The organism is Gimesia chilikensis (assembly GCF_007744075.1).
In the GTDB taxonomy this organism is placed as follows: Bacteria; Planctomycetota; Planctomycetia; order Planctomycetales; family Planctomycetaceae; genus Gimesia; species Gimesia chilikensis_A.
Map to the genome: position 1 here is coordinate 1 of NZ_CP036266.1, position 57671 is coordinate 57671.

General features: G+C 53.7%; 49 protein-coding genes (1 of these 49 running past the window's edge). 18 read left to right on the forward strand and 31 right to left on the reverse strand.

What is annotated here, in order from left to right:
• On the forward strand, positions 1 to 1038 hold the full coding sequence (locus HG66A1_RS31780; RefSeq protein WP_197993740.1) for a DnaA ATPase domain-containing protein: 1038 nt from the start codon (positions 1 to 3) through the stop codon (positions 1036 to 1038).
• A gap of 30 nt (positions 1039 to 1068) precedes the next feature.
• On the opposite strand, the gene HG66A1_RS00010 is transcribed toward HG66A1_RS31780, so the two are convergent.
• Complete coding sequence (locus tag HG66A1_RS00010; protein ID WP_145179598.1) at positions 1069 to 1284, reverse strand: hypothetical protein; 216 nt, start codon at positions 1282 to 1284, stop codon at positions 1069 to 1071.
• 293 nt (positions 1285 to 1577) lie between these two features.
• On the opposite strand from HG66A1_RS00010, the gene dnaN reads away from it, so the two are divergent.
• The 3 genes from dnaN to HG66A1_RS00025 all read left to right on the forward strand — a co-directional run bounded on the left by dnaN (position 1578) and on the right by HG66A1_RS00025 (position 5656).
• Entirely contained in the window at positions 1578 to 2708 is a 1131-nt protein-coding gene (dnaN, locus tag HG66A1_RS00015; RefSeq protein ID WP_145035295.1) for a DNA polymerase III subunit beta, read from the forward strand.
• Positions 2709 to 2711: 3 nt separating this feature from the next.
• On the forward strand, positions 2712 to 3071 hold the full coding sequence (locus HG66A1_RS00020) for a DUF721 domain-containing protein (RefSeq protein WP_145179600.1): 360 nt from the start codon (positions 2712 to 2714) through the stop codon (positions 3069 to 3071).
• Between the two features lie 95 nt (positions 3072 to 3166).
• A complete protein-coding gene (locus tag HG66A1_RS00025) occupies positions 3167 to 5656 on the forward strand; it encodes a DNA gyrase subunit B (protein ID WP_145179602.1) in 2490 nt (829 codons plus the stop codon).
• A 24-nt stretch (positions 5657 to 5680) separates the two neighbouring features.
• Here HG66A1_RS00025 and hpt read toward each other — a convergent pair whose 3' ends face one another.
• The 9 genes from hpt to HG66A1_RS00070 form a co-directional block, all read right to left on the reverse strand.
• Complete coding sequence (hpt, locus tag HG66A1_RS00030; RefSeq protein WP_145179604.1) at positions 5681 to 6202, reverse strand: hypoxanthine phosphoribosyltransferase; 522 nt, start codon at positions 6200 to 6202, stop codon at positions 5681 to 5683.
• Positions 6203 to 6217: 15 nt separating this feature from the next.
• Complete coding sequence (gene truD / locus HG66A1_RS00035; RefSeq protein WP_145179606.1) at positions 6218 to 7288, reverse strand: tRNA pseudouridine(13) synthase TruD; 1071 nt, start codon at positions 7286 to 7288, stop codon at positions 6218 to 6220.
• A 14-nt stretch (positions 7289 to 7302) separates the two neighbouring features.
• Entirely contained in the window at positions 7303 to 8979 is a 1677-nt protein-coding gene (locus HG66A1_RS00040; RefSeq protein ID WP_145179608.1) for a hypothetical protein, read from the reverse strand.
• A gap of 147 nt (positions 8980 to 9126) precedes the next feature.
• On the reverse strand, positions 9127 to 9753 hold the full coding sequence (locus tag HG66A1_RS00045; protein WP_145179610.1) for a lactate utilization protein C: 627 nt from the start codon (positions 9751 to 9753) through the stop codon (positions 9127 to 9129).
• Complete coding sequence (locus tag HG66A1_RS00050; RefSeq protein ID WP_145179612.1) at positions 9740 to 11110, reverse strand: LutB/LldF family L-lactate oxidation iron-sulfur protein; 1371 nt, start codon at positions 11108 to 11110, stop codon at positions 9740 to 9742. The genes HG66A1_RS00045 and HG66A1_RS00050 overlap by 14 nt, the downstream gene beginning before the upstream one ends.
• A gap of 1 nt (position 11111) precedes the next feature.
• The gene (locus HG66A1_RS00055) at positions 11112 to 11858 is read right to left on the reverse strand and encodes a (Fe-S)-binding protein (RefSeq protein WP_145179614.1); all 747 of its coding nucleotides are present in this window, start codon (positions 11856 to 11858) and stop codon (positions 11112 to 11114) included.
• 221 nt (positions 11859 to 12079) lie between these two features.
• Positions 12080 to 12856, reverse strand: coding sequence for an aldo/keto reductase (locus HG66A1_RS00060; protein WP_145179616.1), 777 nt, complete (start codon positions 12854 to 12856; stop codon positions 12080 to 12082).
• 19 nt (positions 12857 to 12875) lie between these two features.
• Positions 12876 to 14123 carry an FAD-dependent oxidoreductase gene (locus tag HG66A1_RS00065; protein WP_145179618.1) on the reverse strand — a complete coding sequence of 416 codons (1248 nt, stop codon included), beginning with the start codon at positions 14121 to 14123 and terminating at the stop codon, positions 12876 to 12878.
• Positions 14124 to 14295: 172 nt separating this feature from the next.
• The gene (locus HG66A1_RS00070) at positions 14296 to 14775 is read right to left on the reverse strand and encodes a RidA family protein (protein ID WP_145035318.1); all 480 of its coding nucleotides are present in this window, start codon (positions 14773 to 14775) and stop codon (positions 14296 to 14298) included.
• Positions 14776 to 15086: 311 nt separating this feature from the next.
• On the opposite strand from HG66A1_RS00070, the gene floA reads away from it, so the two are divergent.
• From floA to HG66A1_RS00090, 4 genes are all read left to right on the forward strand, one after another.
• Positions 15087 to 16022 carry a flotillin-like protein FloA gene (gene floA / locus HG66A1_RS00075; RefSeq protein ID WP_145179620.1) on the forward strand — a complete coding sequence of 312 codons (936 nt, stop codon included), beginning with the start codon at positions 15087 to 15089 and terminating at the stop codon, positions 16020 to 16022.
• A 211-nt stretch (positions 16023 to 16233) separates the two neighbouring features.
• Complete coding sequence (locus HG66A1_RS00080; protein ID WP_145035323.1) at positions 16234 to 16491, forward strand: hypothetical protein; 258 nt, start codon at positions 16234 to 16236, stop codon at positions 16489 to 16491.
• Positions 16492 to 16630: 139 nt separating this feature from the next.
• Complete coding sequence (locus HG66A1_RS00085) at positions 16631 to 17677, forward strand: 3-oxoacyl-ACP synthase III (RefSeq protein WP_145179622.1); 1047 nt, start codon at positions 16631 to 16633, stop codon at positions 17675 to 17677.
• Between the two features lie 342 nt (positions 17678 to 18019).
• Positions 18020 to 19663, forward strand: a complete 1644-nt coding sequence (locus HG66A1_RS00090) for an alginate export family protein (RefSeq protein WP_145179624.1) — start codon at positions 18020 to 18022, stop codon at positions 19661 to 19663.
• A 324-nt stretch (positions 19664 to 19987) separates the two neighbouring features.
• On the opposite strand, the gene HG66A1_RS00095 is transcribed toward HG66A1_RS00090, so the two are convergent.
• Positions 19988 to 20335 (reverse strand): hypothetical protein, encoded by a 348-nt coding sequence (locus HG66A1_RS00095; RefSeq protein ID WP_145179626.1) that lies wholly within the window; start codon positions 20333 to 20335, stop codon positions 19988 to 19990.
• Between the two features lie 192 nt (positions 20336 to 20527).
• Here HG66A1_RS00095 and HG66A1_RS00100 point away from each other — a divergent pair, with 192 nt between their 5' ends.
• Positions 20528 to 21454: a hypothetical protein gene (locus HG66A1_RS00100; protein ID WP_145179628.1), complete on the forward strand. Its 927-nt coding sequence runs from the start codon at positions 20528 to 20530 to the stop codon at positions 21452 to 21454.
• Between the two features lie 235 nt (positions 21455 to 21689).
• Here HG66A1_RS00100 and HG66A1_RS00105 read toward each other — a convergent pair whose 3' ends face one another.
• On the reverse strand, positions 21690 to 22409 hold the full coding sequence (locus HG66A1_RS00105; RefSeq protein ID WP_197996912.1) for a DUF4272 domain-containing protein: 720 nt from the start codon (positions 22407 to 22409) through the stop codon (positions 21690 to 21692).
• Positions 22410 to 22525: 116 nt separating this feature from the next.
• Positions 22526 to 23437: an alpha/beta hydrolase gene (locus HG66A1_RS00110; RefSeq protein ID WP_232106721.1), complete on the reverse strand. Its 912-nt coding sequence runs from the start codon at positions 23435 to 23437 to the stop codon at positions 22526 to 22528.
• Between the two features lie 207 nt (positions 23438 to 23644).
• Between HG66A1_RS00110 and HG66A1_RS00115 the strand changes: the two genes are divergently transcribed.
• Positions 23645 to 25009 carry a DUF1501 domain-containing protein gene (locus HG66A1_RS00115; protein ID WP_145179635.1) on the forward strand — a complete coding sequence of 455 codons (1365 nt, stop codon included), beginning with the start codon at positions 23645 to 23647 and terminating at the stop codon, positions 25007 to 25009.
• A gap of 264 nt (positions 25010 to 25273) precedes the next feature.
• The gene (locus HG66A1_RS00120; RefSeq protein WP_145179638.1) at positions 25274 to 26308 is read left to right on the forward strand and encodes a hypothetical protein; all 1035 of its coding nucleotides are present in this window, start codon (positions 25274 to 25276) and stop codon (positions 26306 to 26308) included.
• Positions 26309 to 26773: 465 nt separating this feature from the next.
• On the opposite strand, the gene HG66A1_RS00125 is transcribed toward HG66A1_RS00120, so the two are convergent.
• From HG66A1_RS00125 to HG66A1_RS00155, 7 genes are all read right to left on the reverse strand, one after another.
• Positions 26774 to 27004, reverse strand: coding sequence for a hypothetical protein (locus HG66A1_RS00125; RefSeq protein WP_145179640.1), 231 nt, complete (start codon positions 27002 to 27004; stop codon positions 26774 to 26776).
• Positions 27001 to 28602, reverse strand: a complete 1602-nt coding sequence (locus HG66A1_RS00130; RefSeq protein WP_145179642.1) for an SLC5 family protein — start codon at positions 28600 to 28602, stop codon at positions 27001 to 27003. Before HG66A1_RS00130 ends, HG66A1_RS00125 begins: the two co-directional genes overlap by 4 nt.
• Positions 28603 to 28757: 155 nt before the next feature.
• Positions 28758 to 29507: an SGNH/GDSL hydrolase family protein gene (locus HG66A1_RS00135; protein ID WP_145179644.1), complete on the reverse strand. Its 750-nt coding sequence runs from the start codon at positions 29505 to 29507 to the stop codon at positions 28758 to 28760.
• Positions 29508 to 29651: 144 nt separating this feature from the next.
• Positions 29652 to 30068, reverse strand: coding sequence for a hypothetical protein (locus HG66A1_RS00140; RefSeq protein ID WP_145179646.1), 417 nt, complete (start codon positions 30066 to 30068; stop codon positions 29652 to 29654).
• Between the two features lie 52 nt (positions 30069 to 30120).
• Entirely contained in the window at positions 30121 to 31059 is a 939-nt protein-coding gene (locus HG66A1_RS00145; RefSeq protein WP_145179648.1) for a DUF1559 domain-containing protein, read from the reverse strand.
• 320 nt (positions 31060 to 31379) lie between these two features.
• Positions 31380 to 31877: a DinB family protein gene (locus HG66A1_RS00150; RefSeq protein ID WP_232106722.1), complete on the reverse strand. Its 498-nt coding sequence runs from the start codon at positions 31875 to 31877 to the stop codon at positions 31380 to 31382.
• Positions 31878 to 32042: 165 nt separating this feature from the next.
• Complete coding sequence (locus HG66A1_RS00155; protein WP_145179650.1) at positions 32043 to 33212, reverse strand: exo-alpha-sialidase; 1170 nt, start codon at positions 33210 to 33212, stop codon at positions 32043 to 32045.
• Positions 33213 to 33509: 297 nt separating this feature from the next.
• Between HG66A1_RS00155 and HG66A1_RS00160 the strand changes: the two genes are divergently transcribed.
• Entirely contained in the window at positions 33510 to 33698 is a 189-nt protein-coding gene (locus tag HG66A1_RS00160; protein WP_145179651.1) for a hypothetical protein, read from the forward strand.
• A 31-nt stretch (positions 33699 to 33729) separates the two neighbouring features.
• Here the strand turns inward: HG66A1_RS00160 and HG66A1_RS00165 are convergent, their stop codons facing one another.
• Positions 33730 to 34146, reverse strand: coding sequence for a response regulator transcription factor (locus HG66A1_RS00165; protein WP_145179654.1), 417 nt, complete (start codon positions 34144 to 34146; stop codon positions 33730 to 33732).
• Between the two features lie 1201 nt (positions 34147 to 35347).
• The gene (locus HG66A1_RS00170) at positions 35348 to 36808 is read right to left on the reverse strand and encodes a sulfatase (protein WP_145179656.1); all 1461 of its coding nucleotides are present in this window, start codon (positions 36806 to 36808) and stop codon (positions 35348 to 35350) included.
• Between the two features lie 244 nt (positions 36809 to 37052).
• Here HG66A1_RS00170 and HG66A1_RS00175 point away from each other — a divergent pair, with 244 nt between their 5' ends.
• The 4 genes from HG66A1_RS00175 to HG66A1_RS00190 all read left to right on the forward strand — a co-directional run bounded on the left by HG66A1_RS00175 (position 37053) and on the right by HG66A1_RS00190 (position 42851).
• Positions 37053 to 38516 carry a HEAT repeat domain-containing protein gene (locus HG66A1_RS00175; protein WP_197996913.1) on the forward strand — a complete coding sequence of 488 codons (1464 nt, stop codon included), beginning with the start codon at positions 37053 to 37055 and terminating at the stop codon, positions 38514 to 38516.
• A gap of 138 nt (positions 38517 to 38654) precedes the next feature.
• Positions 38655 to 40049 (forward strand): DUF1501 domain-containing protein, encoded by a 1395-nt coding sequence (locus tag HG66A1_RS00180; RefSeq protein WP_145179660.1) that lies wholly within the window; start codon positions 38655 to 38657, stop codon positions 40047 to 40049.
• A gap of 223 nt (positions 40050 to 40272) precedes the next feature.
• A complete protein-coding gene (locus HG66A1_RS00185) occupies positions 40273 to 40635 on the forward strand; it encodes a PadR family transcriptional regulator (protein ID WP_145179662.1) in 363 nt (120 codons plus the stop codon).
• Positions 40632 to 42851, forward strand: a complete 2220-nt coding sequence (locus tag HG66A1_RS00190; RefSeq protein ID WP_145179664.1) for a hypothetical protein — start codon at positions 40632 to 40634, stop codon at positions 42849 to 42851. The genes HG66A1_RS00185 and HG66A1_RS00190 overlap by 4 nt, the downstream gene beginning before the upstream one ends.
• A gap of 5 nt (positions 42852 to 42856) precedes the next feature.
• On the opposite strand, the gene HG66A1_RS00195 is transcribed toward HG66A1_RS00190, so the two are convergent.
• Positions 42857 to 44767 carry a PAS domain-containing sensor histidine kinase gene (locus HG66A1_RS00195; protein ID WP_145179666.1) on the reverse strand — a complete coding sequence of 637 codons (1911 nt, stop codon included), beginning with the start codon at positions 44765 to 44767 and terminating at the stop codon, positions 42857 to 42859.
• A 324-nt stretch (positions 44768 to 45091) separates the two neighbouring features.
• On the opposite strand from HG66A1_RS00195, the gene HG66A1_RS00200 reads away from it, so the two are divergent.
• On the forward strand, positions 45092 to 45376 hold the full coding sequence (locus HG66A1_RS00200) for an antibiotic biosynthesis monooxygenase family protein (protein ID WP_145179668.1): 285 nt from the start codon (positions 45092 to 45094) through the stop codon (positions 45374 to 45376).
• 145 nt (positions 45377 to 45521) lie between these two features.
• Here HG66A1_RS00200 and HG66A1_RS00205 read toward each other — a convergent pair whose 3' ends face one another.
• Positions 45522 to 45857 carry a hypothetical protein gene (locus HG66A1_RS00205; protein ID WP_145179670.1) on the reverse strand — a complete coding sequence of 112 codons (336 nt, stop codon included), beginning with the start codon at positions 45855 to 45857 and terminating at the stop codon, positions 45522 to 45524.
• Between the two features lie 543 nt (positions 45858 to 46400).
• Between HG66A1_RS00205 and HG66A1_RS00210 the strand changes: the two genes are divergently transcribed.
• Positions 46401 to 47717 (forward strand): glycosyltransferase family 87 protein, encoded by a 1317-nt coding sequence (locus tag HG66A1_RS00210; RefSeq protein ID WP_197996914.1) that lies wholly within the window; start codon positions 46401 to 46403, stop codon positions 47715 to 47717.
• A 23-nt stretch (positions 47718 to 47740) separates the two neighbouring features.
• Here HG66A1_RS00210 and HG66A1_RS00215 read toward each other — a convergent pair whose 3' ends face one another.
• The 7 genes from HG66A1_RS00215 to HG66A1_RS00245 all read right to left on the reverse strand — a co-directional run.
• Positions 47741 to 49948, reverse strand: coding sequence for a right-handed parallel beta-helix repeat-containing protein (locus tag HG66A1_RS00215; RefSeq protein ID WP_145179674.1), 2208 nt, complete (start codon positions 49946 to 49948; stop codon positions 47741 to 47743).
• A 136-nt stretch (positions 49949 to 50084) separates the two neighbouring features.
• Positions 50085 to 50414 carry a hypothetical protein gene (locus HG66A1_RS00220; RefSeq protein WP_145179676.1) on the reverse strand — a complete coding sequence of 110 codons (330 nt, stop codon included), beginning with the start codon at positions 50412 to 50414 and terminating at the stop codon, positions 50085 to 50087.
• A gap of 110 nt (positions 50415 to 50524) precedes the next feature.
• A complete protein-coding gene (locus tag HG66A1_RS00225) occupies positions 50525 to 51715 on the reverse strand; it encodes an ARPP-2 domain-containing protein (RefSeq protein WP_145179678.1) in 1191 nt (396 codons plus the stop codon).
• Positions 51705 to 53174: a hypothetical protein gene (locus HG66A1_RS00230; RefSeq protein WP_197996915.1), complete on the reverse strand. Its 1470-nt coding sequence runs from the start codon at positions 53172 to 53174 to the stop codon at positions 51705 to 51707. Before HG66A1_RS00230 ends, HG66A1_RS00225 begins: the two co-directional genes overlap by 11 nt.
• Before the next feature lie 212 nt (positions 53175 to 53386).
• Positions 53387 to 56620: a M56 family metallopeptidase gene (locus HG66A1_RS00235; RefSeq protein ID WP_145179682.1), complete on the reverse strand. Its 3234-nt coding sequence runs from the start codon at positions 56618 to 56620 to the stop codon at positions 53387 to 53389.
• A 14-nt stretch (positions 56621 to 56634) separates the two neighbouring features.
• Positions 56635 to 57036: a BlaI/MecI/CopY family transcriptional regulator gene (locus HG66A1_RS00240; protein ID WP_145179685.1), complete on the reverse strand. Its 402-nt coding sequence runs from the start codon at positions 57034 to 57036 to the stop codon at positions 56635 to 56637.
• Positions 57037 to 57216: 180 nt separating this feature from the next.
• A protein-coding gene (locus tag HG66A1_RS00245; protein WP_145179687.1) for a hypothetical protein crosses the window boundary here: on the reverse strand, positions 57217 to 57671 show its 3' portion. Its footprint extends 4 nt past the window's final position; the window shows 455 of its 459 coding nt (coding positions 5-459); its start codon lies beyond the right edge, outside the window — the gene reads right to left on this strand; the stop codon is at positions 57217 to 57219.

Consider the following 57671-nt stretch of genomic DNA (forward strand, 5'->3'; position numbering starts at 1 on the left):
ATGATGTCAAAATCCGGTCCATCTCAGCAGCAGTCATTCGAGACACCTTTCAAGATATTGAAAGAATATCAGTATGCCAGCACGGCTGTCACCGAGTTACTGCACTCTCTTGAGACGCCGGATCCTCAGCTGATTTACCTGTATGGCCCCTCCGGATGCGGTAAATCAGCCCTGATTCATCATCTGCTGCCCGAGTATCTCGCATTGCATCCCGGGGCAGAGTGGGAACTGCTGACCGCCAGCGAATTTGCCGCCCGCTTTGCCCTGGCGTCCTCAAACCAGCAGATCGCGGACTTCCAGAAAGGTCTGCGAGGGCTCGATCTGCTGATCCTGGAAGACGTACACAGCCTGGAAAACAGGTCTCACACACAGCAGGAGCTGCTGTCTACTCTCGATGATATTCTGGGCCAGGGGGGGCGGATCATCGTGTCTGCGACGAAGCCGCCCGGAGAGCTGGCCTTATTTCTGAAAAAGCTGACCAATCGCTTTCATGGCGGGATCTGTGCGGCGATTCCACCTCTGGACTTTCAGAGCCGACAGGAGTTACTGGAATTCTGGGCCGAGGTGGAAGCGATTCCCCTGCCGAAAAAAGAGCTGACGCTGATCGCACAAAAGAAAGACCTCTCGCCACGCGAGCTGTTTGCGGTGCTGAAACAGCTGCAAACCGTCAGTCGGATCAATCGTCAGCCCCTGGATAGTCGCTTCGTGAAACAGTATTTGCAGGGCAACCTCGAGCCGCCCCGCACGAGTACCGCGAAAATCACGCGTGCGGTCTGCCAGGAATTTAAAACAACCCTGGCTGAAATCCGTTCTGCCAACCGGTCACAACAGTATGTTCTGCCGCGGCAGTGTGCGATGTTTCTCTCCCGGGAACTGACCGATGAATCTTTAGCCAAAATCGCAAATTACTTCAATCGGAAGAACCACAGCACGGTTATTCATGCCTGTCGTCAAATTCAGACCGATCTCGAAAAATCACCTGGATTACGTCAGCAGATTTCTCGCATTAAGCAACAACTGGGAGTATATCTGTTATAGCAGACAGTGAAATCACAGAGACCCGACCGGTCAGATAAAGGATTCCATCTCGAATTCTCCCGGTTGCTGGTGGCCATTTTGTGTATAACCTGTTGATTTCCGGTTGAGAAATGTGGAGCCATTTTCGGGTTCTGAACGCGCCGAAAAGTAGCCTCCACAACCCCTGCTGACTCTCATCATCTCTTGCGCTGCTGCGCCACATTCCACCGACAGGTTATCGACATTCAAATCCTTATCGATAATCAACGTAAGATATTCTCATATAATACCTTACATCGAAAATTTCTAACTTCTTAACAGAATCTTCCCCGCCTAGATAATACTAATAATAAATTAATTAATTTTTAGAGAAAAAGGGTTCTGAAAAACCCCTGGCATGTCGAGATTCGCGTCTCTCCGATGATTGTGAAAATACTTTGAATCACATAAAATACAGACACCAGAAAATCGATATTTTATCGCTGCCAGAATGAGTTCCAGAGGACATGCGGGGCAGCACAATTTACCCATCAAAAATCTAATACAAAGTTGATTCACACATGAAGCTCAGTTGTTCACGATCGGCCCTGTTGTCCGGTTTCCAGATCATTGGAAGCGTCATCAGTTCACGCACTCCCAAGGAGATCCTGAAGTGCGCCAAACTCGAAGCAGGAGACGGCAAGGCAACCTTGAGCGGAACTGATCTCGAAGTCAGCATCCGTTACGACTTCGATGAAGTGGATGTCACGATTCCCGGAGAGATCCTGCTGTCGGTTCACGAGCTGGTCTCGATCCTGAAAGAATCCACCACCGATTCGGTCGAGATCGAACTCAAGAAGGACGAGGAAACCGAGCAGGACTTTATTCTGATTTCCTCGGGCAAGAGCGAATTCCGTCTGTCGGTGCACGATCCTTCTGAATTTCCCGCAGTGGAAACATTCAAAGAATCAAATTACTTCGAAGTTCCCATGCAGTCCTTCCGGGAAATGATCCGGCGGACCGTATTCGCGACCGATCCGGAAAGCACCCGCTATGCATTGGGGGGCGTGCTGTTCGACGTGGAAGGGGACAAGCTGACCCTGGCGGCGACCGATGGACGTCGTCTGGCGATGGTGGAATCTGCCTGTTCCTATCAGGGATCTGAGGCTTATGAAAACAATCGACCTGTGATTCCAGCCAAGGCGATGACGCTGATCGAGAAGAGCCTGACCGGCGATGAAGGCAACATCCAGATTGCGATTCGGGCCAATGACGTGATCGTCAAAAGTGGTCGTTCGACAATTTTTGCCCGCCTGGTAGAAGGCCGCTTCCCCAAGTATCGCGATGTCATTCCCCCGGAAGCGACTCACAGTATCGACCTGGAAGTCGGAACCTTCTTCGGTGCTGTCCGTCAGGCACAGATTGTGACTGATGTGGAAACCCGGGGCGTTGATTTTATCTTCAACAGTGGCCTGTTAACGCTGAAGAGTGTGGCTGCCTCTGTGGGGGAATCGAAGGTTGAAATCCCGATTCCCTTCGAAGGTGAGGAAATCGTCATCACCTTTGACGTCCGCTACCTGGCAGACTTCCTCAAAGCTCTGGATTCCGCCGCTCATATCCAGCTGCAGCTGATCGATTCCGACAGCGCTGCCGTCCTCAAGACCGATGATGGTTACACCTATGTGATCATGCCCCTCTCACAGGCACGGTAATTCATGTCAGAGAAATACGAATTCAAGACCTGCCGCGCGATTCCGGCCGCGACACCTGTCTCCCAGGTGCTCTCGGAACTGATTGCGATGAAAGGGCTGGCTCGGGTTCAGGGAGATCAGCGACTGAAACAGGCCTGGCAACAGGTGGCCGGCGAAAAGATTGCCAGCCAGACCACGATCCTGGGTATCAAGAACCGGATCGTGCAGATCGGTGTCGACAATTCAGCTCTGTTAAACGAGCTGAATTCGTTTCACAAGATGTCGCTGCTGCAGAAGCTGCAGAAAGAGTATGGAAAACAGAACGTCCGCGACATGCGGTTCCGATTGAAATCGAAAACAAATCAGGACAGCAAGCAGGGGTAAAATGGAATGGGAAATTTCTGTTTGCCGTCCGTCACTAATCAGCGATCGTCATCCTAACGGGTAACGATTCAGGAATTCACGGGAGTGAAATTAGAGTGAGCGATCAACAAGAGAGTCAGGCAGACCTGAAAAAAGCGGGCTACGATGAATCGAATATTCGAGCCCTGGAAGGTGTAGAAGGGATTCGCACCCGCCCCGCCATGTACATCGGCGATACCACGCTGCGGGGTCTGCATCACCTGGTTTATGAAATCGTGGATAACTCCATCGACGAATGTGTGAACGGTTACGCCTCCGTAATTAACGTCAAAATCAACGCGGATGGCAGCGTGAGCTGTAGCGACGATGGTCGAGGAATTCCCGTTGGGGCGATGCCCGACATGAACAACCGGCCGGCTCTGGAAGTGGTGCTGACCGAAATTCACGCCGGGGGTAAGTTCGACCGCGAAGGGGGTTATAAAACCGGAACCGGTGGTCTGCACGGCGTCGGGATTACCGCGGTGAATGCGCTCAGTGAATGGCTCGAAGCGGAAGTCCGCCGGGAAGGTCACGTCTGGACCATGGACTTCGCTGCAGGGCTTGTGAAAACACCGCTGCAGAAGCTGGCAAAAACCGAAAAGAGCGGCACAAAGATTACCTTCAAACCCGATGGTACGATCTTCCCCGATACGAAGTTCATCTACGACACGCTGACCAAGCGACTCCAGGAACTGGCGTTTCTGAATGCAGGTGTGAAAATCCGGATTACCGACGAACGTTCGGGACAGACGGATGAATTCCACTACGAAGACGGGCTGGTCGAATTCGTCCGCTATCTGAACCGGACGGAGAATGTGCTTTACGAGGAAATCATTTCGATCCAGGGAGAGATGGAAGGGGTGCAGGTCGACATCTCTGTCCAGCACAACGATGGCTCTACCGAGAATGTCCGCTGCTTTGCCAACAACATTTTCAACATCGAAGGGGGAACGCACTTCTCCGGTTTCCGTGGTGCTCTGACCCGTTCGATCAACGCATACGGCAAGAAAGCCAACCTGTTCAAGGACTTCACACCCAGTGGTGATGACTTCCGCGAAGGGTTGACCGCGGTGATTACCGTGCGTGTGCCTGATCCCCAGTTCGAAGGGCAGACCAAAACCAAGCTGGGTAACAGCGAAGTTGAAGGGATTGTGCAGACGGTTGTCAACGAGAAGCTGATGAAGTTCTTCGAAGAGAACCCCTCGGTTGCCAAGAAGATCGCTCAAAAAGGTCTGCTGGCAGCGGAAGCCCGCGAAGCCGCCAAGAAGGCCCGCGAAATGGTACGGCGTAAAGGTGCGCTGACAACCGGCGGCCTGCCTGAAAAACTCCGTGACTGCCGCAGTCGTGAGCTGGACATCACCGAACTGTACCTGGTTGAAGGGGATTCGGCCGGTGGTTCTGCGGATACCGGTCGCGATTCGAACATTCAGGCAATCCTCCCGCTGCGTGGTAAAATCCTGAACGTGGAAAAAGCCCAGCTGGTCAAAGTGCTGGATAACGCGGAAATTTCCAACATCTTCAAAGCCGTGGGTGTTCCCCCGGGAGCTGAGTTTGATGATGTGACCAAGCGTCGTTACGGTAAGATCATTCTGATGACCGACGCCGACGTCGACGGTAGCCACATTCGCACGCTGCTGCTGACCTTCTTCTTCCGCCACATGCGGGAACTGGTGAACCATGGCTGTGTGTATGTCGCACAACCTCCGTTGTACCGCGTCGAACAGGGTAAAAAACGGCGCTACGTGCAGACCCAGGAAGAGATGATGAACGAGCTGGTAGAACTGGCTCTGGGCGATGCGAATCTGACCTGTGAGGACGGCACCGTATTCGAAACGGAAATGCTCGATAAGCTGGTCAAGCTGGTAGGCGAACTCGAAGAGCCTTTGGGAACACTGGACCGCCGCGGGATTGACCTGAAATTCCTGGCCCAGAATCACGCCACTGACGAGGGACTGCTGCCTCAATACCGAATCTTCCTGGGTAAGGAACAGTTCTGGTTCACCTCGCAGGATGATATGAAAGAATTCCTGAAAGAGGAAGAACAGAAGCGGGGCGAAGAACTGCGGATTGCCGATGAAAACGGTGATTCCTCAGCCGATTCCGAAGAGGATGAAGAAGACTTCGGCAAAGATGATGGGTTACAGGTTACGGACATTCACGAGATCCGCTCGATCAATGAGTTCCTGAAACAGCTCAAGGGTTACGGCATCGCGTTGAAGGATTTCTATTCGCCCGGCAACCGTAACGGCGAGCCGATCTTCCCGTTTACGATTCACAGCGGCAACAGCAATGTCAAGCTCAGCAGCCTGCGTCAGCTGCTTCCCTCGCTGCGTGATCTGGGTGAAAAAGGTCTGAAGCTGACCCGCTTCAAAGGACTGGGCGAAATGAACTCAGAAGAGCTGTGGGACACCAGCATGGATCCCGAGAACCGGGTTCTGTTGCAGGTCGGCATGGAAGATGCCGCTGCCGCCGATGAGATCTTCCGCGTCCTGATGGGTGATGTGGTGGAACCCCGCCGCGAGTTCATCGAGAAACACGCCTTGGATGTGAAGAACCTCGATATTTAATCATCGAGGTCTTCAGCTGGCGAATCAGACGAGATCGGAGCCTTCCAGGGATGCAATGAAGGGAAGGTGCCGATACTCGTTGTTGAAGTCCAGACCATAGCCGACGACGAAGTGATCGGGAATTTTGAAGCAGTGGTAGTCCGGTCCGAAATCGACTTCAGTGGCTTCCTCTTTCCAGAGCAGGACTGCAGTTTTTAGCGAGCGTGGTTCCTGTTCGTTGATCTGTGCCATGACCTTCTGCATGGTTTTCCCGGTATCGAAAATATCGTCGACCAGCAGGACATCGCGTTCGCTGAGGTCGGGCAGATAATCCAGATTGACGAACAGCTCACCTGGTTTGGTTGATTTACCGCGATAGCTGGATGCCTGAAGCAGTCCGACCTGATGCGGTACATCGATGGCACGAATCAGGTCTGCCAGCAGAACCAGGCTGCCGGCGAGGATGCCGATAATCGTTAAGGGGCGCCCCTGGTATTCCTGGGCCAGTTCGCGTCCGAGCGCGATTACCCGTGAGTTGATTTCGTTCTGGTCAATAAGAACTTTCAAAGCAACAGCCTTTCGTTAACTTGTCTCAGTCGTATCCCCGGCGAGTTCGGTTTTCATGAACTCCCTGAGCAGCATGGTCGCATACACGCCGGAGGGGAGCGTGAACTCGAAGCGTACCCCGTTTTCTGTCGGTTCCAGCTGGAGTGCTTCCGGCCGGATCAGGTAGGGGCGCCTGGTTCCCGCGGTCAGTTTTTTATAGCGGTTAAACAGATCGGGCTCCAGTCCAAAGTCGTTCAGGACCTGCTGTTCCTGTGCGGATGTTTCCTGAGTCGGCTGTTTCATTTTCGGACCGAACAGGGGGCCGGTGATCATGGTTTCTTCCTGATCGAATCGTTGCTGTTCGGCGGCGACATCTTCAACGATGAACAGTCCCCCCGAGGCACAGACCTGCATGACGTCTCCCATTTGAACGGTCTGCTGCTGACCGGCAAGAATCCGGTTGGCGAGCGCGCGATTGAACAGTGCCGACTGCACTGCCGAAAGGGCCAGCCGCTTGAGGGCTTTATTTCGCATGTATTTCCCCGGGACCCGTTTACCCTGGAGTAGTTTGAGCCCCATGTCGAAGGTCTCGTTGTCGCGGCCCATCCGCTGGGCACCGTAGTAATTCGGAAAGCCGGTCTGAGCGATCTGTTCCTGAATCGCTTGCGCTTTGTCGAAGGCGTTGTCTTCTGTATCGCGGACGATAATCGAGAAGCGATTCCCTTTGAGGTGCCCGGTTTTGAGTTTGTTCTCGTGCCGGGTTGCTTTGAGAATCTGGATGCCGGTGAATTCGAAGGTTTCAACCAGGGGTTCACATGCGGCGGGGACAGACACATATTGACGTGTGACTGCAAAGCGGTCTTTGAGTCCGGCGACGCCGATGTCGCGTGGATTGATCTGCAGGATGCGGGCCAGATTCTTCACCAGATAGGGGGCGGAGACGTCCCGTTTCTCAATCCAGAGGAACAGGTGTTCGCCGGCTCCCGTGGGTTCGTAGACGGGAATTTCGTCGACGACGAAGTCCTCGGGGGTCTGTTTCAGCTGGCCGCCGATCCCCGGTAAGTCTGGTGTCAGAAAAGGGAGTGTTTCGATTTCGGACTCAGACATACGGGGAGATTCTACTATCTATTGGCTATCGCGAGAGAAAACAGCCGAATGAACCCTTCACCCAGTTCGAGGTTCAGGCTGAACTGACTGGCGGTGATTTTAGGAGAAAAGGTTACCAGATCGCCACCGGTAGCGAAGGCGACTTTCGCGGATTCCACAAATTCCGGATCCTTATTCTTCTGACTGGCCAGGGGGAGAATCGAAGCGAATTTCAAAGAGAACAGGAAGGGGGAGCCGGGTTTTGTCTGTTTACCCTGTTTGGCTGCTGCGGAGATCGAGGCGGAGAGCAGTTCCAGGCTTGATGGTTCGCCCATGGCGACCCAGCACTCTGTATCACTGCAGCCGAGGAAAATAACGGGGTTTTCCCCGAAGATATCCCGGGCGTTGTTTTTCACATCATCGGGAGAGATTTGATGAATGACAACACCTTCGACCTCCGCCACATTGGCTTTGATGCCTTTGGTATCTTCTGCCTGGGAGATCAGATCGAAGAATTCCTGCAGGCCTTCGCGGAACGAAGCCGCCTCCTGGAGTTTCAAAGCGCCGATCAATGCCAGTTTCTCGTCGCCGTTCTGAACCAGTTTGATGTGGGCATCGAGTTTACCGGACTTGACCGTTGATTCTGCCGACTTGAAGATCTTCGCGGCTGGTCCCGGGTTGGCTTCGCTGCCGAAAAACACGGGAGGCACATTGGATTTCGACTGTTCGATGACGTCGAGCAACATCTTCTGTTCGATGTCTTTGTGCAGGGGAACGATCGTGTATCCCAGCACATCGGAGTCGGCGGCATTCAGGTAAGAGTACTGGCTGGCTTTCTGAGAGAGTGCTTCCAGCTGTTTTGTTAAATCGGTTCCCGGTTTGGCTTCGATGCCGAAATGCAGCAGGATCTGTTTTTTCTGCCGGGAGAGTTCGTAACCCAAGGTCAACGCAGAGCCCTCTTTGGCAATCGTCTGGAACTGCTTGAAGATCATCATCGTCGTGGCTTTGCGGCTTTCGAACTGGAGGTCCGTTTCGCTCTCTTTCTTCTGCAGTTGATCGTCGATGCGGGCGCTGGCCAGGTCGACGGCCATCATCCGCATCGGCTCGGGAACGTTCTTCAGTAGCAGAGATGCTGCGATATCGTATTTTTCTGCCAGCGGTTTGGTGAATTCGTCGGGGTTATAAAAGTCGCGGTCGAGGGCTTCGCTTTTGATCTGCACGAAGGCGTAGTCATGGGCCATTTTCAGGTGCAGGGAGAATTGTGGCAGGGCGACCGTGTAACGGTTCTCCTGATCGGGAACCGGGTTGAGGAGAATGCCGACTTCTTCGAGTGTCGTTTTCAACGCATCCAGATCTTTGATGGGGATAAAGCCGACGACTTCGGGTTGCGGCGAGATGCCTTCTTTCAGAAAGACAAAGGCGCCAAGCGGTCTGGTTTTATCGATGCCATCCAGGTTGCGATACTGAGCCAGGAAGCCTTTGATCATCGCGGGATACTCGGGTTTGTCGATGGTGGAGAACATATAGTCGACATCATCCAGAACCCGGTCGATGCTGGCGATCGACGCCACGGCGATGGGCTGGTTCCAGTCGATCTTTTCTTTGCGGGGTTCGTCTGTTTTGGGTTGCGCCAGGGCCAGGGTGCTGATGGCCAGAAAGGAGAGGGTCAGAGTCACGCGTTGAAAGAGTGAAGTTCTCGACAATGTCTGCACGGCAGAACCCCTTCATATCAAAGAAGAATCAATGGATAGATGACAATGAGAATACGTGACGGACCGGATCTCAAGCGAGAACCGGAGCGTCTGTATCAGTGTACCTGTCTGAGCGGAAACGGGTTACAAGATTTTTGGAATTTCCCGTCAGTTCGTCTGAAATGCATCTTCGACGAGGAAGACGATCAGAGAGCGTGCGCCATGGGCACCGATCACCAGTGACTGTTCGATGTCGGCCGTTTTGGATGGGCCGGACATGAAGGTTCCAAAGCTGTTCTCCGCAAAAGCGAGTCGTTCGTAAGCTTCGGCCATGTTGTTGATCACTGCGGAAGCGGGCACGAGCAGGGCCACGTGTTGTGCGAGAAAGTAGAGTACCCGCGCTGGTCCGCCGTCGTTGGTAATCCAGACGGCACCGTTTTCTGCAACAGCGAATTCGCCGGGAAGAATGGCAAAGTCGATGTCTTCGAAATCGTGGGGATCAGTGATTTCGGGGATCGAAACATTCGGATTGCCGCACTCGGAAATCTGAGAACAGACTTTTTTCGCATTAGTGAATGCAGGCATTTCTGCGAGTTTCTGAGTCGCCTCGGCAACGTCTTTGACCTGCAGGCAGATACCACCGACGCCGGAAAGGACCTCGGTGAACTGCGCAGTCGGATCGGGATATTGAATCCACCGCTGTTTGAGTTCGGGAGCTTCCAGGTTGGGGAGTTCGACGGGAGGGACCGACTGCTTCCGGAGCTTGCTGAGAATGTCGTCTTTACTTTTTGTCATGATTCTCTTTCATCCATTCCCGGAAACTCTGTTTGGGGAACTCGGGCAGCTCCCGCTGTTTTCCCCAGTCGTTCAGGCGATTATACAGCAGGAAGCGGGGCAGCTTGGGTACGATCCAGCGGGCCAGCTTACCGGACAGTTTGTAGAGCTTTGGTGCCTGCATCATCCAGGACATCATTTTCATCGAGATCCGTTTGGAGAAGGGGAGGAAGCCCTTGATGCGAATTTCTTTCCGCCAGGTGAGCAGCTGATGATGCAGATCGATTTTGACCGGACAGACGTCGGTGCAGGATCCACACAGGCTGCAGGCGAAGGGGAGCGAAGAGTTCTCCTTGGGATCACGGGCCGGTCCGAGGATCGAACCGATGGGCCCGGGAACGGTGTTGCTGTAACTGTATCCGCCACTGCGTCGGTAGACGGGGCAGGTATTCATACAGGCGGCACAGCGGATGCAGTTCAGCGAGCGACGGAATTCATCGCTGCCGGAAATTTCACTGCGACCATTGTCCAGGAGGACGATGTGCATTTCCTGTCCGGGGGCTGGTCCATGGAAGTGAGAGGAGTAAGTGGTAATCGGCTGTCCGGTCGCCGAGCGGGCCAGCAGCCGGAGGAAGACGCTCAAATCGCCGGCACGGGGAATCAGTTTTTCGATGCCCATGCAGGCGATGTGCAGTTTGTTGAGTGAGGTTCCGAGGTCGGCGTTACCTTCATTCGTGCAGACAACAAAACCACCGGTCTCAGCGATCGCAAAGTTGACCCCGGTAATACCAGCTTCGGCCTGGATGAACTTCTGCCGGAGATGCTGCCGGGCGGCTTCTGTCAGGTACTGGGGATCGGTGGCCCCTTTTTCGGTACCCAGTTTTTCGTGGAACAGCTCGCCGATCTCTTCCTTCTTGATGTGAATTGCGGGCATGACGATGTGACTGGGTGGCATGTTCTGCATCTGGACGATGCGTTCGCCGAGGTCGGTGTCGATGATCTCAATCCCGTGCCGTTCGAGGTAAGGGTTGAGGTGACATTCTTCAGTGAGCATCGACTTGCTTTTGACTACGCGGCTCACGTTGTGCTGTTTGAGAATGCCATGGACGATTTCGTTATGCTCGGTCGCGTTGCGGGCCCAGTGAACGTGCACGCCGCGGGCAGTCGCGTTGCGTTCGAATTCTTCGAGCAGGTTTGGCAGATCGGAAACCGTATGCTGTTTGATCTGTGAAGCCTGTTCGCGGAGCAGTTCCCATTCGGGGAGCTGGTTGACGGCTTTGTCCCGCTTGGAGCGAACGAACCAGAGCGACTGATCATGCCAGTGCGCACGGTCTTTGTTCTCGATGAATTCGGCTGCTAATTGGGGGTGTGAAGGCATGTTATAAACACTCAGCAAAAATTTCGGAGATGTGCATCACCCGGATCGGTTTCTTCTGTCGACGGATGATGCCATTCAGATGCATCAGGCAGGACATGTCCAAGGCGGTGAGGACTTCAGTGCCCGCCTGCTCGTGATCGTGGACGCGGTCTTCGCCCATCATGCAGGAGACCGCTTCTTCCGCCACGGAGAACGTTCCCCCGAAGCCGCAGCATTCGTCGGGCCGCTGCAGCTGGGTGATTTCGACCCCCTCAATACTTTCGAGCAGAGCCCGGGCGTTTCCAAAGGGTTCGCCTACGACTTCACTGGAACTGGCCAGGCGGAGTTCTCGTAAACCGTGACAGCTCTGATGCAGGCCGACCTTGTGAGGGAAGCGACCCGCGAACTGTTTTACTCCCATTACGGTGGTCAGGTAGTCTGTGAACTCATAGGTTTTTCCTTTGAGATTCTCGTAGTCGACATCGTTCTGGAAATATTCGTCATAGTGATGCGTGACCATCGAGACACAACTTCCCGAAGGGCAGACGACGGCGTCGTACGCTTTGAAAATCTCGACGAAGCGCTTTGCCAGCGGTCCGACTTCATTCGTACAACCGGTGTTGGCCATTGGTTGACCGCAGCAGGTCTGGCTTTCGGGATAGTCGACTTCGACACCGAAATGCTCGAGGATTTTCAGAGTGGCAATCCCCACCTGCGGGAACAGCTGATCAACATAACAGGGGATAAACAGGCCAACTTTGGGCGCCATGGCAGGAAACTCATCAGGGGTTTCGAAGGGTTCTCAATTCAATCACTGATACTCTCTCTTTTATAGTCCTCCGGGTCATGAATGCCAAGCCGACCACGAGTTGAGAATGCGGACGTTCAGTGAGAAATCGCGGTCAATGCACTCAGAAGGGAAGCCTCAGTGAGATATTAAATCTTCCTGCGTAATTCCTGTGCCCCTGATTCAAAGAGGATTGAGCGTACTTATGCGGCGGGTCTCAGAGAGACGGCACCCGCGGTTTGCCAGTTTTTTTCGATGTGCGCGAGATTCAAGCCACCCACAACCAGATTACTGACACCGGGATTTTCGAGGACAAACGAGATCGCTTCCGCAGGGGGAAGATGTCCGGAAGCGAGCCCTTTTTTGACCAGAATGCCGACACCCTGGTCTGCAGCGCGTTGAATCAGCTCTGCGTGCGAAGGATCTTCGAGGTGATATTCGACCATCAAGAGATCAGCCCACTTCAGAGCCGCAGTGCCACCTGCCACGGTTTTTCCTGACAGACCGATCCAGCGAATCTTGCCCGCCTGTTGAAACGACTGCAGGACCTCTACGGCATCGCTCTCGTTGAGAATTTTCTGATCGTCTCCGTTGGAGTGAATCAGAACCATGTCCAGCACATCGGTCTTCAGGCGTTGCAGACTTCGCTCCAGGCTGGCGGTCAGACTCGCGCGAGAATAGTCGTAGTTTGATTGTCCGTTTTCAAAGGTCTCACCGATTTTGGTCGACAGCAGAAACTCAGTGCGGCGGTGTGACAGAAAGCGGCCGATACGTTCTTCGCTGATGCCATACGCGGGTGCCGTGTCGATGTGATTGATACCCAGATCGAGAATCGAGTTGAGTAGCGTTTCGGTGGTGGCGTCATCGGGCAGGTCGTAAGCCTGGCTGTATTTGATCTGTTGATTGCGGCCGATCTTGAACGCGCCGAAGCCAAGAGCACTGATGGAAGCACCCGTATTTCCCAGGGGACGATATTGCATGCTGATGAGTCTTTCTGCTTCAGGCGGCGGTAGTACGTGCGTCGTTCTCTTCCAGTGTCAGCCACTCCGATGCTGTTTCCCAGGGAGGCAGCGCGACAGTGGGGCGGGCTAATTTCTGGAGTGCCGTGAGATCGGAATGCTTGCCAGACGCAGGCGAGATTCCCTGTTTCTTGAGGCAGTCGAACACATCTTCTGCCAGCTGTGGTGCCAAAGCCAGTTTGGTAGGCCAGGCGGTGATCAGGTTTCCTTCGACAACCAGTTGAGGCGTTTCCGGTCGCAGGCCTGACTTCGTGGCTCCTTCGGCACGATCAACCTGGTACGAAGTCCATTCCAGGCCGGAGACGTTGATCCCGGGCATGACAGCCTTTAGCTCCCGGGCAGCGTGAGCGACGAGTTCCTGTCGAGACTGACCAACGCCCTGTTCGGCGATCTGGCCTCCCAGTTGCCAGACAGTGCGTCCCTGGGAGTCGGTATCTGAAGTGATCGTCACCCGTGTTTTAGCGCCGTCGACACAGTGCCCGTTGAACGGCGGCAGGTTACCCCGCACGAGAACCATGTGCAGGGGGCGTCGTTGCATGAAGGGGGCGGTCTGAGAAACGGCATCCGGGCGTGCCTGGGTGCGAAGCGATTCGTTACCGCTGCCGGCAGTCAGCAGAACAGAACGAGTGTTGATCGTAAGTGGATCGTCCTCGGTGGTCTGCAGTTGAACCGCAGTGATGTTTCCGTGTGTGTCTGTTTGAAAGGTCAGCTGTGCGGGATCGTATTTAAAAATCTGGTCGGCGTGCGTTTGTGCCAGATTGCTGATCAGGCTGAAGGGAGAGATCACCTGTTCTTCCATGACGCCGATGGAACCGGGGCAGCCGGCGAGGACCGACGGTGTTTCGTCAGCGGTCAGACTTCGGGGTGCGACGCGGAGACCCATTTTGGCACCGAACATTCCCAGCCGTGAGGAGAGGGATTCGGTTCGCCAGAGATAGCAGTGAGGTGAGCGGACTTCGGTCTGCGAAAGATCGGGCGTCTGTTCGCCGGTGAGGGATTTCCGCCAGATCAGCGGCATCTCACGGATTCCGCGTGCGGATCCGGTCATCATGCCCTGCAGCGTGTATTTCAATCCGCCGTGGATAATTCCCTGGGAGGCGATGGTCTGGCCGCTGCCCAGTTCGAAAGCTTCGAGCAGAAGACACCGGTATCCCCGCCGCGTGGCTTCGCTCAGGGTCCAGAGGCCGGCAATGCCTCCTCCGAAGATAATCAGATCTGCCGCAGGCACGATGAGAATCCTTTCTCACAGTGAGAAGGTGTCCCTTCCCGTAAAACGTCAATTTGAACGGAGTTGAAGCTGTTTTTTAATGATTTTACCCCGATTCGGGAAGGTGAATCGGGGTAAAATGCGTGTTCAGAGTATCAGTTTCAGCGAAAAAGGAGCGTTCGGAGCATCCAGATCAGATGGAGGCCCGGGCTTCTTTCTTGAGCAGCACGATGGCTTCGACTTCGACTGAGATATTACCGGGCAGTGAACCCATGCCGACGGCACTGCGGGCGGCGCGACCATTTTCGCCGAAAATCTGCACCATCAGATCGCTGAAGCCGTTGATGACCTGTGGATGATGTTTGAAATCGGGGGCGGCATTGACCATGCCGAGCACTTTGACGAAGCGATCGATGCGATTGAGGTCACCCAGGTACTGTTTGAGGGTCGCCAGCATGGTCAGACCAACAGCGCGGGCCGCTTCAACACCCTGTTCCTCGGTGATTTCTTCGCCAACCCGTCCTTTGTGCATAGAGCCGTCCGTTTTGACGGGGCCATGGCCGGAGATATACAGCATGTCTTCCACCTGGACGACGGGGTTGTAGATTCCACCTGGTTTGGGGGCTTCAGGGAGTTCCAGATTCAGTTCCTGAATTTTTGCCTCGATGCTCATTTTCGGTTCCTGTGTTTAAAAAGTTCGATTCGATCAGAAAGTGTCATTTCAGGCAGCCGATTCCCGGGCGGGCGAGGGGTGCCGACTCTATTCCAGAATAAAACGAGCCCTGCTGATTTCCAATCGCCCGACGAAAACTCTTTTCAAAAACAGAATGATCCGGGAGAAGTCCAATTCCGTATCCAATACGGGTAGGCGTGGAAAAATAGAAAAAGGGTGTAAAAATCCTTTCGGAACTGACTATCAGACCGTTATGATACGCGGGAGAGAGACCTCTCGAAATCAACTACTTGCAGGGAGTTAAGCAGACTATGGATAATCTTTGGCAAATCGCAGGATTTCTGCTCGGGGGATTTTGTATCATCCTGGGCATCGTCTTTCTGGCGTTGTTCGCCCGGTATTTCAAGCTCTGGATCCAGGCCTTCTTTTCCCGTGCGAAGATCGGCCCGTTAGCTCTGGTCTTCATGTCGCTCCGGAAGGTAAAACCTTCGGTGATCGTGGACACCAAAATCATGGCGGTCCAGGCGGGTCTGACAGATATTCCGACGCAGTCATACGAAGCTCACTACCTGGCGGGGGGCAATGTGCATCGTGTGGTGCATGCGTTGATTGTTGCACACCGGGCCCGAATCGAACTCGACTGGGATACCGCCTGTGCAATTGACCTGGCAGGACGAAACATCATCAGCGCGGTGGAAACAAGCGTGGACCCCAAAGTCATTGACTGTCCCGATCCGAAAAAGAGTGGTCGGCCGACTCTGGATGGCGTCGCGAAAGACGGCATTCAGCTGAAAGCCCGTGCTCGCGTCACGGTGCGAACCAACCTGAACCAGCTGGTGGGTGGGGCAACGGAAGATACGGTTATCGCCCGCGTCGGCGAGGGGATCGTCTCCGCCATCGGTTCCTGTGAGAGTCATAAAGAAGTTCTGGCGAATCCGTCCGTGATTGCCCGCAACGTGCTGGACCGGGGCCTGGATTCTCAGACTGCGTTTTCGATTGTTTCAATTGATATCGCCGACATTGATGTGGGCGAGAATATTGGCGCCCGTCTGCGAGCAGACCAGGCAGAAGCGGACGTACGAATTGCCCAGGCCCGGGCAGAAGAACGCCGTGCTGAGGCAGTTGCCTCCGAACAGGAGATGGTAGCCCGGACTCAGGAAAACCAGGCGAAAGTCGTCCTGGCGGAAGCAGAAGTGCCTCTGGCGATGGCCGAAGCCTTCTCACATGGTAATTTACGGGCAGTTTAACTGATTTAATGATCAGTAGATAAGAGGTTGTCGATCAATACAATCAGTCCGGCTGTAAGGGATTCAACAGCACCAGAAATGGTTTCAAAGCGGACTTGATTGAGAGGTCGATGAATTAAAGCAGCCAGACAGGATGTGTTTTTGTAAAAACTGGTTGAAATTTAGTCTGGTGATTGACTAATATGGTGTCAGTAACAGCAGCAGGAGGTTGTTGTGGACTGAATTCTCCGGATCACCTCGAGAGAGTTTTTGTTTACCTATGGCAGAAATCGCAAATATCAATATTACGGAAAAACAACTGGACCTCCTTTTGTCAGGTTTGCGCTACGTTAAAAGTGCGGAAAAGCTGCGAGTGGAAGATCCCACACCTGAATATGTCCGTAGCCGGACCGAGAAGCTGGAAGAAATTACCGCTCTCGAAAAGACTCTGAATTCTTCACCGCGCCAGGAAAGTGCTGCTCAGGTTTGAGAATTACCAGCGCTTAGGTTGAGTTTAGTTCCCAGATTCAATTCAATAGGACGGTTCGCGTTGCGCGCATTGGCCCAGTCCCGCCGCGCAGCGTACCGTGTTTGTTATGATCTGATGAGATGGGAATATCTTACCTCCTATGCGTTATGAGCATGTCTGCGTCGAAGCTGTCAGTTGTACGCTTCCCCCCCACGTTGTCACTTCGGATGAACTCGAAGCGCGTCTGGCCCCGGTTTACGATCGTTTAGGTCTGCCTGCGGGCCGACTTGAGCTAATGACGGGTATCCAGGAACGCCGCTTTTTTGATCCCGGAACACTCCCCGGTTCGATCAGCGCGCAGACCGTCAATCAAATGCTCGACGAAAGTGGATTCGACCGCAAACACATCGGCGGCCTGATTCATGGCTCCGTCTGTCGCGATCAGCTGGAACCGGCGACCGCCAGTGGTGTGCATCATGCCACACAACTTCCTCAGAATTCCCTCGTTCTAGACGTGAGTAATGCCTGCCTGGGTCTCTTAAACGGCATGGTTTTCCTGGCCAATATGATCGAAATGGGTCAGATTCGTGCCGGGATTGTGGTGGGAACTGAAGTCGGACGCGATCTGGTGGAAGGGACCATCGATGATCTGCTGGAAGACAGCACGTTGACCCGCAAATCGATCAAGAATCATTTTGCCTCACTGACAATCGGCAGTGGTTCTGCAGCGATCCTGCTTTGTGACCGTAAGTTAAGTAAAACCGGTCATCGTCTGCTGGGGGGGAGTTTCCAGACTGACACGTCCAGTCACGAGCTCTGTGCCGGGGGTGTCGAAGCCCAGAAGCACGGCGATCACCGGCCGCGGATGCAGACCGATTCCGAATCCCTGCTGGTGGCAGGAGTTAACCTGGCGATTCCGACCTGGGAAGCGACTAAAACCACTCTGGGTTGGGAAAACGAGGATGTGAACCAGGTCTTTACCCATCAGGTCGGTAAAGCACACCGGAAACTGCTGCTGGATAGGCTGGGCCTCGATCCCGCTTTGGATTACCCGACCGTTGAACGGCTGGGTAACACTGGAGCCGCCGCCCTCCCCATGGCATGGGCGCTCGGGATTCAGGATCAGATTCTGCGGGACGAGGCCAAAATTGCCCTGCTGGGAATCGGCAGTGGTCTGAATTCTCTCATGCTGGGTGTCCAGTGGTAAGACGCGCTTCTCTGCGCGAATAATTCTCTCTTCTTTCTGAATCCGGGGTCCCGGTTATCTGTAGTGGTTATTGTGTTTGGGGTGGTTTTTATTAATTTACCGCTCCGGGGGATCGTGCCTGCCCTGAGTCCGTCTGGACACTAAGTTCCGGTTATTACTGAAAATCCGAACGGTCTGCATATCTGGATTGCCGGAAATGTTCCGATGTTTGCCAGTAGCGATGCCTGCTACCGGTCTTGAGGTGCAAGATCGAAGTTCGCGGTACATGAAGTTTTTCCGCGGCTGTTTTCAGTCAAGGCGCTCTCAGTCACTTTCAGGGATGTCACAGACAGGATCCGCCAGATGCGTTTACGCTCTCTCTTATCAGTTGGTTGTGTGCTTTCCTCTTTGACTGCTGCCGAACTCAAAGCGGAAAATCTGGGATCGATTGTTCCCCCCGCGCCCGCAGCACAGTCTGAGACTGCAGGTGAAGACGCTCAGCTGACTCCGGTCGCTGAAGTGTTTCAGCCTGGCGCAGATCCGATTGAGTCAGAAGAGAATCCGCAACCGGAGACCCTGAATGAAACTGAGGAGTCGGAAGACCAGATCATCTTCGACGATCCCTCGCCGGTAAAACCGCCGGCCGATCCGTATAAGCCCCTGTTCTTTGATAACACTTTCGGCAGCTATCTCAGCAATCCCAACCATCCCTGGCTGTTGGGAGAGCGGTTGAAGGAGATGCCGCTGGGAGATGAATGTTCGCCTTACACTCTGTCGGTGGGTGGCGAGCTGCGGCACCGCTGGATGCACGAACAAAACCGACTGCGTCCCGGCGGACCCATCAATACCGATTACAATCTGTGGCGCTGGCGTCAGTACTTCGATCTGCATATCAGCGATTTTGCCCGCGTCTATTTTGAAGGCATTGATGCCTCGATCTTCGATAACGATCTGCCACCTACGCCGATTGATATTAACCGCTGGAATGTGCAAAACGCGTTTGTGGATGTCAAACTGCACGAGTGGGATGGGGCGCCCGGGTGGTTCCGCTATGGTCGACAGGAAATGTTGTACGGTTCTCAGCACCTGATCTCACCCCTGGACTGGTCGAATACCCGCCGGAATTTTGAAGGCTTCAAATACTTTCACCATACCGATTCGGTACACTTCGACGCCTTCATCACCAACCCCGTAAACGCAGCAGCCGGAAATCAGCCGCTTTCCCGGTATGACAATGGCCGGGATAAGCCGGATACCTCGGTGACTTTCAGCGGGATCTACATGACATTCCTGGACGCTGGTCCTGAGCTGATCGACCTGTATTATCTCTGGCTGCGTGATGAAACCAACACGCCGAACCGCCCCGATGGTTCACGTCATACCCTGGGGGGACGCTATAAAAACTCCTGGGAAGTTCAGAACGAATGCTGCCAGGTTACCCGCATCTGGGACTTTGAAACCGAAGGTGCTTACCAGTTCGGGGTCGATGACAGCAAGCGTGTATCGGCAGGGTTCTGGACCGCAGTACTGGGTCACACCTGGACCACGGTTCCCTGGCAGCCCCGTTTGAGTGGTCTGTTCTACTACGGTTCAGGGAACCACGATCCCAACGGAAGCACGAACAATACGTTCAACACACTCTACCCGCTGGGCCACGCCTACTGGGGGATCATCGACAACCTGTCCGGTCAGAACCTGTTTGACTGGAGCCTGCAGCTGAATGCGAAGCCGGCAAAGAAGGTGAGCCTGGTCAGTGCGTTCCACTGGTTCGAAAAAGCAACCAGCAACGACTACCTGTATAACGTCGCCGGTGCTCCGGTCGGAACGCTGGGAGGCAGCCGCGACATCGGACAGGAACTCGACCTGATCGCGATTTACAACTTCAACCCGAACTTCAACATCCAGGCCGGCTACTCCTGGTTCTGGTATGGCGACTTCGTCGGGACCAACATTCCGCCACGGAATACCGCAACTCAGTTCTACGTGCAGACGACTGTGCGGTATTGATCTGATTGTGGGATGAGTGGATCTTTCGCCGGGTGGTCCCGAATGTAATTCGGGATTGCCGCAGGCAACAGGAGGTGGCTGAGAGAACGTTCTTTGCAGAGAGCGTGTCCCTGAAGCTTTTAATCTTGTAACAGAAGCTTTGTTATCCACTGTCTGCGTGAATTGCAACCTCCTGCTCGCTGCGCTCGGCCCGGATTACATCCGAGCCCACCCTTTTTTCTTTAAGGTGTGAGCATCTCGTCTATGGTTCTGAAACCTGGGTTTCTTTTGGTTGTAACTGCCCATCAATCCAGTCGGCTATGATCGCGGCTTCCTGTTATTCACTCACCAGATTACGACACAGGCGTCTGTCTCTCTGGCGAGTTTGACGGCATCAATTATATTTTGAATACGATACGTGATCGAGTCTGGATCTTGTGGATACTGATCCAGATGATTTAGCAACAGCAGACACTCCTGAGAAAGACGATCCAGTTCTGTTGGAGTGGTACAATATAAATCTGCCTGACTCAGTTGTGTTAACAGGCTCAGTCCCAGGGATTCCGATTGTGGAGATCCGTATAAAGTATTTCTCCATGATTCAAAACCCGCGAGTTCTTTGTGGTGTTCGACTTCGACGAAGTCCATCTCTCCATTGGGATTTCTCTTGAAAACATTCACCAGAAGTGACATAGATAAGTTTCAGCTTTCATGATGCGTGTCCAAGTCAGGGCTGTCCTACAGTAAGAACTCAGTAATCAAAACAGAATAAAATCGATCCGCAATCTATGAGATACCAGCTGTAATCAAGCTTCTTCTGAAATCAAACTCCATGTTCGAGATATCTCGCAGTTTTTGTCTGATACTCAATTTAAGGTAAACCGTATGAGTGATTATCACATTTATCAAGATTATTCAGGTACATTAAAAACGAACATTTTTTATCAGCTTGCGGTTTCGATGGATGAAGATTTAGTAGAATTTGAGTATGCCGAAAGCGCAGGTTGGATTATCACACAAAAACGATCTCCAACTAAAAGCGAACTACTGTTAAAGGGAAGCCCTCAAAGCTGGCTGGATGCATCAATAATTGAAAGCAAAAAAACGAAAAAGCACCGTTGTTCAGCGGACAATTTACACGTCACGGAAGAGTATTTCACAGACCTTAAAATCGAAATTCATAATGCCATTGAAGCAGAAATCATTCTATCTGATTTTAACTTTTCAATGGATGAGGAAGATCAGGCGTTCTTAGTGACAGACAAATTTGCAGACAGAATAACCAAAAGTGGTCTGAAAGGTGCTGGATTTGTTCCAGTTACAATCAATTATTCTGATGCTGAAAATGAAAAATCAATCCCCACTTTATTTGCTTTACAGTTTATGGGGCAAAATTGTTTACGGCCAACAAGTATCCAGGGAGCAAAGAACGCATGTCCCTTCTGTGGTCATGAACCCCTCATATGCCAAGAGTGTGGATTCGATAATTATATATGCCCCACCTGTCAGAAGCCTGCCTGGACGACTCAAAAAAATCACAAAGGATCAAATGATAAACACTTAATAGTTTCTCCGTTAAAACAGCGAGAAACTTTGGTCATGGAAGGCAGTAAATGGGACGGTTCTGACTTTGTGTATGCTGGGGGGAACTCTCTGGTTTACAATAACTTGATTTCTCAACGCGCGTTAGACTGGTTGCTCAGTATCCACGCAGTTCACTTTTGCGCACGCCCTATTCAGGTCTGCATTGATGGTATGACTGACCAACAGCTCGAAATGTTAGCAACAGTTCAGAAACCAATCGTTTCGTAGAAATGGTGATGAAAGCAACGATCGCTAACTCAAGCTTGAACCTGCCGCTCATTACATCAGATACAATCCGAATACGTGATCGAAATCGGTTTTAGAAAAATGGAGCCTGCCTCTACCGTAACTGCCCATCAATCCAGTTGGCCATTTTGGCGCCTCTCTGTTTGACGATTAGCGTGACGGGGACATTCGCTTTTTCCAGTGCGGCGACCATTGTGCGAGCTGGTGGTGATTCCCATCATGTTGGAGTGTCAACTTCGTCCCAGTTGAGGGGATCCATAAAATTCACAAGCCAGTTCAGGGCATGGTTCCTCTGTTCAACGACTCCCACCATAGGACAGAGCGACACTGGAGTATCGGATTCATTTCGCCAGTCAAAATCCTGAGGAATACAGAGCTCCTTGATATAAGCGTCGCGTATGGCCCAGAGGATCTTCATGGATAAATCTTGCGCATCGAGCAGGGTTCTTGTAGGAAGAAGCCTGGCGTTCTTAATGAACTCCGGGTCTGCCTCCGCTTCTTTCATAGTCTTACCCAGCAGAGGAACGTCGCACATGCTTGAAGGCCAGGGTAAATCAGGTAATCTTTCCAGCGCCCAAAGCATGACCCAAAGGCTCTCCAACCGCCAGACAAAACCAAGTGAGGTATCCTGATCAGGTTCTGGATCGTCCATGTATGCTTGCTCCTGTGGGCTCAGATAACTCAGAAGGTTATTATCCGTCAGGATGTTCCGGGATTTCTCCCAATCGTAGCCGTCAGCTCGTAATACTACAGCCCACAGCACAAGAGCGCGTCGGGCTACGTCATCAGCCGTTTGAACATTTACTTGCTCATCGTCATCAACGTAAAGTGAGATCCTTGCGTCACCCCACATGGGAACTTTACGCTCATCAAGAATTTGTCTTGAACGATCTGCTCGTTCCTTTTGCCTGCTGGTAGGTCCCGGTTCAGATATCACAGTCATTCTCCTTTTTGAGCTCAACGTTCCAGGCAATCGTATTGTTGGATCAACAGATGGTCGTTGTAATGCAAGGAATTATAAACGAATGTTCTGTACCAGAGTATAATACTTTGCTACGGTTCTGAAACCTGGGTTTCTTTTGGTTGCAACTGCGCATCAATCCAGTCGGCCATTTTGGCGACTTCTTCGTGGATAGTCGGCCATGGATGACCGCCTCCCTGTTTGACGATCAGCGTGACGGGGACGTTCGCTTTTTCCAGTGCCGCGACCATCGTGCGTGACTGTTGAATGGGAACGGTGAAGTCGGCGGTGCCGTGAATCAGCAGGAACGGAGGCAGGCCGGGCTGAACCAGGCGGGCGGGGGAGAATGAGGTGCGGAGTTCGTCCAGCTTCTGTTCGTCGATGGTCTCCGCGCCTTTGGGGGTGATCAGTTGGCGGATGGCTTGCGAGAGACGATCGCTGCCGGTGATGTCGAGTTTCAGGCCGCCATAATTCATCAGGTCGGTGGGGGGAAAGAAGACGGCGACAGCTTTGACGCGGGTTTTGGCAGTGGGTTCGGCAGCGGAGACAGCGGCCATGCAGGCGAGGTGGCCTCCCGCGGAAGCACCGAGCAGAGCCAGGCGATCCGGATCGATTTTATATTCGCCGGCATGGGCTTTGACCCAGAGGATGCCGCGGTTCACATTCTCGAGCATTTCGGGTCCGTTGAATTTGTCAATGGATCCAGGTCGGATGGCGAAAATGGTGTAGCCGCGACTGCAGAAGATATCGAACATCTGTGCCCGCTCGTGATCGCGGAGTTTGCCTCGGTCCGAGTGATACGCGCCGGAAACCACATCGACAATCGCCAGGCCGTTGGACTTGCCGGTGGGGGTGAAGATATCCATCAACAGTCCCACGCCGTGCACTTCCGCGTAGACGACATTTTTCTGTTGCTGATAGAGTGCCACGGGCTGTTCAGCCGCGTTAACCGGTTTGCTGACAGGGACTAAGAGCAGTAAAGCACAGAGAGACAGAGTTCGCACGCATGAAACCATCGACATAAAATCGGACCTGATCGCGGAATTGATAAATAAAAAGAACGACTTTACGAATCTTACCAGACAGGGGCAGTGTTTCGAAACAAAAAAAACGAACCGGGAGGCTGCCGGTTCTTACCGGAAAAGTCTCGCATTTGTTTCAGAAAAACGGCTAAAATGAAGTGGAACACGAAATTTTCAGAGGTTGCGCGCATGACAGGTAAAGACAGACAGCGATTCGGCAGCATCTCCCGGCGCGATTTCATGCGTCTCTCGGCCCTGGGTGTGCTGGGAACCGGAATGTCCGGCTGGATGAGACGGCTGGCAGCAGAGACGGCGCAGAATCCAGAGCGCAAACGTTCGTGTATTCTGCTCTGGATGTCGGGTGGGCCCAGTCAGTGCGACACTTTCGATCTGAAGCCGGACCATGAGAACGGCGGTCCTTTCAAACCGATCGACACTTCTGTCCCCGGAATTCAGATTTCGGAGCATTTGCCTCAGTTGGCGAAGGCGATGCAGCACCTGGTGCCGATTCGCTCCATGAGTACCAAAGAGGGCGATCATACGCGGGCGACATATTTATTACGCACCGGTTATCTGCCCTCGGGTCCGCTGAGTTATCCGGCCATCGGTTCGCTGTTGAGTAAAGAGCTGGGGCGTGATGAATCCGAGCTGCCGAACTTTGTGAGTATAGCCCCGAACAAAACATTGAGTCCCAACGCGTATGGTCCCGGATTTCTCGGACCCCAGTATGCGCCACTGGTTGTGGGTGAAGGGGCGGGCTTCGTGCAGAACGACGAGATGAATCTGGATGCGGCTCTGAAAGTGAAAAACCTGGAACTGTCTCAGGGAATCAACCGGAAGCAGGCGGATGCCCGGCTCTCGATTCTCAAGGACCTGGAAGATGATTTTCAGGCAACCCATCCGGGAGTGCCGACCAGCAGTCATCGGAGTGCGTATGCCGCTGCGGTGCGGATGATGCGTTCCAAGGCGATCGAAGCGTTTCAACTGGACCAGGAACCGGATGCCCTGCGGGACGCCTACGGTCGGAACCGGTTTGGCCAGGGATGTCTGCTCGCCCGGCGGCTCGTCGAACAGGGAGTTCCCTTTGTCGAGGTTTCGCTTAACGGGGTGCAGGGTTCGAACGCGTTCGGCTGGGACACGCACCAGGATAATTTCGAAGCCGTCAAAAGTCTGAGTGAAGTGCTCGACCCGGGCTGGGGAACGTTGATGAGCGACCTGGAACAACGGGGGCTGTTGGATTCGACGCTGGTAGTGTGGATGGGTGAATTCGGTCGTACGCCGAAGATTAACCAGAACACGGGTCGCGATCATTTTCCCGCAGCCTGGTCCACGGTGATCGGCGGTGGTGGGATTCGCGGCGGACAGGTGGTTGGCAAGACCAGCGAGGACGGTATGAAAGTCACCGATCAGCCGATTACGGTTCCCGATCTGATGGCCACGATCTGTAAAGCACTGGGCCTCGATCCGGAGAAGCAGAACATGTCGAACATCGGCCGCCCGATTCCATTGGCTGACCATGGTGCGACGCCGATTGGTTCGATTTTGAAGGGGTGAGCTTCTTAGACATTGATTCGTTACTCTGTTGTGGAATGTCAGAGTGAGCTGAGACCTCCTGCTCGCTGCGCTCGGCCCGAATTTTATTCGGGCTTACCCTCTGATTCGATGATATTTGCCTGGCACATTGTGAGAGTGAGTTGGATTTGAATGCTGCCAGGCGGGCGACCACACAGGGTCGCCCCTACGTGAGATTCCTGCAAAAGGAAACGGAAGAGAATGGTTTACCGTGGTTGCTCGAAATTTGTGAAGCAGGGTCTGTGCTTGCTGTGTTTCGTGGCGGTTTTTGTCTGCAGCTTCAGTCGGGGCTGGTGTGATGAAAGAGGAGAGACAGAAGCGCTCACGATTGAGTCGATCACCCGGCGGATTCAGGATACGAAGGACAGGCTGCTGCGGGATTCGCAGGGGCTTTCGCTGACGTATACGTTGGGGGCCTTTGCAAATCCGGAGTTCGAATTTGGATTGTCCGGGAACGCCACGATCTGCAATATCATCAAGTGGCCTGAACTGTATATCGATGTGACGGGCGTGAACGTGGAAGACGGTTCGCTGTTTCATCGGACATCCGTTTACGATTTCCTGCATCACCGGACCGTTGCCCTGGATCCGCAGAGTCAGAAAGCGACCATCTACCCGGCGCGATTTTTCTTTTCGTCTGGCCATTCAGACTATTACAAGTATCTCCACATGGCTGAGGGACACCAGTTCTATCGTGATGGAGTGCCCTTCACACAGGAACCGACCGTTCCGGAGTGCTTTGCGAGGGGAGACTACCACGTCGCGGGAATAGAAGAGATTGACGGTGAGCGGTGCGTGCATCTACAGAAGCCGGGCGATGATATCTGGATTTCGTTGGACCATGGCGAATACGTTCACAAACGTGAGATGACGTCCGGTCCGGGTGAGCCGCACCCCGTGGAAACGCGGGTACTCAGCTATCGCCTCGTCGATCCCTCGACAGACTTCTGGATTCCGCAACGGATTCGGCGCAAGGATTATTACGGTCCAGCTGACGATCCAGACAAGCAGGGGCAGGTGAAACTGGGCCTGGAGATCAACGTCACCGAGGTGTCACAGGGGGGGATCGATGAAGCGATCTTCGTCCTGAATATTCCGGTCGGTTACCATGTTTCAGATCTGCTTGTGGAAGAAAAATATTACGTCAAGCAGACGGCATTTGAAAAACTGATGGATGGTTCTCACTGGATCATTTCCACACTGATCGTGCTGGCCCTGCTGATCGTGGTGCCCTTGATCAGCTTTCTGTTGTATTCCCGGCGACAGGCTCGTGTGGAGTAACCGGGGTTGCATGCGATTCAGAAACAGAATTCGATCTCATTTGCTGTAGGGCGCGGGCCTATGTGCCCGCCCGCCTGGAGACGTGCGGATGATTGTCTCCTTCTCATGGAAACAGAAAAATCCTCGAAAAGGAGTTCATATCACTGTATCGATAGCGCGGGCGACCACGCAGGGTCGCCCCTACACAAGAGAATTGGTTAAATGCAACACAGTCCGTTTCCTGCTCATTCTTCAAAGGGGACGTGTCCCCGAACCTGTTAGAGCTTGATTCGATGCTCTGTTGTGGAATGTCAGAGTGAGCTGAGACCTCCTGCTCGCTGCGCTCGGCCCGGATTGCATCCGGGCTTACCCATTGTTTTGAGGAGGTTCTCTGGGCCCCTTGAGAGAGTGAGTTGGATTTGAATGCTGCCAGGCGGGCGACCACGCAGGGTCGCCCCTACTTCTCGATTACAGTTCTTCACTCAATCAGAACAAACTGTAGATCAGGATCTGAATCGTTAATGCGAGGCCGGCCCAGACTTTGAGGTTCTGGTACCAGTGGGTGGCATTTTCCGGGGTTGTGTTTTCGCGGGGGAGACTCAGGACCCAGACCAGGACGGCGATCAGTGTGCCGACAAACAGGGCCCGTACGCACCAGAGGGGAATCTGGACGACCAGATCGCGGACGAAATTTCCAATGTGATGCAGTGGGGTCATGCTTCACCTCTCTGGGGCTGGAGACTGAAGACCAGGCCGTCGATTTTTTCTTTGGGCTCGGGTTTGGTACACAGGCTGATGATTACAATCAGCGAGAATGAAACGACAAACGCCCAGATCGAAAAGTAGAGGAACGGTTCGGAGATCTGGAACAGGGGCTCGAGGCCCAGGGCGGTGTAGACGTCGGGCTGATTCAAGGCGAACAGGGTGATCGAGAAACAGACGCCGACGAGGAATCCGGTCAGGGCGGCGATGCCGGTCGCCCGTCTCCAGAGCAGGCCGGTAATCAGCAGAGCGAATGCGGGTCCCTGGAAGAAGGCCATCAGCGTCTGGAAAATGGTGTAGATGCCTTCGCTGCGGTTCATCAGGAAGAAGGAAAAGCCGACGGCCCAGATCACGAGCAAAAACGTGACCACGCGACCTACCATGAGCAGGGAGACATCGCTGGCGTCCCGGCGATAGAAGCGTTTGTAAAAGTCGTTGGAGACGATGGTCGAGGCGGAGTTGAGATACGAGTCGATGCTGGACATCAGCGCTGCCAGGAACGCGGCGAGAAACAGCCCTTTAAGACCGACAGGCAGCAGATGTGAAATCAGTTCGGGGAAGGCCTGGTCTCCATCGGTCAGTTCGGGGAATTTGATAAAGGCGATCAGGCCGGGCACCGCGACGACGACCGGGACCAGATTTTTAAGCAGGGCTCCCCAGACATACGCGGCCTTGGCTTCGAATTCACTGGCGGCCCCTAACGAACGCTGCACGATGGCCTGGTTACCGATCCAGTAAGCGGGGCTCAGAATCAGAGCCAGGCCGAAGAAGATCCCGGTCCAGGGGAAGGGTGTGTCTGCATCAGCGGGCAGGATCAGCGAGGTGTGCAGCAGGTCCTCCTCTTCTGTTTCAGGAGCCTGTTCCATTGCCACGCCATCCACGGGTTCCATTTTCTGGGCCAGTTCCCGTTCTCTGATCTTGGCCTGAAATTCGTCGATACCGCCGACATCGATGATGCCGATCACCAGGACCAGCAGGCAACCGCCGATCATGATGATGCACTGAATCATGTCGGTGTAGACCACGGCGGCGAGTCCGCCGGAGATGGTATAGATGCCGACGAGGACCGCGGTGAGATAGATGCAGGCATCGACGCTCATGCCCAGGTGCAGGCTCATCATTTTCGCAGAGGCCAGGAGCATGATGCCGAGGTTGCAGGCCATGAAGATGATCCAGCAGAGGGCCAGCGCGGAACGGACAGAGACGTTAAACCGCCGTTCCATGTATTCGGGAATCGTGGTTACGCCACTCCGCCAGAAAAAGGGAATGAACACGAATGCCCCGATGATCATTGCGGGAACGCAGCCAATCCATTCGAAGTTACCAACAGCGAGACCATGCGAGAAGGCAGCGCCTCCGGTGCCGATGATGTCCACGGCACCGATGTCGGTCGCGACAAGTGACATGCCGATGGCCCACCAGGGGAGGCGGCGACCGGCGAGAAAGTAATCCGAACCGGTTTTAATCTTGGAGCCGATGTAGAGTCCCAGCCCCAGCGTTCCGATCAGATAGGCGAAGATGACGGCGTAATCGAGAGACGACAGTGTCTGCATAAGGATCTCACCCTGGTAGCATTGTGGCCTGGGAAGAAGACAGGTTGATACTGCAGGCACTCACGAGCGTTGGGGCCTGTTGATTCCACCATACAGCGTCTCGCAGGAAAAATCGACTCAACACCGGGGATTTCATGAGAGAGCCCGGCGGGTGATTATTTCTGCGACGCTGCGAGTGTTTTTTTGATCTGGGGAATCAGCAGATCGGCGACTTTCCGCTGGCCGGCGGTGTTGGGATGCATGCCGTCGAGCAGCAGGTCATCGGTGGACTGATCGGGATGCTTGTCGAACTCTTCAAAGGCGGTGTAGATGTCAACCAGCGGGACCTGTTTCTCGCGGGCGATCTCACGGACCGACTGGGCGTAGTCTTTCAGAAAAAGGTTGAAGCCCTGGGGATCATCGGAATTGTAAGGCGGCTTGCCATACAGTTTTTTAATACGCGGAATCCAGCGGAGCGAATTCGAAGTCATCAGGATGACCTTGATATCACGTTGCTGCAGCTGATCGATGAGGGAACGGAGGTTGGCCTCGTACTGTTTCTGTGAAACGCGCGAGGCTTTCGCGGGGGGATCTTTCCAGACGTCGACGGCGGAATCGTTGATGCCGAACTGAATGACGACCAGATCAGGCTGCTTGGCCAGCACGTCTTTCTCGAACCGGGCGATGGCGTTCTGTGTGGTGTTACCGCCGATGCCGGCATTGATCACTTTGACGGGAACCCCCTGCTGCGGCAGTTCTTTGGCGAGGATCATGGAATAGACGACCAGCGGACCGCGGGTGGCGGTGGTGGAATCGCCGAAGGTGACGATGGTCGCCGGCTCCGCAGCGGAGAGGCTGTCTGTAGTGAAATGCATGCCTGTCAGCAGTGTGCAGGTCAGCAGAAAGGTGGCAGCGCGGTGAATCATGGTGGAAAGCCCTGTTTCGGATGCGGTGTGAATGATGTTGCTCCGCGGGGGAAGCTGAGTGTCAGCGCGTGTCTTCAGACTAAACTATGTCGGGGAGGCATGCAATTCCGAAGTGCAAAGAACGTGTTGCTCGCGCGTGAGGGTTCATTCCAGGTCGAGCAGAATGGAATTGCGTTCGCCGTTGACGTCGACCACGAGCGGCGTGGTTTCCTTACTCAGGTATTTGTCGGGCACGCGGGGGACATCGTCCGGTACGGTGCTGCCATCCGGGTTTTCATAGGAGACCAGCACCACGACTTTGTGTTTGCCCAGGATCGCACCGTCGCCGGTTTCGTAGGTCGAGAGCGAGTAGTTTCCGTCCTGGCCGATCATTCCCACCGCGTGTTTGCCGCCGTCAACAGGGAAGAACATCACCGTTCCCGTCTTGAGGTCCTGGTTCTGACAGACGACTTTCCCTTCCACCTGACCGGTGGGTTTGCGATCTGCGTTGGCGCCACAGCCGGTGCCGACACTCAGGATAAGCAGTAGTCCCAGAACGCGTTGAAGGTGTCTGCAAGTCATCTGTCTCTGTCCCGTCAATAAAGTTCCGCAGGCGCTGAAAGTGAACCGACTGTTACTGAGGCAGGCCGCCCGTGGGTAAGCCGTCGGATATGTGACCCAGCTGCTGGAACACCTGCAGGTCCATGTTTTCACTCAGGAAATGCACACTGCCATCACCGACCAGGAAATGGGCGCCCCCTTCGTGGAAACTCTGAGAGGCGGTGGTCTGTGGCCAGCCGATGCTGGGATACTGACAGGGCGAGGGTCCGCAGAGCAATGAGGAACTGTTGATGGCATACGCGGTAGGCACCGGACTGTCGCTGGAGACCCAGGCGCTGAACGGGTTATATTTCGGCGAGCTTTCCCCGACGGCCAGCGTATTGGAAACGCCGTCGGTCATATCGCGGAAGCGAACGACTTTGGTTTGTCGGCGGCGGAACAGGCCCCCCGGTCCGTTATCGGGGTGCAGACCGGCGACGCCCGTGTAAGTGGTTACCGCGGCGGTCTGGGTATAAGGGCCGCCCGAGGGGTCACAGTTGCCTGACGAACCAACGGTACCGCTGGCTCCGGTCGCATTCCCGGGAAAGCACCAGTTGGTGTGCAGATCACTTTTGATGGCTGATGTCGGATCGCTGGGACAGAGGTAAACCGGGAGGATGGTCTGGCAGAGTTCCAGGTGAGTCGGCTCGGTGATGCGGAGGCTGAAGTTGAATTTGTTATACAGGGGTCCCTGATCGATGAGGGGCAGAATCATGACCCGCCAACTGAAACCGTTGGGGAGATTGTTGGGTCCGCCGTTGGAATTCGGAGGCAGGGAACCGTGGGCTTCGTGATAGCCGTGCAGGGCGATACCCAGCTGTTTGAGATTATTTTTGCAGGTCGAGCGACGGGCTGCTTCGCGGGCCTGTTGTACTGCCGGCAGGAGTAGAGCGATCAAAATCGCAATGATGGCGATGACGACCAGCAACTCAATCAACGTAAACGCACGACGGGGGAACCTGGCTGAACTCATCACTTACCTCCGGTCAGAATAACAGAACTCCCGCCATTCGGAGCAGAATGACAGGCAGAATCGTGATTACAACACAGTCGAAGCTGGTGCCGGTAAGAAGGGAGTGAAGCTAATTTCATATTTGATTCTGGCACCAATGTTATATTGGTAGTATTCTTTGGCGCCAATGTCAAATAGTTTTCGCATAATCTTATTTATTTTTGAATGATTCGTTTTCGGAGAGAAAGTTTAGCGTGATGCAGGCGCAGGTTCTCTGTGGAGACTCAGGCCTGGAGGATCGCAGACAGACTGATTGCTGGTAACGCGTGCAGACTGTGGACTTAGAACAGATACCCCTGACCGAGGTCACGTCGACAGCTGGAGAGCTGGGCGAGGTGGAAGCCGAAGTGGCTGGTGAGGATCAGCGCGACCGCGTGGCCGACCGTCTGGACCGGAGTGCCATCGAAGAGTTCGATGCCGTGTGGCTTTTCGAGATCCGCGGGCGATGCCTGGGAGGCGAGCGAACGCAGAGTTTCGTAGGCATTGAGGACCGCAGCGATCAGCGGGGCGCGTTTGAGTCCTTCGTCGGGCTGGACTTCATCGTTAGAGCCGGGGCCAAACGCCTGCACCCAGAAGGAGTGTGTCAGTTTACCGCCGAGGAAGGTCTGCCCCATTTCCCCGACGATGGCCAGGTGGCCGAGGATCCAGGCGGGGGGATGGCCGTGCCCCTGTCCGGGCATGAAGAGCGTCTCTTCCGGGAGATCGGCCATGATGGTTTCGAATTGTTTCATCTGCAACTGGTTGAGAGCGATTTCATTTTCGAACATGGCGCGGTGCACTCCGGATTTTCTGGTGAGAGAAACATAAACGCTATTAATAAGGTAGTCGGCGGGACGCGGGTCGTCAATAATGAGAGGATATTCCGGGTCCGTTGAACTGATCGGGAGATTCAATTCTTGATTAATGAAGAACCACGAAAGACACGAAATGCACGAAAGAAATCATTAGTCCGCGGTAAGTTCTGCGAGGGGAATCACAGCCAGCTCGGCGCTATTGAGATTGGCGCGGCGGCCGCCGTTGTTGGAGTAGCCGACATACAGCTTGCCGTTGTGTTCGATGGCGCAGGGGTAGGAGAGGCTCAGTCGTTTGGCGGATTCTCCGGGCTGAGCGGGGCGCAGGGACCGCCGGATGACGTAGATTTTCGAGAAGACGTTTTCACCCGGACGGGAGACGGCGATGGTCAGGGGGGACCGCCGACCGCCGATGCCTTGAGCACTGTTGCTGACCAGGTAGCGTTGCCCGTTACTGAGGATGCCGGTGACCGGTTTGGAGGGGGCCATGGGCAGGTTGCTCACGCGGGAGGGGGACCAGGTCTGTCCCTGATCTTCGCTGATGGCGAGGAGGGCCTGGGCGCCGCCTCCGTAGCGGGCGAGATTGAACACGCGCTGGCCATCGAGCCAGAGCGCACATTCGCCCCACATGCGAGTGATGTTTTTCGTAGCGGGGATCTGCACGTAGTCCCATTTCGTGAGGTCGTCACCATGGCTGATGGCGACGGCGGCGGGGAAGACGCGATCCCCTGCGTAGGGGCCGCCGGTGAGGCCGGGCATGATCCAGTTGCCGTTCTGCAACCGGACCGGCTGATTCATGGGCCAGAAACCGTTCTCAATAATGATGCCGTGTTTTTTCCAGGTGCCGGTTTTCTCATCAAGCGAATAGGCGCGGGTGTGAATCTTCTGCATGTGGTTATAGTAGGCACCCTGAAAAGCCCAGAGCGTTCCCTGGTGTGAGAGGAAGACGCCATGACTGACGGCGAGATTCTCTTCGTCGCCGGCGTCGATCAGCTGGAGATCACTCCAGGTCTTGCCGTCGTCGCTGCTGACGCGGTACTGGGCTTCCTCGCCGACGGTGTTTTCCTGGCCCTTATTGTGGCCGAAGGAGGCGTAGAGTTTTCCCTTGTGCCAGCAGAGTCCGACGCCGTGCAGAAAGGTGTAGCCGTCGCGGGGCTGGTCCCATTTCTTGATGACTTCAAAGCGGACGTTCTTGAGTTCCGGAATATCCGCGGCGGCGGGCAGGGGCCGGCTGTCGTCCCAGAGCGGGTAAAGGGCAGGTTCGTCCGCGTGGAGCGGAGCCAGAGCAAGGAGTGTCGCCACAACCAGGGTGAGTAGCTTCATGTGGTGTGCCTTGTGTGAGTATGAGAATGAGTTTGCGTAGATGAATTCAGTTTCGATTATAACATGGTCGGGAGGTGAGGGTGAGAATGGATGGAATGATGAACCACGAAAGGTACGAAATACACGAAAATTAATTGAAGTGTGACAGGCTATGATGAGTCTAAAATAGTTCCTCTGGAAATTACAATGGATCCTGAATCGCTTCTACTGTGTCATAGACATGGCAGAGATGTTCTCGCTGATGGGCTGGGAGATTGCCGCAGGCTATAACCGAACATTGTAATTAAGAAGACCAGAATGAACGACGATCAAACCGAGAACAGAGATGCTTTAAACACAGGCCAGTGGTCCGTCTGGCGGCAGGGGGATGATGGGAACCGGTTTGTGATGGCTGAGGGGCTCAGTGAAGCGGCGGCGCGGCAGATGGTGGCGGAGTTTGAAGCGCGGGGGCATAAGCAGCTGTACCAGGCGAGTCGGATGCGGTAGAGGGGGAGTTTGCCCGCTGAGGTTGTGTCGCTTATTTACAGGTACGCTGTTGGGAATCGTTTTCGATGGCGGTGATCACGGCTTCCCGCAGTGATTGCACCGGGTACGGTTTCTCCAGGATGGCGAACGCGCCTTCTTCGACGGCGCAGCCTGTGGTAGTTGGATCCAGAGAGCCTGAGACCAGAATCGCGGGCAGGCGGTAGCCGGCGGACTTCATCTGTTTTAACAGCTCCAGTCCATTGCAGCCGGTCAACTGGAGATCGGTGAGCAGACAGCCACAGGAATCGGCGGCTGTGCTGCGCAAGAACTCCTCGGCGGAGGAAAAGGCTTCCACACTCAATCCGCTGCTCTGGATCAGCATGGCGCAGGAGTCCCTGACCGCCTCGTCATCCTCGACGATATAGACGCGCGGCTGGTAATACTCTGGCAGTTTCTGCAGTCGTTGCATCGGTGAATTTTAATCCGTTTAACAGTCCAACCTGTCAGGCGGGATTTATAGTTTTTCAGGCCAGACCTGTAAACTGATATTTTGGTCCGATTTAACTGAACTTATGACAGTGTTAGTGTTTATGTATATCGATGGGTGATCACTGATCTTTTGCGGACAGCTGCCGTCGATTCAGCTCTCCTGACTGACGCCGATGTGGATAATGGTTCGAGCAGGGAACACTTTTCTTGTTCGATTCGAATGACGTTCTTTTTTTGAATGCAACACTGACCGTTTCCGGCCCGCTGCGCTTGGCCCGAATTGTGAGTTTTCTCTGAGGCCTGGGTGATCCTGTGAGTGGTTTGTGACCTGCCAGGTGGGCGACCACATAGGGTCGCCCCTACGACGGAAATAAGATGGCCATCATCAACGGTTAAAACCGTGCCGCTTGAATCAATGTTTTTGAATGTTTGTCATGTGGAAGCATTTTGTAGAACGGCGTGAGGGGGTCAAGAGGGAATGTGCTGTGCTTCCGCTGTGAAAGAGGGTGAGTTGATGTTGAATTTGCTCCGAAATGCTCTGAGTGTGCTCCGAAATGAATTGAAATGTTACGGGACATGTAGAACCGGTGCCGGATGTTCCGGTGAAAAGGTGGAAAATTCGACGTCGATTCAGGTGCTGCTGCGTCACTGGTTCGCGGTGTTCCAGTGCACGCATCGTCCGCCTCGCGCGCGAAGCACAATTGCAATACTTTATGCTTTGCGAACCGTCGATCAAGTTCAATCTTTTCAGTTTGATCAGGTGAAAAAGTTTCCCTGGTCGGATGTGGGAGGAGAAAGATTTATGGAAGGGAGGCGTGGCGTGATGTGGCTCTGTTGGCGGCGCATAAAAAAAGAGGACTGGAAAGCCCAAGCTTCCAGTCCCCTGAGGATTTCTCCTGTGTTTAGGTAACACTTAGTCTGGTCATAAGCATCACTGACGACTACTCAGTTCTTGCGAACTGTCTTGGGTTCATCGACGGCAACTTACTTCCAGGTTCGTTGTTATACACGGATACTTCGGCAAGTTTTCAGACAGAACTTGAATGGTCGTGCCCAAAAAAATGGCAGATTTTTTTGAGTGAAATTGTAACCGGCAGGACATGAGTGAAAGTTAAAACTGTTTCAGATTGTCTGCGATCATTTGTACAAATTCAGGATGAATTTCAGCTGTGAAAAACTGCTTACAACTCAGGAATCGGATCATCGTTTTTGATGTCTTCTTCTTCCCAGTTTGCCTGACCGTTTTCGTACCGCAGGATGCGATGCTTGCTGCCGGGCGCGGGCTTTTCGTTGACCGTGGGAAGCCAGGTGCGATGTTCTTCAATCAATTTTGCATAATTGGGATCGCCGATGAGATTTTTCCATTCTGCGGGATCCTGCTGCATGTCATAAAACTCTTCCGATCCGTCAGCGTAGTGAATATAGCGATAATTTTCCGTGCGGACCGTGGTGTTGTTGCGGTTATGGGACGTGATCGCGGGCCACTTGCGGGGCGTGTTGGCGTCCTTGAGCTGAGGGACCAGCGAGTGCCCTTCGAGGTCGGTTCGGGGAGGCAGGCCGCTGAGTTCGACCAGCGTGGGATAGATATCCAGGAGTTCGGCCGGCTTGCTGCAGACGGCGCCCTCAGTGATACCCGGACCGGCGAAGATGAGGGGAACACGGGTCGAACGTTCCCAGAGCGTGTTCTTGCCGGTGATCAGTTTCTCGCCCAGGTGCCAGCCGTGATCGGACCAGATAACGACAATGGTATTTTCCGCCAGGTTGTTTTTCTCAAGTGCATCGACGACGCGTCCGACCTGGCTGTCGACAAAGCTGGTGCAGGCGAGGTAAGAGCGTACCAGGTTGTGCCACTCGTTGGCTTCCTTGAGAAACTTGAGCCGGGGCTCAGGAAGTTTCCAATGCAGGTACCAGGAGAAGCGGGGCGTGTCGTCGCGATCGACATCCAGCACGGGGGGCAGCTGAACGGTGTCGGCGGGGTAGAGGTCGAACCATTTCTGTGTGGCGTAGCAGGGGACGTGCGGCAGGAAAAAGCCAACCGAGAGGAAGAAGGGTTCGGTCGGTTTTTTATTCAACTGATCGACGGCCCAACTGGCGACCTTCCAGTCCCCTTTGTCTTCGTCTTTGTGGGGGAAGGTGCCCCAGTCGACGAGAGGATGCGGGTTGGGGGTGTTGACCAGTTTTTTAGGGGGCTTCACGCCGACCCCGGCGGGCGGGCCGATGACGTTGAATTCTTTATCGTTCTTCTTGCGACCGTAGCCGCCGTGGTAAATTTTACCGGTGCTATAAGTTTTGTAGCCGTTCTGCTCCAGGTACTGGGGGAGCGACACGCGATCTTTGAAACGGTCGACGGTGCGGAACCAGGGGGCCAGTCCGTAGATGCCGGTGGTCGTGGGCCGCAGTCCGGTCATCAGGCTGGTCCGCGAGGGATTACAGAGGGGGGACTGGCAGTGGGCGTTGGTAAACAGGGTTCCCCGGGAGGCGACCTTGTCGATGTTCGGGGTCTTGATCTGGGGGTGACCTTTGAGGCAGCCGATCCAGTCGTTCTGATCGTCGATGGCGATGAACAGAATGTTGGGTTTCTGAGCCGCCTGGAGCGGTGTGGAGACGAGACAGAGAAGAGCGATCATCAGGAGCAAGCGCATCCGGGGTCCCTTTCGATGAATCAAATAGATAAGAAATCCGCAGTCTATTATGATAACCGGAGTTCACAACGAAAGAAAATGCCTGAATTGTTCTCTCGTGCAGAAAATGAGGGAGGAACAGAGCATTGCGGCAGAACCTGTTCTGGCTCTTTCCTGTCTCTGTGAGGAGCAGGTAATCTGTCCAGCTGTTTTTTCAATCTCGTTAACAAAAAGGAATAGACCCGCAAATCAGAATCATAAGCCTATGAAATCGTCTCACCAGGAACAAATCGATCGGATTCTTGAGAAGCTAAGCCAGGTGCGTGCGCAGGGGCTAAGTTGTTTTGGATCAGACCAGCACCATTTTGAACTCAATCCGCCGATTCAAGAGCGGCTGCTGCTGGAATTCGAAAACGAATATCGAGTAAAACTGCCTGACGAATTCAGAGCATTTTTGCTGTATGCAGGGAATGGGGGCGCGGGTCCCTATTATGGAATTGCGCCCCTGCCAATCATCCGGAGTAAGATATTAGACTGGCCATTCGAAGAACCATTTGAGAAAGTACTTGACCTTCCCTGTCCGCTGTATTTCAGAATGAAGCAAGCTTCTGACTGGGAGAGTGAATTTGGAGAAACCGATCCCTATCAGGGAACGATGTACATCGGAACTCAGGGCTGTTCTTATTACATGCTGTTAATTGTCACGGGCGAATTCCGGGGGCGAGTTGTCTATGTCAACGATGATGATGGTTCTACACCGTTTATCACGCACGAGCCTGATTTCCTGACCTGGTACGAACGCTGGCTAGATGAGTTGTTGGCGGGTCAGGTGTCAGACTGGTTTGGTAGAAGCAGGGGAGGCACCGAGGCAGAACTGCGGGCGCTACTCGAGAATCCGGAGACGTCTGCTGCCGACAAGGCGGATGCGATCAGGGCCTTCTGGAGGTTCCCCGATAACTCTGCTGAGACGCTGGAACTGATTCCCACATTTCTGTCGGAAACAGATCCAGACATTCGCGCCAGTGCGTGTTGGATGATTCGTCACTTCAAGTTGCGCGGCGCGGAGGAAGCGGTGGCGGAACAGCTTTCCGACCCCTCGCCGGAAGTACGCCAGGCGGTGATCCTGACGCTGATGAGTTTTGACCCTGCGCGGTGGAGTGAAAAAGTCTTCTCGTGTCTGCAAGATGATGATCTGGATGTGACAGAAATCGCTTTCCGAACGTTACAAGATGCGAAGCAGTTCTCTCGATTTGATCTGTTAGACCTTGTTCTTGTGCCTCCCAATGAAAGTATTCTTCTGCATGCACTCGACGGCATCGAATGGAAGTCGGAAGATCAGGAGCTGCTGTTGAGATTGCTGGAATATCAGAATGAAAAAGTCCGTTATGATGCGACGCTGGGGTTGCGAGACATTCGTGCCTGGGAAGCGATTGAAACAGTGATCGCCGTGTTGGAACACGAGACGGACAGTCTGGTGCGGGGAAGTATCCTGCAGATGCTGGGTGAACTGGATAGTGTTGCTTCGCGGGAAACACTGCTTGCCTGGATGGTCAAGGGAGACGAGGTGGAACGAATGCATGCCTACGAAGGGCTGAATAAACTGGGAGATGAGCGGGCAAAGCCCCTGTTCCAACAGTTAAAGCAGGAAAAAGAACATGCCACTCAGAATGATAACACCCCAGATGAAAGCGTGTTTCAAAACCGGCACTGGTGGTGGCCCTGGAAGTAGCTAGTAAAGACAGACTGGGGATCGTATCAACAGTGTTGATTTTCCTTGAGAGTGGGTTTTCGTCTGGATTGCATCAACGTTTGTCGATATATTGGACGATATTCAGAACAGGCGATTTTCTTAGGCTCGGGTAAAATCATGCTTTCATTCTGTGATCACAATCATCGAAACGGTCGGCGGGAATTCCTGCGCGTGGGCGGTCTGGCGCTGGGCGGGTTGACCCTGCCTGGTCTGATGTCGCTGCAGGCGCAGGCGGCGGGTTCGGGAACGCTGCTGAAGAACAAGTCGGTGATCTTCCTGTTCATGCACGGCGGTCCGAGCCAGATTGAGACGTTCGATCCCAAGATGACCGCACCGTCGGGCATTCACAGCGTGACAGGCGAGGTGGCGACGAAGATTCCCGGCGTGACGTTCGGAGGGACGTTTCCCAAGCTGGCGCAACAGGCCGACCGGATGTCGATCGTCCGCTCTTATCGTTCGGGGGACAGTCGTCACGACATCAAACCGATCGTGCACAAGGATACGCTCGATGCCAACCTGGGTGCGCTTTACTCCCGCGTGGTGGGGGCGAATCATCCTGATAACGGAATGCCCACGAGTGCGGTGCTCTATCCGCGTGCCATCGACGAAAAGATGATGCCGGCGATTACCAAGTTCGGCAAATTCGATTCCCCCGGGCAGATGGGAAGTGCGTATGCTCCGTTCGTGCCCGGAGCAGGGGGGGACATGCAGTCGAATATGACGCTGTCGATTCCGCAGAATCGCCTGGACGATCGAAGAGTGCTGTTAACGAAACTGGATCGCGCCCGCTGGGCGGCTGAGAAAAGTGATACGTTTGCCGCTTCGTCGGAGTTGCAGCAGCAGGCTTTTGATGTGATTCTCGGTGGCGTTTCCAAAGCCTTTGACTTGTCGGAGGAAGATCCCCGTGTTGTGGCACGCTACGATACGGCGCCGCTGGTTCGTCCTGAAACGATCAGCAAACGCTGGAAGAATTATCAGCGGTACATCGATAACGCACAGTCATTAGGAAAACTGCTGCTGATGGCGCGGCGTCTGTGCGAAGCGGGTTGCGGATTCGTGACGATCACCACGAATTTTGTGTGGGATATGCACGCGGACAATAACAATGCGGGCGTGGCTGAGGGCATGGACTACATGGGCGTCCCCTTCGATCACGCGGTCTCCGCGTTTCTGGAAGACGTGCACGAGCGGGGCCTGAGCGATGACATTCTGCTGGTCTGCACGGGTGAAATGGGACGGACTCCCAAACTCAACAGCCGCGGCGGCCGCGATCACTGGGGGAACCTGTCGCCTTTGATGCTGAGTGGCGGCGGCCTCAAGATGGGGCAGGTGATCGGTCAGTCAGACCGACACGCCGGCGGTCCGCAGACCGAGCCGATTGAGCGGAAAGACCTGGTGACCAGCATCATGCACACACTGTTCGACCTGGGCGAACTGCGGATTACGCGGGGCGTACCCAACGAAGTGGTGCAGGTCGCGACGGCCGGAGATGTGATTCCCGGACTGTTCTGAATGACGCTGAGATCGAGGTTGACGCCGCGAAGCGTCTGCATAAGCTGTTCTGATTTCAGGCATGCGGTGTGATCGCTTTTCCGATGAGACACACTGATTCCGGGTAGCCGGCCCCAACCATTTGAGTCCTCTGAAAGATAAACCTTGACATACATACTATGTCACGCATAGCATATATGTAGTAGACCATTATCTGTGACTGGAATCAGCGGGAGGAAGCAGCATGCGAATCGAACGTGAACTGATGCGGGGTGCCGGGCCGGTGGCGGTTTTGAAGTTGCTGGAAGACGGAGCCAAATACGGTTATGAACTCGTGGAGTCGCTGTCGGAGCAGACGGGGGGCGTGCTCAACATGGGGCAGTCGACTCTTTATCCGTTGTTGTACAACCTGGAGTCCCAAGGATTGATTCGCCCCAGCTGGCAGGCAGCAGAGAACGGCCGCAAGCGGAAATACTATTCGCTGACCGCCAAAGGTAAGAAGCGGCTGGCGAACGATACGGCCCAGTGGATTGCCGTCACGAGTGCAATGCAGAGCCTGGGAATTCTGTCCGGCGCACAACCGAAGCTGCAGGGGGGTGAAGCATGAAGGCGAACAGTGCTCAACAGACTGGCTGGAAAAAGGTGTTGCAGACGCCGCTTTCCGATCTGCTATGCGGTCGGGTGACGGGCCGCCAGGAACCACTGGGGCGACTGGATACGGGGACATTGTCTGCGCCACTGATAGACTCAATTCGGAGTGTGACGGAGCAGTTACAGGGTTATTTTCGCTGGAGAGTAGCTCGGCGTCTGGTCCAATCCTGTCGAATGCTGGTTCAGGAAGGTTGTACAGAACAGCAACTGGTTGAACAACTGAGTGAGCCGGCCAGTATTGCTGCGCTGATCCGTGCGACGCGGAGGACAGACTGGATTTTCAATGCACCGTTGCCGGCCCGTTTATGGCCCGTGGTGGAACGGATTGTGGTCCACCCGCGTGTAAAACGCTGGTCAGCCCGGAGGATGTTGCGGCGTGTCTGCCAGAATCTACGCTGGCAGCTGGATGCGGGACATGCGGCGGAAGAAATTGTTTCGCATTGCGGGGATGCGGTCGCTTTGAGCGGCCTGGTGTATGCAACGGATTCCGTGGGTGAGTTGCTGGAATATCCGTTGCCAGAAAGTCTGAGGTCGGTCGTATTGGATGTGGTGCAGCGGTCGAAGTTGTGGCCGGGTGAAAAACGGGATGTGGCGCTGGAATTGTGTACGCACTTTGCCGACGGACTGCAGAAGGGGGAGAGCGAGGCGGCACTGCTGGAGTCGTTTGGCGATGTTCGGACAGCGGCGCAACTGATTCGTCGAGCGCGTTTGCGGAACCGGTCGTTTGCCTGGCGGGCGCGGCGTCGCACCTGGCAGAGTTTGCTGGTGGCGTTATTTCTGTTGCTGATTCCCTGGACAGTGGTGACGGTGCGGTTATTGGTGGCTCAGCCGACGATCAAATCTGATCCGGTCGAAAAGCTGGATCAGCAGAGCCGCGCAATTCCCAGCGAGGAGCGTGCGTGGCCTTTGTATCTGCAGGGTCTGGCAGATTTTTCCAAACGGGAACAGGAGGAGTTTGACAAGCTGCGGAATGCGAATGCGTTCGACGGGCCTGCCAGTGAGAGCTGGCCTGAAGCGAAAGCATTTTTGAACAAACATCAGGGAGTCGTCGAGCAATTCCGACAAGCGGCCAGTCTGCCGGAGTTAGGATTCATAAACCGACCGCGGGGAGACGACTACGATGGTTTTGATGAGTTCTGGAAATTAAACCGGCCGTATGAAATGAATCCGCCGGGCGCGAACCGATTCCAAATAATGTTGCCTCAATCCCAGGAGCTGGGTTACAAAATCATACCCGTGTTGAACGGCGCCGTTTATCTGGCAGCCGAAGAGGGAGAAGCAGAACGTTGTCTGGAACTGTTACTGGCGCGTATTAATGCGGCGGCCCATTATCGTCAGACAGGGCCCTGGGTCATCTGTCAGATTAGTGCGAATGATCTGGCAGGTCGTGCTGCTGAACTGGCGACACAGATTATTGAACGATATCCCAACCTGTTCAATGAGCGGCAATTGAAAATCCTGCAGGAACAGCTCAGCAAGATGCCGATACCAGCGCTCAACCTGGAACCTTCCGAGGAATACCTGAAACATATTTTACAGTATATGTATACAGACGACGGAAATGGAAACGGTCGATTTACAGCAGCTGGCTTTGACGTGTTAAAGAGCCTGGTAGAGATTTCAATGAACAATCGTGAGATATTATTATCCACGATGCCGTCGCTGGTCTGGCAGGATCAAAGAGAGCCTGATCGAAGTGAGTGGATTCCATTTCAAATCAAGTCGGGTATCCTGGCACTGCAGATTGCCGATCGTAAAGAGATGCAGCGTGAATTACTGTCTCTGAATCGACTGTTCTGGGAGGCGATCACCAAAGGGACACCTGAAACAGAGACTGCCTATCAGGAAGAATATCAACGCTTAATGGATTCACCCGCGTTGCGGCTCAAATATCTGCCTGCCTTAATGGTGATGTCGCCGTACCAGACCTCAAGCTACTGGACTTCCAACAGGAAACCGCTGGCTCAGAAAATCGTGGCTCTGACTCTGATCGCAGTTGAGCTGTTTCACTTTGAGAAAGGTGAGTTTCCCGCAACGCTACAGGCACTCGTGCCTGAATATCTGGCTGAAGTGCCTGTAGATCCTGGAACAGGAGAACCGCTGGGTTATGAGGTTCGGGAAGGCCGGCCTGTAGTGGAAGCACATTCCCTGTTTACGGAGCATGTTCGTTAAGACGCTCAGTTCTGTTGCAGTACCTGTCTGACTTTGACGGCCAGTTCGTTGCGCGAGAAAGGTTTTTTGAGGAAGGAGTTCTCTTCGCTGGTAATGCCTTGTTCGGCCATGATGTGCAAGGTGTAGCCGGACATATACAGGACGTTGAGATTTGGCTGGAGTTTCTGTAATGCGTGATAAAGTTCCTGGCCGTTCATTTCGGGCATGACCACATCGGTGATCAACAAGTCCACCGTTCCCTTAAAATCAAGCATCATCTGAATGGCGTCCCGGGGACTGGTGGCGATGATCACGCGATAGCCGAGCGAGAGCAGAATTTCCCGGCTGATTTTGGCGAGCATCGGTTCGTCGTCGATCAGCAGGATCATTTCATTCGTACCGACGGGAGCACGTGTAGCGTGTTCGAGGTGAGGGATCGGTTTTCCGTCGCGACGACAGGGGAGAAAGATTTGAAACGTCGAGCCACTGCCGGGCTGATTTTCCACGCGGACGAATCCCTGGTTCTGTTTGACAATTCCTGCGACGGTAGACAGGCCGAGCCCGGTTCCTTTTCCCTGTGGCTTTGTGGTGAAGAAGGGTTCAAAAATGCGAGCCTGTGTGGCCGGGTCTATGCCGGGTCCGGTATCGGAAACGGAAAGCATCACAAAATGACCGGGAAGGTACTCCGGATGTGCTTTACAGAATTCGTGGTCGAATTTCCTGTTCTCTGTTTTCAGGGTAATGGTGCCAATTCCGGAAATGGCGTCACTGGCATTCACGCAGAGGTTCGCCAGGATCTGATCGATCTGGGAGGAATCCATTTTGACGATACAGCCTGCTGTTTCCGGCTCCCAGACAAAGTCGATTTCCTCAGCTATCAGGCGTTTCAAAATGCGCAACATACCCTCAATCGACTGATTGAGTTCAATAAACCTCGGTTCGGCTTCCTCGCGACTGCTGAAGCTCAAAAGTTGCTGAGTCAGTTCGGTGGAACGCTCGGCTGCGTCGCGAATTTCTGTCAGGTGTTGATGGATGGGGTGATCCGCATCGATGTCGAGCAACGCCAGTCCGACATGGCCCTGGATTACGTTCAGCATGTTATTGAAGTCGTGGGCGATGCCTCCGGCGAGCCTGCCGAGGGATTCGATCTTCTGCGCTGCCACCAGCTGTTCGAGCAGATCCTGGTTTTCCTGCTCCAGGTGTTTGCGGTCGGTAATGTCTTCCGTCAGGACAATAATTCCGCCAATGGTATTTTGCGACTCATACCAGGGCATCAGAATCCAGCGATCCCATTTGACGGATCCATCATGCCGCAGGAAGAGTTCTTCGTCGCGCAGGGTTGCTCCGGAGAGTCCCTGCTGATGGGCAATTCTCCAATGATTAGGAGTCTCGGGAAAGACTTTGTAATGCGAACGGCCCAGGAGACTTTCACAATCGAGTTTGTAATCGTCGATCCAGCGGCGACTGGCTGCCAGATAGCGCATGCTGTTATCGAACAGAGCAACAGCGATCGGTGCATGCTCGATAAAACCGAGCAGATCTTCGGAACAAAGGTTCTGCTCCATTTCGGCGGCGGGATCGTACAGGACCAGCAGTGCTCCCATGATCCTGCCGGGATGCTCATAGATGGGACTGATGTTGCCACTGATTTGCAGAGGGGAACCTGCTTTTGTGGTGAGAGGAGCCTGGCTGGCAATTACGGCGTGCTCGCCTGTTACCAGGACCATTTCGAGAGAGTTCTGGATTTCAGCTCGGGATTCTGCGGTTGCGAACGTAAATGTTTCGAAGAAATTCTGTCCCAGAATCTGCTGGAGCGCATGTCCGAGCAGTCGTTCCGCAGCGGGGTTGAGCAACATGATTCGCTGATCACGGTCAACGGCGATCACGGCATCAATCATGTTCTGCAAGACGGCCTGATGCCAGTTCAAGCGACTCATTCAGCGGATCCTTCTTCGACTGCAATGATGCAGTTCAGGAAATGAGAAATGACAGAAGTCAGAAGTGAAACTCTTCTTTGGATGCCAGGTGGGTTTGTCAATTAATTCCAACGAGCTATTCTAGTCAGAGTTGTTTTAAAAGGAATCTATATTTCAGGTCTCTGCAAAGAAAAGATCTGTTTATAAGACGAAGTCTGATAACTTGATCAGAGCACAAAATGGCTGTGTGCGGATGTCTCTGGGAACAGCTGAATCGCAGTTGTAGTACCACGACCCTTGCCATACGATGTAAAGAAAATCGCAATTCAAAACCAGGAGGAAACGATGATTACAGTGGGAATGAACTACCAGGTGATTGATGGTAAGCAGGCTGAGTTCGAAGCGAAGTTTGCCGGTGTTCAGCAGGCGCTGCAACAGGCTGAGGGACATACCTCATCGCACTTGTGGCAGGATGTGAGCGACAACGCTTCCTACATGATTACCAGTGAATGGTCCGACGAACAGGCATTCCAGGATTTTATCCACAGCGATGCTTTTCGTGCGGTTACCAACTGGGGTAAGGAAGAGATTCTGTCAGATCGTCCGCGTCATAAAATCTACAAACACTGAGCCCCGGTCCCACTGAATGACGTGTGAGAGATTGAGCTGGACCGGGCCCGCAGGTTGAGATGACTCAACTGCAGAGAGTGCCTGTAATTTGATTTAGTACATCTGAGAGATGCAAATGAAATGATGTGTTCGTAGAACTGTCAAACTAATCGAAATCGACTTTTTTGATGAGTGACAGCGAATCCGTCTCGGTGACGGTTTCGGTAGCTATTCTCCTATGAAAATCGGTCAGTTGATCGAGCTTGGAAAGGTTAGCGGGATTTTCATCCCAACCCAGGTCCTTAGTGAGCTCGATCATTTCCGTTGTGATGGGATGCCGATCTGCCACGCACTTTCTCTTGACCAGTGGTCTGCCTGAGGCATCTACCTCCACCAGACGGTTAATTCCGATCAGAGAAGCGAACAGAATGACCAGCATTCCGACACAAAAGGTAACAGGACCGATCAGCAACGAATGAAACATCGACACCAGCTTCTTCATGACGATTTCTCCATAAAAAACCGAATAAAGTATGAATATCTGTATGAAATGTCGTCGGATTGTTTGTCGTTTTTAGCTGCTAAATCGTGCCTCAGCTAGGAATTGAATCTCCAAAACTGCATGCGCATGCGCTACAAAAGAGGGTGATTTTGAAGCGGTACACACTGAATCGAAAAGGTTCGAGGACAGAACGACGTACTGATGCCCTCATCAGAGAGATGAGTGAATCAAAGATGTACTGAAATGATCTGCCTCTTAGAAATGTTGACTCGAAATATAAATGAAGGGTGTTATGTTCCACTCAGTTTATAATCTGTGATTTTTAATGCAAACTTTTTATTTGATTGCGCTAAAAATATCGGAAATATTCAGTGTCGCTCATTTCTGCACCTGATAGGGAACACCCGTCAGCTGATTTTTATCGCAGCGACGAGGCTGACTGCTCATTGTGCAGATTCGATTTTCTCCTCTATCTGGGAGGAAGGGCATTAGTATATAAATCACTCGATCAGGGCAAGACGATTCTTCAGCAAGGAGGTGAATTTGATCAGAGATCTGTTTGACAGATATAACAAAATCTGGCGTGCTGCGTTTATCGTAGTGGGTGTGATTGTCTCCGTCATTCAGTTCCTGCGAATTGCCCGTCGCCCTCCAGGTGACTTTCCCTTGCATTGGACTTCGGGACATTTCATCGCCACTGGTGAGTTCCTCTATACCCGCAACATCAATTACCCGTATCCCCCGTTCTGGGGTTTCGTGCATTCCACGCTGGCGTGGATTCCGATGGAGATCGCGTACCTGCTGGTCTACCCCCTGTTCTTTGTGGCGCTGTATGTACTCGTCCGGATATTGAACCGCTTGAGCGAAGTGCATTTTCCGTTGGGGAAAAACGAACTGTTCTGGATGGTGACGATTGCGATTCTGCTCTCGAGCCGGTACCTGATTCGAGACATGCTGGAATGCGGTGTGAATCTGGGGCTGGTGGCTGCTGCCTGGCTGTCCGTTTATCTCTGGCGTGAAAAGAAGGAGCTGCAGGGGAGCTTGATTCTGGGATTCGCGATGGCGTTGAAATGTACGCCTTCCTTATTCTGGGTCTGGTTCATTCTCAAGCGGGAATGGAAAATGGCCGGGTTGACCTTCCTGGCAGCGGCCTGCTTTACATTATCTCCCATGCTCAAACTGGGGTATGCCGAATACGATCGCACGGTACGGCACTGGGTATTTAACGTGATGCACGGTTTTAAGGAAAAAGATCCTTCCAAAGGAATTGCCGGTCCGGTTCCAATCGCGAATATGTCTTTGCGAATCACACTTGCCCGTTACCTGATGCATTTCCCTAGAGAGCATGAAGGGCGGATGAAAACGCCGTTGTATGTGGACTTTCTGAATCTGTCTCCGGTGACGGCAGGACGGATCATCTCGCTGAGTATGCTGGTGTTTCTGATTTTTATTGCGTGGCTGTTCCGCAGGCATTACGACGACCGTTCGGATGAACGCATTCTCTGGGAATGTGCGGTGTTGTCGATCCTGATCCTGTTATATTCGCCGGTCACCTGGGGACAGCATTGCGTGGGCATTTTTCCGGGTGTCTATCTGCTGCTCCGCTCTTCCATGAGTCAGAAGCATTTTACGAAGCCGCTCAAGGTCGGCATCGGTCTGTTTGTGTTCCTGGTGCTGATTTTGAACCGCGCGTTTATCGGCAAGTTCTATAGTGAGCTGCTGGGAACTTACCATACCTCCACGTTTCTGTTTCTCGGCATCATCGGTTTTCTGCTTAGTCGCCATTTCCGTGTGACCCGGGAGAAAACAGCAGAAGCCTCGCTGCAACCGGCGCAAGAGCATGCACCGGTTACCGCTTGAACATTTTTGTATTGGGAGAGGTCTTACTCTGGCAGTTTCCGACGAAAGTCATCCAGATAAAGCCCGATTTTGTCAAAAGGAATCGGCTCAAAGCCGATCTCTTTCGTCAGCAGGGAGGGGTCCTGGTGCAGTTCCCATTTACCTTGTGAATTTTCTGTCAGGCCCAGTGGAATGGGTTTGTCAGGGGTCCCGCTCAGGTTGGTGAAGCCTTTGAGATCGTTGGTCATGGCGATACCCGGTGATGTGCCACGCGTATTCACGGCCAGATTGTTTTGCATTTCGAACTTGTCGAGTAGCTTCTTTACGTTGCCGTCCAGATGTGCGACTTCCTTTGAGCAGTTCACGAATACGTTCCGAAGGATCGGATTATAGAGTGGTTCACGAGGCGAGTCCTGCATGATTTTAGCGAGGTGAGGATAGCGTTCGCTCCAGGGCGGGCTCTGGTAGTTCATCGCTTCCGCTTTCTTTTCGAGCTGCCAGCTTGGTTCATTAGGGTTGTTCCACTGTTTCCAGGTCATGCCCCGGGAATCGACGTGCAGGCCGATCGGACAGTCGAGGACCAGGTTATTCAGAATGGGATTGTCGCGACCGCCGCCAATCATGATGGCTCGGCCGGTCTGGTAGAACACGTTGCCTTCCACCGTGTCGCCGCTGTCGCAGTCATCCAGGTAGACGCCCATTGTGTTGACATGCTCTGCATCGCCGCCTCCGAGGTGGTGGATGAAGTTGTGTCGCAGGATGTTTCCCTGGCTGGTCCAGTCGCGACCGGTATAAAATGCGCCCGAGTCACCCGTCTCCATGACGACGCGATAGATTTCATTCCGTTCGAACAGGTTCTCATTGCCGCCATACAGGACCGCGTTATGAGGGGCATCGTGAATGCAGTTGTTCTGAACGATCTGTCCGCAGTCATTCGCATAGATGCCCGGGGCATAGGTCCGCTGAAAGAGACCGTAATGGTGAATGTGGTTATTGATCGCACGGTTATCAGCGCGTGTGAGCTGTTTACGGTCGCCTCCATACAAGGCGATGCCGCGTGTTCCGAGGTGGTACAGATCGCAGCTGCGGATCGTGTTCTGCTTACCATTCACGGAGATACCGCCACTGGCCAGGTTCGCGACCACGCACCCGGCGAGTTCAATGCCGGTGGTGTTCTTCAGCGAGACCCCTTCCGAGTGACCGTATTCCAGGTTCAGGTTCTCAAAGCGGACATACTGTGCGTCCTGCAGTTTGAGCAGGGGCTGCGTCAACGTCGCGAGGACAATAGAACTTGCTTGCTGATTTTGCTCAGGATAGAAATAAAGCTGCTTCTGTTTACGATCGAGATACCATTCGCCGGGTGCGTCCAGTTCCTCCAGAACGTTGAGCGCGAAGAAGCGACGTGATTTGGATCCCCACGTGCCACCCATGATGCCATAGTTATGAGGGGCTGCCAGCCGGATCGTTTTCTGCTTTGCATCATAGTCGGCGATCCGGATGACTTCGTCGCTCCAGTCATGAGTCCAGTAACCGAGCAGCCAGACGCCATCTTCCAGGTTCCAGCGGGCGGGTCGGGGATCATCAAAGATGAACGCACCGGGGTGCAGTTTGCGTTGTTCCGGATCTTCGGCCTTGGGGTCGGGCAGCCCTTTATCAACGACTTTGGAAAAGGAAGCCCAGCCACCATGGTCCGCAGCGGCATTCGGCCAGCGGGCGAGCGTCATCGGTGCGCCATTCACATACAGCCAGGGACCGACGGGGACACCCCGGTAGGAACGTTTGAGTTCCGCGAAAGAGCCGGCAGCGATTAACGATAAACCACAGACCCGGACTTTATCGCGAGCGGAAGCAGGCAGGCGCTTGAGAATGGCAGCATCGGTGACCGGCTGAAATGATGCAGGATCGAGACCGATGCCCCCCTGAATCAGTGTCTGGCCCTGTTGAGTCGCACGATAGACAATCGGCGCCTCGGCGGTGCCGCTGTCTGTCTTATTGAATTCCAACGATTTAGTGATTTGATACACACCGGGCTGGATGTGGACCGTTGCCCCGGCACCCACTTTCAGCTGACCATTCTGACGAGACCGGCGGATCGCATCGCGTGCCTGCTCGATCTGACGAAACGGCTTCGCTTGACTGCCATCGCCCCCGGGAGCAGCATCGGCTTTAACATACAAATTGAGATCTGCCTGTGTCCGGCAAGTCAGACAACAGACCATCAGACTGGTGAGAAAGAATCGAAACACGTTCATTGAGGAACCTGAGGTTGTTAACAAGTGGGAGGGTTGTTTGCATGACTGCGTTAGCACAGCATTACCTGCCTCGAATATAGGAAGCAGCCTGACCAGCGTCAATTAACTGTGGAACTGCTGCAGATAACCTGTCGGATCACCAGGGTTGAAACTGCATTTCTGAGAAATCATTCAGATCGATCTGGGCGGGTAAGGCAGCAACCAGCGAACTCACTTCATTGAGCGGGATGTACTTTCCGTAACTTCCCTGCTTGTCCGGAATCGGAATTTCCATCCAGATCGTCTCGCCGTTGCGGAGGAATTGCAGCGTGTTGTTGTGATCGTCGATCAGCCCGAAGAAATCCTCGTCGCCCTGCAGGAGTTCCAGAATCCGATCGGCGGCGACAGACAGATCCATCTCACAGGCTTCTTCCGCGCTGAGTGTTTCATCGGTTTTATAACAGCAATAGAAAGCTCGATACCCCATAAATCCTCCGGTCGCGATCTAATCAACAGACCAATCATCCTGGCAGGATGAGACAGCCACTCATGGTACTACACAGAGAGGATCTGTCAAACCGGGGTTTAATAAATGATTTACCAGGGGTCATTTCGCAGCATGCTCTGAACTTTGTCATGCACATGCTGATGGAACAGGTGGCCGAAGCCCGCTTTTTCCAGACGGTAAATCAATTCGTGAGTTGTGCAACTCAGTTTTTCAGCACAGGCCTCGACAGACCAGTTGCTGTCAGCGAGCTGCATCAGCAGATAAGCACGTCGGCACTGGGCGGCAGAGAGTCGATACGATTTCAAATATTCCAACGTTCCATTCTTGCGGACGATGGCTTCCCCGATGTGGTTTTCCGCCTTCGGATTCAATTCCGTCATGAACCGCTGCAACTGGAAGGGGCCCATCTTGTAAACCATTTCATTGTGGACCGGACAATCCAGCAGATTATCAGACATCAGTGTGTGCAGCGTTGACCAGTCGCCACGCACACGCTTGACTTCTCGACGCAGGTCTTCCAGTGACGCCACCCGCTTGGCATTGATGTCCGCTGGATGTAACCGGTTTTCCTGTGCGTAAAGTCCGTAGAAATAGAGCAGCTCACCGTAATCATCAGTCAACAGTGTTTCATGCAGATCACGATAATCATCCGGATGAGGTACGATAAAGGCAGACGCCAGGGCATCTCCCACAAAGACCAGTGAACCAACCTGATTCTCATGAATTTCGAAGACACGGAGGGCATCTTCCAGCCCTTTAATCCAGCGGCCGGGAACCGACATCTCACAACGCGGGCTCAAACCATCGCGGATTGCTGCGCGCGAGTATTCTTCCCAGATCACATCCGGTCCACCAAAATGGAGCGAAAGAAATCCTTCGAGTGAAAGATCCATCGGAAGAAACCGCAATCGCTTGCGGTCTTCCCGCTTTCGCATTTTTTTCATGACCCTTGCCGTCATGAAGCCCAGGTCATGAACCCGGCCATCGCTGTTTTTCTGCCTTTTCTGCAGACGGCGTAGCTGTGTACCGTAGGCGACAGCCGGTGATCCATCGTTCGACCAGTCCGCGATAAATGCATGTGGAATGTAGGAGTAATATGCCGTTTTCTGATCAAGTTGAACAGCGGCAACATCCTCGTGGTAAGGACGTCGCGTCAAACGGAGATCTTCACGAACCTGTTTACGTATCACGGGCGCCAGACGGACTCCTCCCAGAACTTGTGACGGAGCGAGAGTCAGTCCTTTCAGCGAAATCGTCTGCTGCAGATCTTCAGGTTTCATCGGAGTTCAGCATCCTGTTGACACCGTGTGAGAGATAAGCTTCCAGATCCTCCAGTTTCGTCGTTCCGGCAGTGAACCGGGCAAAGCCCAGCATGGTGGGAATGTCTTCTGCATCCCGCAGTCCGACGGTGGGGATCGTGGGGCCAAGTCGACGCGGTGAATAATGATCGGCATCAAAGACCGGGTTCATATGCACAATCTCCGGAGTATTCTCTTTTCCAATCGTTTCCCGGTACACGCGGGCCACCTGATCGACCAGCTGGGGAGGATCGTTTTCGTAGCCATCCGAAACAATTACGATCAGGTCTGGCCGCCATTCCAGCGCGGCAAGCAATGGTTCGGCCAGAGCCGTCTGTCCCGCAGGTCGCGTCAGAAATTCATATTCCGTTTCTTCGTTTTCCGGTGTCCAGAAAGACCGGTATTCCCGCGCTGCATTTCTGAGCAGACAACTGGCTGCCAGGGCCACTCCCAGCGGACGGTTTCGCCGCTCACGACTTCCCAGGGAAGACCGGCTGCGATCAAGGACAGCAGCGACACGTCCCAGCGCGAGGGGAGCGCGACGGAGTGCTTTTGTTGCAGCGGAATTCAGGGCAGCCTGCAGTTCTACAGCGCGGTCCCGTCGCTCGCTTTGCTTCAGCGAGAGTATATAGAGTGACAGTTTCGTCAGTCCCGCGCGACTCAGGTCAAATTCAATTTTAACCCCTTTCGTCCGTGCAGCAGTAGACTGATAGCGCATCTTTTCCGCTGCGGTCATCTTCGGTTGAATCTTCTGCAGGAAGACCTCGCGAGGAATCTGATGCTTCTGTGCCAGTGATTCCGCGACAGTGAAGGGCAGTTCGTAGATGGCAGCGGCACTGTACTGCGCCTGTCGATACTGATTGAGCAGGGGCCGCGTGTAATTCTTCTGGCTGGAAGGATCAAAGAGAAACCGTCCCAGTTCAGCATCGAGTTGAAAATGGATGTGTGCTGCTGCAGAACGAAACTTGTTGCGATATTTGATGGCATCAAAATCCGGTTCTCGTCGCCAGTTAAGGTATGTCTTAATCACGGCTCGCGTGCGACGATTATTGATGCGGGCCTGCTGCATTCGTGTAAATAGCCCATACACCCGGTTGGGAGGCAGTCCGCGCAGCGCAGCAGCGATCAGTGCTCCTTCTTCAGACCGCTGCGTGAGATCAGCCGGCGCGCCGGACTGGAGTAGATTAAAGAGAATCTGCAACTGATTAAAATGATTGATGCCGGCTGCCAGCGTTCGTGCGTAAAGCAGGCGATAGTTAATCAGCGTGTACTGATGCAGGAATTCAATCGAAACGGTGGCGAGATACCGATCGGTATAATACTCGTTCTGCCGGGTGGCGGCGAAACAGGAGTTGATAAACATCACGAGGTCTTCCCGTTCGCACTGTTCGCGCAGGCGAGTTCGTTCGGGAGACGATGTTGAATAGGTTCCGTCGGTCACCAGAGTCATTCCCTGAGTCAAAAAAATCCGTTCGGGGAATGCAGACAGCGACGGGCTGAAAAGCTGCAGAAGCTCACGCGGAAGTCACTCTCAAGTCCCACGAACGGAAGTTCGAGTATCCCGCGCCACGGCGGGCATCGCAAGCTCAGATTTTATGACAGGGCAAGTTGCATGGAAGTTCGCCTGCCCGATTAAGAATGTCCGTTTCACGTTTATTCATCAAGCTTGATTTTGACGGCACCGATGTCGTGCGCTTCTCCCGGCTGGACCATAAATCGATCGACGACGATGGGGTGACCGTCGACAATTTTTCGGAAACGATAGGTGGCACCGGGGATCAGTGCCGGGAAATCGATTTTGCCCTCTGCGTTGGTGATTAAGGAGTCCATCAATTGATAGTTGACCCGGTCCAGGTTGGACACAAGCGTTTCATCGGCCCATTGTTCCCCGCGGCTGGCTGCCTGAAAATCGTATCGGGGAGTTCCCGGAGTGGCGATCAGATACAGGCTGCCCAGACTCTTCCCGACAATAGGATGTCCCTCGGGATCCAGGTACCTTACACTTGCAGAGCCACAGGGTTTGAGGACGATCCGGGGGGCTTTGTTGCGAGTGCTGATTGTCGCGGCGACTCCCAGTTTTCGCTGAGGATCAAGAAAGTAAACCGGATATTCGACGTCCGTGCGTAATCCCTGAAGTTTGAATATTCCGTCATGGACTTCATCGGGCCAGCCGCGCCAACTGGGTGAAGTCGGCAGAATCTTTAGACGGGAAATCATCAGCGCTTCTTTGATTGGTTTGCCCTGTTCGTCAACCAGCGTTCCAGTGACGGTCTCTCCCGGGTGCAGTTCAATTTTCATCGGCTCCAGCCGTTGATCGGTGACAGGATCAATCTTCTGAAAGGCGTGAGCATAGATTCGCATCCCGCCCGGTTTACTTCGATAGAGTGTTGATGAATCCGTTTCCTGCAGAATGTATTTCGGACTTGTCGCATGAACGAGTAGTGTCCCTGGTCCAGGCAGTACGGGGATCGAGAATTTTCCTGTGGCATCTGTTTTCTGGATCCCCTGCCAGCCCGTGATGATTTCGTCTGTATTGCGTTTGTTATTGGCACCTTCCGGTTCATATTGAACCGAAGCTCCCTTGAGCGGCTGTCCTGTTTGTGCATCGACCACGGTGCCTTCTGCCAGTACGACTTTGTCGAGTCTGACCTCCAGGGGTTTCTCAGGTGTTTCCGCGTTCCAGCGCAGGTCTTTGACCTCTCGCGTCAGATACGGAGTTCCCGGTGGTGGATAAGCGATTATTCCAAATCTGACACCGGGGTAGGGGTTCAAGCGAAATCGACCGGCGGCGTCTGTTTTGCCTTCAATGTAGACCAGCGAGCCGAGTTGTTCCTGTTGGCTGGACCAGATTTTGATCCGCGTGTTTGCTGACGGTTTACCAGAGTCACCAAGCAGTACTCTTCCTGAAAAAATCTTGGCTGGTGCGACAACGATTGTTGCATCTTCTCCCTGCTTGAGATTTTTAATGGTATCCCGATATGTGCCGTCATTCTCACTGCGTTCCTCGGGAAGTCCGGAATTGAGTCTGATCCACTGGGGCGCATATTGATCGGTACCGGGAATTTTTAAAGTGACACCATGTCTCAGATCAAAGAAGGATAGTCTCATCACGCCCTGATCGTCAGTCTTGTAAGTGCGAACGGAGATTATTTTATCACTGGTCGGTGCCGGAGCATTCTGCGGACCTTTCACTCGCTGATTAAGGGGAACCGGCCCGGGAGGGCCGCTGAAGGAAAGGATCGTATAATTCATTTCCTGAACGGGTAAATTCGGGATCGGCTGTCCCGTGGGGTCCACAAAGTGAATCAGGTTGTTAAAGGGCACTGGAATCTGGAGGTCTAAAGTGATCCGGGCATCGCGCAGCTTGATTTTATTAGACATCATTCCGGATCTTTCATTTCGTGCGATCACGTAAATGAGAGAATCACCTTTCACTTTATCTTCCGGGAGTGTGACATCGTAATGGCCTGCACTGTCTGTCTTGCATTCTTTTAACAGGACTCGCTCGCTTTGTGCCTTGTTTTCGGCTTTGGTCCTAAAGACCTCCACCCGGGCACCAGCGGCCGGTTTTCCATCGTGGTCTGTGATAGTGCCGTGAATCGTGAAGGTCTGGCTCTGGGTTTCAGCCCGCGGACTGGTCTCCTTATCTGTATCTGAGGAATCGGGCTTGTGTTGTGCTACAGCCACAGTTCCCCCTGCGATGACAAAGGTCAGCAACAGAGCCAGCACTGCCAGGAACAGACGACTCTTCGCTGACAGCTGAAGCTGTCGATTACGATTCGGATCGAGCAGTCCGGCAACGCGATGTTCGAGTTTCCATTGTGCGGTGAACAGCCCGATGGCCCCAGGGAGCAAGGGCCCCGACTGGATCGTACGGGCAAGCGAAAGCAGTGTTCGACTGTAAGAGGTCGCATCCGTCGTGGTCAGCACATAGTTGTCACAGATCTCTTCGCGGGCCTGAGCCAACTGCCGGTTGAGAATTCTCACAAAGGGATGCAACCAGAAAAACACGGCGGCCAGGTTCTGGATCAGCAGAATGAATTGATCTCGCCGCACACAATGTGCCATTTCATGAATCAATATTTCACGCAGCTGTTCGGCTGAGAGCTGTCTCACAGCCTGTTCCGGGAAGACAACCCAGGATCGCAACAGACCCGTGGAAACGGGACCGGTCAGCCGTTCAGACACGAGCAGTGTCGGCAGGCGACTGTGAGGAAATTCCTCTGCTGCCCGGGCGAAGGCTGCCGCGAGTTGAGGATCGGTATTCGGTTGCGCCGTTCGTAAAATGGCAGCCAGTCGAGACCAGCCCCTGATCAGTCGTAAGAGCAGCAGGATGGAACCTGACAGCCAGATGAAAAACAGGCCTGGCATCACAGTGTGCATCAAGTTATCCATCCAGGTACTCCAGGCGGGCTGATCAGCGGGCACCGCAGTCAATGTGTTTTGCGCAGTCGGTGGTGCGACCGGTGAGCGGAGAGCGGCCTCAGAATTCGCAGCCTTCGGTTCTTTTGGTCTCTGATCAGCAATGTCTGGAGGGGGGGAGAACGTCTGTGGATCGGCAATGATCTGTCGCTCAAGCGGTTCTGCCTCACCTGTTTGATCGAAAGACCCTGTCGAAACGGATTTGTGATCCAGAAGTGTACTCTCATTCTGCAGAGAAATTTTAAGCATACTTTTTCCAGTGAACTGCATGACCAACGTCACCACGGGGGAGAGCAGAATCAGAAACAGTCCTGCACAAAGCAGCCCGTAACGGATTGTCGGAATGCGGCGGACGAAACTGGTCAGCAGTAACGTCACACCGGTTACGAGCGTAATCTGCAGCAAGACACTCGTACCGCCTGTCAGGAGCTGATCTCCCGGATTCCACAAAGCCCATGCAGCCATAACGATACCTTCCCTTATCTGGAATGACGTTCCTGGTTCGTTTCTGCTTCTTCGATCATGATTCGAATTCGTTCCGCTTCTTCTGAAGACAGGCCCCGGTACTCCAGCAGAGCGGTCACCAGTTCTTCTGCAGAGCCGGCAAAGAGGCGGTCGACCATCTGCGCGACCTTGGCACCGAGTACGTTTGCCCTGGGCCTATTTGCGGAATAGATAAAGGTGCGTCCTGCGCTGCGATGCTTCAGCCAGCCTTTTTCTTCCAGCCGTACAATCATGGTCTGTACCGTATTGCGGGCCAGTTCGCGTCGTTCCGCCAGGGCGTCACGCACTTCTGACACGGTGACTTCCCCCTGTAGCCAGACGATTTCCATAATCTCCCGCTGCGCCTCTGTGAGCGGCGCAGAATCTGTGTTAGCCATCTCATTCTCCTGATGGTACGCCTACAGTGTGTAGGTGAACTGTACCTACACACTGTAGGCGAGTCAAGAGGTGTTCGGAGATTTCCGTCAGCACCAGGAAGTTGCACCGCCGTCATGGCGGGATAGAGCAAGAGAGGAAATCAAGCTGTGGGTAAACTGTTGTGAGAGTTTAAGCTGAGCTCACATCTTCGCGAGCAGTGTTTCATATCCATTAAATTCGTTTTTCCAGTCGGCATAACAGCCGACGAGTCCACAGGCCACGCAGCGGCAGCCGAGGTAAAGCCATTTCACATCCGGGGACAGCGAATCATCCTCATTGCGGTAGCGATATATGCCGGCCGTGATCTGAAAGACTTCCGCGCCGCAGACGCAGCCATGTTTCTCGATGTCCGCTTCCTCAGCGTACTCTTCACTGTCACCCATCAGATGTTCGTCTTCACATCTGCCGCAGATCCGCAGTGCCACCCCTTCGTCTTCATCGGTACCGAAGTAGAACGAATCGTTCCCGCAGGTACAGCGGACATCTGCAAAATGATCAACCGGGAAACCATTCAGTTCGCTGTACCGCTGCATTTCCTGACGCAGGTCTGCATGATCGTCGCCGTACCAGTAGCCATCCTGTTTTTTCTGAAGAC

What these genes read in the sequence shown, in the direction of transcription:
- truD (WP_145179606.1), bottom strand. Translation starts at nt 7,288, where the DNA reads ATGTCTGAGTCCGAAATCGAAACACTCCCTTTTCTGACACCAGACTTA.
- HG66A1_RS00100 (WP_145179628.1), top strand. Translation starts at nt 20,528, where the DNA reads ATGAGTGATTATCACATTTATCAAGATTATTCAGGTACATTAAAAACG.
- HG66A1_RS00135 (WP_145179644.1), bottom strand. Translation starts at nt 29,507, where the DNA reads ATGATTCACCGCGCTGCCACCTTTCTGCTGACCTGCACACTGCTGACA.
- HG66A1_RS00235 (WP_145179682.1), bottom strand. Translation starts at nt 56,620, where the DNA reads ATGGCTGCATGGGCTTTGTGGAATCCGGGAGATCAGCTCCTGACAGGC.
- floA (WP_145179620.1), top strand. Translation starts at nt 15,087, where the DNA reads ATGGATAATCTTTGGCAAATCGCAGGATTTCTGCTCGGGGGATTTTGT.
- HG66A1_RS00190 (WP_145179664.1), top strand. Translation starts at nt 40,632, where the DNA reads ATGAAGGCGAACAGTGCTCAACAGACTGGCTGGAAAAAGGTGTTGCAG.
- HG66A1_RS00220 (WP_145179676.1), bottom strand. Translation starts at nt 50,414, where the DNA reads ATGGGGTATCGAGCTTTCTATTGCTGTTATAAAACCGATGAAACACTC.
- HG66A1_RS00200 (WP_145179668.1), top strand. Translation starts at nt 45,092, where the DNA reads ATGATTACAGTGGGAATGAACTACCAGGTGATTGATGGTAAGCAGGCT.
- HG66A1_RS00185 (WP_145179662.1), top strand. Translation starts at nt 40,273, where the DNA reads ATGCGAATCGAACGTGAACTGATGCGGGGTGCCGGGCCGGTGGCGGTT.
- HG66A1_RS00175 (WP_197996913.1), top strand. Translation starts at nt 37,053, where the DNA reads ATGAAATCGTCTCACCAGGAACAAATCGATCGGATTCTTGAGAAGCTA.
- HG66A1_RS00145 (WP_145179648.1), bottom strand. Translation starts at nt 31,059, where the DNA reads ATGAGTTCAGCCAGGTTCCCCCGTCGTGCGTTTACGTTGATTGAGTTG.
- HG66A1_RS00160 (WP_145179651.1), top strand. Translation starts at nt 33,510, where the DNA reads ATGAACGACGATCAAACCGAGAACAGAGATGCTTTAAACACAGGCCAG.
- HG66A1_RS00180 (WP_145179660.1), top strand. Translation starts at nt 38,655, where the DNA reads ATGCTTTCATTCTGTGATCACAATCATCGAAACGGTCGGCGGGAATTC.
- HG66A1_RS00205 (WP_145179670.1), bottom strand. Translation starts at nt 45,857, where the DNA reads ATGAAGAAGCTGGTGTCGATGTTTCATTCGTTGCTGATCGGTCCTGTT.
- dnaN (WP_145035295.1), top strand. Translation starts at nt 1,578, where the DNA reads ATGAAGCTCAGTTGTTCACGATCGGCCCTGTTGTCCGGTTTCCAGATC.
- HG66A1_RS00115 (WP_145179635.1), top strand. Translation starts at nt 23,645, where the DNA reads ATGACAGGTAAAGACAGACAGCGATTCGGCAGCATCTCCCGGCGCGAT.
- HG66A1_RS00140 (WP_145179646.1), bottom strand. Translation starts at nt 30,068, where the DNA reads ATGACTTGCAGACACCTTCAACGCGTTCTGGGACTACTGCTTATCCTG.
- HG66A1_RS00045 (WP_145179610.1), bottom strand. Translation starts at nt 9,753, where the DNA reads ATGACAAAAAGTAAAGACGACATTCTCAGCAAGCTCCGGAAGCAGTCG.
- HG66A1_RS00055 (WP_145179614.1), bottom strand. Translation starts at nt 11,858, where the DNA reads ATGGCGCCCAAAGTTGGCCTGTTTATCCCCTGTTATGTTGATCAGCTG.
- HG66A1_RS00130 (WP_145179642.1), bottom strand. Translation starts at nt 28,602, where the DNA reads ATGCAGACACTGTCGTCTCTCGATTACGCCGTCATCTTCGCCTATCTG.
- HG66A1_RS31780 (WP_197993740.1), top strand. Translation starts at nt 1, where the DNA reads ATGATGTCAAAATCCGGTCCATCTCAGCAGCAGTCATTCGAGACACCT.
- HG66A1_RS00085 (WP_145179622.1), top strand. Translation starts at nt 16,631, where the DNA reads ATGCGTTATGAGCATGTCTGCGTCGAAGCTGTCAGTTGTACGCTTCCC.
- HG66A1_RS00165 (WP_145179654.1), bottom strand. Translation starts at nt 34,146, where the DNA reads ATGCAACGACTGCAGAAACTGCCAGAGTATTACCAGCCGCGCGTCTAT.
- HG66A1_RS00240 (WP_145179685.1), bottom strand. Translation starts at nt 57,036, where the DNA reads ATGGCTAACACAGATTCTGCGCCGCTCACAGAGGCGCAGCGGGAGATT.
- HG66A1_RS00050 (WP_145179612.1), bottom strand. Translation starts at nt 11,110, where the DNA reads ATGCCTTCACACCCCCAATTAGCAGCCGAATTCATCGAGAACAAAGAC.
- HG66A1_RS00070 (WP_145035318.1), bottom strand. Translation starts at nt 14,775, where the DNA reads ATGAGCATCGAGGCAAAAATTCAGGAACTGAATCTGGAACTCCCTGAA.
- HG66A1_RS00020 (WP_145179600.1), top strand. Translation starts at nt 2,712, where the DNA reads ATGTCAGAGAAATACGAATTCAAGACCTGCCGCGCGATTCCGGCCGCG.
- HG66A1_RS00060 (WP_145179616.1), bottom strand. Translation starts at nt 12,856, where the DNA reads ATGCAATATCGTCCCCTGGGAAATACGGGTGCTTCCATCAGTGCTCTT.
- HG66A1_RS00225 (WP_145179678.1), bottom strand. Translation starts at nt 51,715, where the DNA reads ATGAAACCTGAAGATCTGCAGCAGACGATTTCGCTGAAAGGACTGACT.
- HG66A1_RS00215 (WP_145179674.1), bottom strand. Translation starts at nt 49,948, where the DNA reads ATGAACGTGTTTCGATTCTTTCTCACCAGTCTGATGGTCTGTTGTCTG.
- HG66A1_RS00155 (WP_145179650.1), bottom strand. Translation starts at nt 33,212, where the DNA reads ATGAAGCTACTCACCCTGGTTGTGGCGACACTCCTTGCTCTGGCTCCG.
- HG66A1_RS00125 (WP_145179640.1), bottom strand. Translation starts at nt 27,004, where the DNA reads ATGACCCCACTGCATCACATTGGAAATTTCGTCCGCGATCTGGTCGTC.
- HG66A1_RS00170 (WP_145179656.1), bottom strand. Translation starts at nt 36,808, where the DNA reads ATGCGCTTGCTCCTGATGATCGCTCTTCTCTGTCTCGTCTCCACACCG.
- HG66A1_RS00195 (WP_145179666.1), bottom strand. Translation starts at nt 44,767, where the DNA reads ATGAGTCGCTTGAACTGGCATCAGGCCGTCTTGCAGAACATGATTGAT.
- HG66A1_RS00095 (WP_145179626.1), bottom strand. Translation starts at nt 20,335, where the DNA reads ATGTCACTTCTGGTGAATGTTTTCAAGAGAAATCCCAATGGAGAGATG.
- HG66A1_RS00090 (WP_145179624.1), top strand. Translation starts at nt 18,020, where the DNA reads ATGCGTTTACGCTCTCTCTTATCAGTTGGTTGTGTGCTTTCCTCTTTG.